The sequence below is a fragment of the Psychrobacter sp. H27 genome (assembly GCF_059072655.1).
Window position 1 is genome coordinate 634385 of record NZ_JCACRX010000001.1, and the last position, 57671, is coordinate 692055.

Consider the following 57671-nt stretch of genomic DNA (forward strand, 5'->3'; position numbering starts at 1 on the left):
AAACAAGCTTGTAAATTTAACCCTGTAATTAGTGATTATAGAATGAGCCAAGGGGTTGAAAACCTTACAGACCTTATAACCGACGAAGGCGATGGGCGTGAGTTCTTCTCTAGAAACTTCGTTACAAAGGGTATGGAACAGTTGTTTAAAGAAGGCATGCTAAGGTTATCAGGTAAGTCAGATCAAGCTGTGTTTGAACTGACTCAAGCTATGGGTGGCGGTAAAACCCATATGATGATTGCTTTAGGCTTACTTGCAAAGCACCCTCATATCAGACCAGAGGTGCTACCCGAAGAGCTAAATAACCGCTTAAACTTCGGTAATGCTCGTATCGCTGCATTTAACGGACGCAACACTCCAGATAACTACATTTGGGGCGATATAGCAACTCAACTTGGGGCAGCAGAAGCTATTAAAGAACACTGGATAAATGGCCCTAAAGCTGTAGACCAAAAGAAATGGATGGATATCATTGGTGATATCCCTACGCTTATTATGATCGATGAGCTCCCACCTTATCTAGACAATGCTTCTACACAGGTTTATGGTACAGGTACACTCGCTAATATAATTGTTTATAGTCTAAGTAATTTAATGGCTGCAGCTCTTGAACTACCAAATTGTTGTATCGTCATTGCTAACTTATCAGGCAGTTATGGTAACACCACTAAAGCACTGTCAGATGCTGTGTCAAACCTGCAGCAAGAAACTCGTCGACAGTCCATGACCATTACACCTGTTCAACTCTCTGGTAATGAAATATATGATATTCTCAAGAAACGTCTGATAGATGTTATGCCCAGTGATAGTGTAATAAGTGAAATTGCAGAAGCATACGCCCAACAGATTAAGAAAGCTGAAGATGGAGGCTATATAGTTGCGAGTAGCATTGAACAGATTTCTGAGCAAATTCGTGAAACCTATCCCTTCCACCCCTCTTTTAAACATCTTGTTGCTCTCTTTAAAGAAAATGAAGGGTTTAGACAAACTCGAGGATTGATGCAATTTACAGCACGTCTTCTCAAAAGCGTCGATGAACGCAAAACTGATGATGTATTTTTGATAGGCACTCAATACCTTAACTTGAACGATGATCAAGTTAAAGACGAAATCGACAGAATATCTCCAAAGCTTATACCCGCAGTCACTCGTGATATTGCAGACAAAGGTAATGCCATAGCTGAAACACTTGATGACGAGCTAGAGACAGATGCTGCGCAGCAAGTGATGACCTTGTTGCTAGCCTCATCACTTTCTAGAGCCGTTGGCGGAAGAATTGGATTATCACAAAGTGAAATCATTGAGTTCCTAGCTGCACCAAATAGAAACCCTGATGAGTTTTTGACTGTAATAGATAAGCTTCGAGAGCAGGCTTGGTATTTACATCGTGAAGACCAACGCTACTTCATTAAAGAAACAGAAAATCTATCTCGTCAAATTGAGCGTAATGCAAAAGATATACCTCAACCAAAAATTGATAGCGCTTTATCTAATAGATTGACCGGTATTCTTCAACCCCATTCCAAAAACGTTTATCTAGACGTAAAAGTATTACCTCGTATGAGCGAGTTAAATTTAAGAGGCTCTCGTGTTCTAATTGTCATTAAACCAGATGGTAAGGTACCTAGTGATGAGCTTAATAATTTCTTTGAGTTCCAACAAGAAAAAAACAACTTACTCGTATTAACTGGGCAAGATAGCTTAATGGCCGATGCCGTAGAAGATCGACTACGTGAACTTTATGCCATTGAACAGATTAGTAGAAACTTAAAATCTGGAGATACCTTATACGAAGAAGCGAGAGATAGACGTGAAGAAGCAGAAAGTAGGTTCAACAAGGCATTGTCTGGTGCATATAATACTATCCTGTTTCCAGGTATAGATGAAATAGATGGCGCAGAGCGCTTCTTAAAAGTAACGATAGACAATGGCCTGCGCATAGGAACGGGAGACCAATCTGCTGAAAAACAAATTGAAGATCTGATGGCAAGTCCAAGAGCAAACTACAAGTTAGCTGCTGACCTTAAAGATGACTATTCAACCTATTTTAATATGGCTGAATACGAGCTATGGCCCTCAGGTGATAATAACCGTAGAACACCATGGAAAGACGTTGTAAATAAGTCTAAATGTAACGCTGGCTGGCCTTGGATGCCAGGCAGTAGTGGTATGGACACTTTGAAAAATGAAGCCTTAAAACAAGGTGTCTGGCGTCTAGGTGAGGATGGTTATATTGAAAAAGGTCCCTTTCCAAAAGAAAAAACCAGTGTCAATATCACTACTATTAACACTAATGCCGATACAGGTGAGACTCTACTAAATTTGACAGCGCGTAATGCTGGGGATAGTCCTGTTATTCATTACTCATCTAGCCCACAAGTGAGTACATCAGACCCCAAAGTCGACGACCCTGAACACTTCACGACTGATAAAGCAACTTTATATTTTTTAGTTATTGATTCAAGCGGTAAATTTCAAACAGGTAATGCAGAGCGCTGGATAGCGGATCTTACAATTCGCCATCAGATTGAGTCGCTGACTGACAGACGTAAAGTAACTCTACAATGCACTCCTGATGCCGAAATATTCTATACTTTAGACGGCACCAATCCTAAAGAAGGTAACAAATACGAGTCTCCTTTTGAAATTGGTGTAGAAGAAGCTTTACTACTAGTCTACGCGCAATCCGGTGAAGCCAGTCAAGATAGGAAGTTCAGCATTCCTAAAAGTGGTGATACCACCGTACAAATTGATGAAAGCAAACCTGCTCACTTAGAGGCTAGTAAAACTGTCACTATTGATACAACTAGTAAAGTATTCGAAGTAATTAATCAATTCAAAGGTAAAGAATCTACTCAGTTTAAGGGTGTAAGAATTGAGTTTGGTGAAGCTGAAAATACTATCTCTTTACGTTTTGGTGGTCGTAAACTAACTGCTCAAATGATAGAACAAGCTGTTAATAGCATTAGAGATATTGTTGGCGAAGCTGATACTCCTGTAACCGTCGTCATTAAAGAGGGAATCGATTTCGACAACGGCTACGAAGCTAAACAATTTGCAGAATTAGTTGGTATAAAGTTAAATCCTAGTGATATTACTCAAGACCATTAAAAAGCTATAGGTCTTTATTTTATAAAAAATAATGAGGTGATAATGTCAAAGGCATTAGATTCTGATGAAAAAGTAGTAATACCTACTCTTGGCTTCGGTGTTCCTGCCACCAGTGACCCACATCACTTTAAGGTTATTATACCTAAGGGCAATAGTGGAAAGGTTCAGATTAGTGAATATCTAGGCATGCAAGCTCAAAGTGAAGAGCATGCCGTGATTGATCGTGTAATTATTGACCGGCCCAAGTGGACGGCCATTCGCTCTGAAGTCCAACGTAGCTTCAATGCAAGGCTTAAAACGCATGGTATCAAAACCTCAGCTTGGAAAGTTGGCGACAATATGGTTGATCGCCTTTTTGGAAAAGAGCTGTGTGTTTTAGCATGGGCGGTAGAAGATATGGCAATTGAAAACATCCCTGTTGCTGTTAGAAACTGGTTAGCCTTTCGGCCTGAAGAACGTTGGTGGCTATTTGGAATGACTGCCATCAGTACTGGTGGCTTGAATGATGGAAAAAAAGGTTGGAGAATTGCGCTTTGTCATGCATTAGGAGATGTGGCTCAAAGTGAGCAACTAAAACCAAGCAGTCGTAAAGAAAATATTAAAAAAAAACTAGAATATGAACCCCTGCCCCTATTTGACTTCTTGGATACTGAGGATTAAATGACTGAACTAACTCCATTTGCACTTAAAGACGCCCCCGCTCTTATCGAAGCTGTATTCCCTGCTAATAAAGTTTCTTATGAGGCTCAAAGAGAACGTAAAGCTGTTGCAGCACAGACTTTGACTGGCCTAGGATCATATTGGAAAGGTAGAAAGCCTTTAATATTGGTCAGAGCTATTATTTTAGGATGCTTACTCCCTCAAACAAATGATAGAGAAAAAGATTTATTAGCTTTTGAAAAGTTAATGGCTTTTGATCCTCAAAGCCTAGCAAAAAGAGCATTCGCACATAATGTTATTAAACCATCAGATATCGCTTCTAGTATTACTTTAGATGAGCCATGGGAATACTTCACTCATAATATCAAACCTGAGGAAGAGTCATTCGATGATATTGAATTTCTCAATTTCCCACTTAACTTGGATCAATTAGAGATAAGAATTAATTGGCGTCGTGATATTGCAGATGATACAAAAATTTCTTTAATAAATGAATACTTAGTACTGAGGTCTAATTACGAAGAAAAAGCTATCTTGGCTAAACGTCCTGAAGAAATCGATCAAGCCTGGTTGAGTTCGCATATTTGGTCTTATATCAATTCACATCTACATAGTTATGGCATAAATGCCAATTCAATAGAAGAGCTCGTAGAGCAGCTAGGTATTTTGCGTTACGGGCATAGACCTCGTGTCGGGGATACTTTCAGTGGAGGAGGATCCATTCCTTTTGAAGCTGCTCGTACTGGTTGTGACTCTTACGCTTCAGACTTAAACCCCATTGCCTGTATGTTAACTTGGGGAGCTTTTAATATTATTGGTGCTTCGTCTAAAGAAAGAAACTATATAGATGAAGTTCAAGTTTTAGTCTCTAAGTCCATCGATGACCGTATTACCAAGTTAGAAATAGAGCATGATTGTGAAGGCAATAGAGCAAAAGCTTATTTATATTGCTTAGAAACAAAATGTCCTGAAACTGGATGGATGATACCACTTTCACCAAGCTGGGTCATTTCGCCTAAACTTAAAACTATAGCTAGATTAATACCCAACCCAAGTTCCATGAGTTTTGATATTGAAGTAGTTAACGGGGTTAGTAACCAAGAACTAAAAGAAGCTGCATCTGGAACAGTTCAAGATGGGAGTATGGTTTACACCTTAGATGAAAAAACATATAAAACACCTATTAAGACTATAAGAGGTGACTATCGTAATGTATCTGGCAAAACAGAAAACAAACTTAGAAAATGGGGCTCTAATGATTTTAAGCCGTCTCCAACCGATGTGTTTCAGGAGCGCCTCTATGCTATTCAATGGATCACTGCTGACACTATTTATGATTCAAGACAGTCAACATATTTTAAGGGAGTGTCAGTAGAAGATATTACAAGAGAGCTTAAAGTGGAAGCACTTGTGAGGAACAACTTAGAAAAATGGCAACAGCAAGGTCTTATACCAGATATGCCTATCGAAGCTGGAGAAAAAACAGATGAACCTATAAGAACAAGAGGATGGACCTACTGGCATCATCTTTTTAACCCTAGACAGCTTCTTATTAAAGCTATTACCAAAGAAGAATGGCTAAAATCAGAACAGCCTCAACTAGGTATGATGGTTGTTGCTAAAATGACTGACTTTAATGCTAAGTTATGCAGATGGGCTACCTCTCAAGGTGGTGGTTTGGGTGGCCCTAAAGGAGTGTTTTCTAATCAAGCGCTAAATACGTTTTATAACTATGCAACACGTTCTTGGGCCGGATATAGCTCTAGTTCGTTTAAAATAACTAGCTCTCCAATAAATGAAAGTATTAATCATTCTATAGTATCAAAAAGTGCAAAGGATTTAACAAATATCTGCGATATTTGGGTGACTGACCCACCATATGCAGATGCCGTTAACTATCATGAAATTACAGAGTTTTTTATCGCATGGCTTCGTAAGAATCCCCCCGCCCCTTTTGATGAATGGACCTGGGATTCTAGACGTGCATTAGCTGTCAAAGGTTCAGGAGACGACTTTAGACGCGGTATGGTAGACGCCTACTCTGCTATGGCTAAACACATGCCTGACAATGGTATGCAGTGTGTGATGTTTACTCATCAGGACACCAGTGTCTGGTCTGACATGGTCGGCATTTTCTGGGCGGCAGGTCTACAAGTGGTTGGGGCTTGGTATATCGCTACTGAAACCACCTCTGAGCTTAAAAAAGGTGGCTATGTGCAAGGCACTGTTATCCTAATGCTACGTAAACGTCCTGCAGGAAACAAGCCTGGGTTCAAGCAACGCCTCCTTCCTTTAGTTCGTGGTGAGGTTCAAAAGCAAATAGAAACCATGATGCACCTGAACGATGATGTGAAAGACAGTATGGGTGAGCCTGTATTTAATGACTCCGATCTGCAGATGGCAGGTTATGCTGCTGCGCTTAAAGTATTGACGTCATTTACTCATATAGGTGGTGAAGATGTTACTACGTTCGCTCTTCGTCCAAGAACCAAAGGTGAAGTTACAGTCGTTGATGAAATCGTCCAACAAGCGGCTGAAGCGGCTAATAGCTTACTGGTACCTGAGGGTCTAGATAAGCAAACTTGGCAGAAACTAAACGGTATCCAGCGCTTTTATTTACGCATGATGGATATTGAAACCACAGGTGCTGCTAAGCTTGATAACTATCAAAACTTTGCTAAAGCATTCCGTGTTGAAGACTATACTCGTGTTATGGGTAACATGGCAGCTAATAAAGCACAGCTTAAGAAAATCCCAGAGTTTGAATCTAGAGATGTCAGTGACAGCACTGATATTGGTCCTACTTGGCTTGGTCATTTAATCATTGCATTGCAACAACTGTTTGCTGAAGTTGAGCCTCAATCAGTTGTTAAGCAACTACAAGTTGATTTACCAGACTTTATGGAATCAAGACAGATACTGATAGATATCTTGAAGTTTATTGAGAATAAAGCTCCTGGTAAAAAAACTCGTGAGGCTGCTGAAACCCTAAGTGCTAGATTGCGCAATATGCGTGCTCTTGGGGATTAACACATAATTTAGAGCGACTATTTTATCAAGGTAGTATTAGCATGACTATAAGACGGTATTCTTCTAGAACTCATAGACTAGACAGCTCTTTCTTGCTTAAACACTTAAAAGGCGCTCGTAGCTATAAACGCATAGCGGGCTATTTTACTAGTTCGCTTTTCGAAGTTGCAAACGAGCTTCTTATAGAGATACCTGACGTTAAAATAGTTTGTAACGTAGATATTCATCCGGAAGACCTTAAGATAGCGCAACTTCGAGCATCTAAAATGATTGGTCGTTGGAATGAAGAAAACATAGAAACCGAAGCTTTACTAAATCGAAATAGATATCGCAAATTAGATGAGTTTTTACATAAGCATGGTCAGGTAATTAGAGTAGCTCCTGATAGTGTTTGTGGCTTTCTACATGGTAAGGCTGGCGTGATTGAATGTGCTGATGGGCGTAAGTTAGGTTTTATAGGCTCAATGAACGAAACAAGCAGCGGTTGGCAGCGACACTATGAGATTCTTTGGGAGGACGACTCTCCTGAAGGGATTGAGTGGATTGAAGAAGAGTTCGACTACCTCTGGAATGCAGCCCGTGAGCTGCCTGATGCTATTCTTCGGGAAATAAGACGTCGAAGTAATCGTCATGAGATTATTCTCGAAGAAATAAATAATGATGAAGATATAGCACCAGCCGCTCTTATTGAATCCCCTATGTATAAACAAGGTTTTTCTCTACAACCTTGGCAGCAAAGCTTTGTTAGTGAATGTGTAAGACACTATAACAACCATAACGTAGTACGTCTGTTATTAGCTGATGAAGTTGGTCTAGGTAAGACTCTATCTTTAGCTACTGCTGCTTTGACTTTATGTTTACTCAGTGAAAAAGAAAACAGACGCACTAAACCTATTGTTATCTTTTGTCCAGCAACATTATGTGAACAATGGCAAGTAGAGCTTATTGATAAGTTAGGAATGCCGTGCGCTAGATGGGATACTTTAAATAAGAGATGGCTCAATCCTGATAACCAAATAATATCTCCATCAGGATCAGAGAATGTATCCAAATGCCCCTTACGTATAGGAATCATATCTACAGGATTAATGAGTAAGAGCTCTAGAGAAAAAGAGTTTTTATTATGTATGGATTTTGAGCTAGTAATTCTCGATGAAGCACATAAAGCCAGAAGCTATAAAGGAAACGGTAAAGAAGCTGGCAATCCTAATAAATTATTACAGTTTATGCTAGATATCTCATCACGTTCTAAACATGTACTACTAGGTACGGCTACTCCTATCCAAACTGAACCTGAAGACTTGTGGGACTTAATGAAGATTTTACATCAAGGCGAAGGTAATTTTGTACTAGGAAATGACTTTTCTAAGTGGCATAGACCTAGTGAAGTTCTTAGTATCCTTTCAGGTGAACAAAGGGTTAAAGAGCCGCGCTTTGCTTGGGAGCTGCTCAAATCTCCTTTACCAAAAGTCAACTCTACCAATGAAAATCATGCACGCAAACTGTTTAGATCTATAAGAGATGATCTAGGTATAATCAATAATAATAAGTGGGATATAAAACAAAGCTTCTGGGATCTATCTGATGACTCTAGAGAATATTTAGAGGAAGAACTTGATAGAAGTATTGCGGGCTCTGGATTTTTCCAACGAGAAAACCCTTTTGTACGTCACATTATTTTAAGAAAGCGCAAAATCCTTGAAGAAGCTGGCCTGTTGACAGCTATTGCTGTTCATATACACCCTGAGAGAGCACTCTCAACAGATAAGCATAAATTCAACGCTCTTTTTGAAGATAAAGCTCTTAGAACTGATGAAGATTTTCGCCAAGCGTATGTGGAGGCGAGGAACTTTGGTAAAGCTCTATCTAAAAGTGGCAAAGGTAGCGGGTTTATGAAAAACCTTATGGAACAAAGGATATGCTCTAGTATTCAATCTGGATTAAATACCGCTAAAAAGCTACTTGAAGGTAGAACAATTCAGGAAGAAGATGATGATTATAATATTGAGTTAACAGTTGACTCTGCTGAAGAAATAGCTGTTTTAACACGTATGATTCAGCGGCTCGAAAGCATTAAAGAAGACCCAAAACTTGAGGCTATTATTCATTATCTTGAAGAAGAGAAGTGGCTAGATCATGGCGTTATTATATTTAGTCAGTATTACGATACTGCACGCTGGGTTGCAGACTCTTTAGCTACTAGATACCCTAATGCACCAGTTGGTCTCTATGCTGGTGCTGGTCGTAGCCTGTTATATCAGAATGGTGAGAGTGTGCATGTAGAACGTGAAAGCTTGAAAAAAATGGTGGCTAATCATCAATTAAGTATTATGGTTGCTACCGATGCTGCATGTGAGGGCCTTAATTTACAGACTCTGGGTACTTTAATTAATATAGACTTACCTTGGAACCCTACACGTTTAGAACAACGCATAGGTCGTATTAAACGCTTTGGTCAAGCTCGCCCAAAAGTTGATATGCTTAATTTGGTAAACGAACAAACTGTGGACGAGAAGGTTTACCAAAGGCTATCAGAACGTATGCAAGACCGATTTAACTTATTTGGTTCTTTACCTGATACCATCAAAGATGAATGGATTGATGATATTGAGCTTCTTGGCGAAAAAATGGACGAATATATCGACGCACAGAAAAAAGCTAATGGCTTTGACCTAAGGTATAACACTTCTATTGAGCCCTCAACAAGCGATTGGAGAGACTGCTCGGATGTACTTTCAAGAAGAGATCTAAGTGAACTTATGAGTAAAAGCTGGGGTACATAGAGAACATCTAGAATATTCGAGTGAGATTGAATTCCAATAAACTATTGCGTTGAGTCTGTTTGATGCAGTTACAGATTATATATAAAGCATTACGTAACAACAAAATCTTAAATATATCCTTAATAAGGAAATCATACTTTTTTAATTCCATAAGGTGATTTAATCAAAGTCAGGGATTAACGTTTTCTATCCTCAAAAATGACTAAACACATTTATTTCAGCGAGCTATTTATGTTAGATTCTTCTCTTTTAGAAGCCTATCATCAAACCAATTATTGCTTTGATAACATCTTACTTAATATTGATAAGCCTTGCTCAAAAGCTGTTGCTTTTTTGCACCCATTTACACCTGCTGGCGGATTATTTATTACAGCTTGGAATCCATTAGGAAAAAAGCTTACATCTGAAGACAACGAAAAAGCCAATCAAAAATTGAAAGCAGAACTACTTAAACAGGGTCTAAATGTAATTGATGGCTATGGTGAAAGCAAGGATCGTAAGTGGCGAGAAGATAGTTTTTTTGCTTATCCGATAGGTAATGAGACTAGCCTCAAATTATGTTGTACCTTTCATCAAAATGCTGTGGTATATGTCAGCTCTGATGGAATACCTAAATTGCTAATAAACCCTGAGGTTTCTTAGTATGTCTAAGAGTTCAACACCCCTATAATTTTAGACTAAATCAGGATTTTAGTGGACTGTACATCCGTTATAGAATAACAGTTGATACATACTAGGCTTGATCGAAAAAATAAGACATCTTGAGTTTTTTAGTCCTTCTGAGAGCTTCCTAAATACAATACAAGTTTATTCTTCCTCAGCATATATTGCTCTTAAACGAAAAGATTTAGGTTCATCACTAATACTGGTGCAGTAGTACGTATATAATTCATCAGCCATAACGTTCTTTTCAATAAATGCCACTATATAAGCAGTAGTATCTAGTGAAGGGCTTTCGCTACTCTCCATACCTAACAATAGCCCTTTGATATTAAGGTTTTTAGGGAGCTGACTAACCAACTCATTGGCTGCTTTTTTTGCCATATCTGTGTCAAATCCATCTGTTATATGAGTTTGAATAAATTTATATGATTTTTCTCTTTCGAATAAGTTTTTGATATCATTAACATCTATACCTATTAAGCCACGTGGACTGATATTCAATAACTTAACTACTTGATTTACGTCTTCAGGCTGACACCTAACAATGCCCTCTATAATATCTAAGCGATCAAAATCCATATCATCTATTTGCAATCCCACTAAAAACCGAGCCTCTGACTTCTCTTTTAGCTCTAGTAGCGCCTGCCTATCCCAATCCTCACTGATAATAAAACAACCAATAGCAGACTTAGGGTAACGATCCATAATTCGTTGATATAGGAATGCTTTAGGTGTGTCATCTATATACGATTCGTCCATATGGTATTTCATCGCTATACTCACTGATAATTAATGTTTTTTGGTATGGTTAGAAGTATCAAATTTTGGCACTAGTTAAATCACATTCGGTTTTATTTACTTATATTGCTGGTCATTAATTTGCTTTAGCATCTTGATAGTGTTTATATCGTAACTGCCAGCGAAGAACTGATATAAAAGCTGCTCAAATACACACTTGTTACCAGCGGCAAAGGCAAACAACGTTAGCGAAGACTGCAGCTTCAGATTGTCCGGTGAACCAAAGATATCTAAAGCGCTTTTGTCAGGGTGCAACAGTAGTAATTCAGCGCACTCTATTAACCGTGCTCCAAGCACCTCATGCTGCAAATATTCTTTTGCTTGCTCCAGACTGTCTATTGCAAATCGTCGAGACATTTTACTGTGACCTAACCCTTTCACCTGTGGAAAAATAAACCACATCCAATGCGTACTCTTACGACCTTGGGTCAGCTCTTCAATCACTTGTGAATAGATAGCATCTTGAGCTTGGATAAAATCATCAAACAAATCTTTATCTGTCATTGTCATTTTCTGCACTCCTTGCGATTTAAGTAATGAACGCTCATTTACCCGACACGCTCACAGCGTGAGTAAAACCATGTATAGTCAATGTTAGGCTAACCAGCCACATATATCGCTCCCATCCAGCAATGGTCAGGCTTATTAACCGTCCTATTACCGTAAAACACTTCTGCATCATCAGCAATCCGGCTTTCAACAGTAGTTGTGACGATAAAAAATTCATCAAGAGATAGCTTATGATCGCTTTCAATATCAAGCATCATATACTCAATACTCAGGCCTTTAGGAATTTGATTGAGCAGATGATTAACGGCACGCTTTATTTGTTTTGAATCAGCCCCACCCGTTACCCTCGCCTGTATAAACTTAGCAGGCTTCTCAGCCCCGCAGGATTTTTTGATATCATTAACATCTATACCAACCTTATCCCGATCAGATAGTACCGATTCAAATACGCTTATCACCTGCGCGACCTCATCCTCTTTGCAAGTAATGATACCGTCTATTACCTCGAATCTATCGATACATTTACCTGTGGTTTGTAGCGCAAACAATGTGTCCAAACCTGTTTGTTGTTTTAACGCTAGCAATAACTGTTCATTCCAGCCATCTTCGATAACAATAAACCCAACCTCAGACAAGAGGTAGCTATCTGCTTGTGGCGTATATAAAGTAGCTAAAGGTATGGGCTTTATCTGAAACTCATCACTACGTTCTTCGTTAATATCGTTTTTTGTAGTCTGTTTATCTGTAAAAATACTATCTGCTGTCATACTCAGCTCCTCTTTAAAGTGAAAACATTAATTACGGTTATAAAGCTGTATCCCACTCTCTAAACGCTCAAGAAGAACTGCCTTTAGTTCTAATGGTTCAATGACGACGGACAATTGCGACATACTTACCAGCCAATCCTGCAGACGATTAGTATTAGCAACTGTAGCGCTGACTTGACACCAAGTGTCATCGATAATCGTAATCTTCTGATCTATCGATAATGGGCGCTCATAAAGATGCTGACAGGCAAATTTCTGTACTTTTAAAACCAAGTTGATTTCAATATTTTTACCAAACTCTAGCTTGCCTAGCTTCTGTAAGCTATCTAATGTAAAAATGTCACGTCCTACCCAGTCAGGTATTAGTTCATCTATAACTACTGCCTCGGTAATACGATTAACTGCAAAGTTGCGATGCGCTTTTAACAACTGCTTATCATCAATATGATCATCTACCGGATTAAAGCCTGTAAGATAGATCATATTGTCAATAAAGATCAGTCCTTTGGGATACACCACTCTTTGAGTTGGCTGTCCTTCCCATTTGTTTTGATAGCGTATTTGTAATGGGCGACTTTGTAGAAAAGCTTGATGAATACTAGCAATCACATCACTATCAAGATTAGGCACTTGCACGATACTGGGCAAGGTGATGAGATGATTTTGCCATTGCCCTAGCGGACTTTGCTGGAAACTATCTTTATCCTGCCGACGTAACTGGGTGAGCTTATCTGTGATCCCCTGTTTAAAAGATACTGGTAAATAGTTTGCGGTATATTTCTCCAGCATCTCCCAAAAGAACACGGTTTGCTCGTTAATGATATCAATGCTAAAGCTGGGTTCAATATAAAATCGTGCCGCCTTGCCACTGATATTCTGGCCCCATGCTGGCACTCGGACTAAGGAGTCACTATAGAAGATATCGTTAAAGATTTGATTTAAGCCAATCAGATCGTTCTCTAGGTTTTTGCGCTCATTTGTATAATTATCAGCGTCATCACCATAGTTTTGCATAAGCTCTGTCAGTGACATAGCATCCGCTTCACTCCGAGGCAAACATTGATATAAAGCAAATAGACGTGTTGACTTTGTATAGCTGGCGATTGGATGTGTGGGCATAGTGGCTTCTCTATTAGACTGATGAAGTGACAAACTCATTATTAAAATAAAGGTTCAATCAAAACGAACCAAAATCGCGGTGCCATTGTCATAAGCATTGCCATCGGAGTCATAAACTTGGTTCTTAAGAGTGATGAGCCAAGCTTGTAAATCAGTTTTGGCACTGATAGGTTGCCATTCATGGCTTGGCACTAAGTCGTGGATACCATCCGTACAGACCAAGATACAATCGCCGCTATTAACCTTAATGTTGCAAGAACTACCTTCTGGTGCTTCACTACTTAGATAACTGTCATCAGCTGTCAATACAAAGCACTCAGTAATGCTATATAAACTCCCTGCCATTCCCTCTCGGTTATAGTCTGCAAACTCCGCTTGGCGACCTTGTTCTTGTGCCTGTTGATCAATAATTTCATTTAGCAAGTTATGATCTCGAGTCAGGCACTGCCATTGTGATGCACCTTTAGGTAGCCAATAAATACGACTGTCACCCACATGCGTTATCGTCGCCTTTATGGTTCCCTCACCATTTAACTCTCCAATAACCATCGCGAGAGTTGCCGCCGCACCATGACGCTTAGATGAGTGCTGGGTTTGGTTAATCAGCTGATGAATATCATCTGAAATAATATTCTTCTGATTAATCCACAACCGTCTGACTGCTTTTACCACCGCTTTTGAGCAGTGCTGCGAGTGATTAGAGCTTGCCACGCCATCAGACACTGCCAAGCAGAAGGGCACTGCAACTGGAGTCACTGCCATCACTCCTAAGTCTTCTTGATACCAATTGTCTAAAAAGAAAAAAGCGTCTTGCTGCAGGTTATTACTGGCATTACCTTGAAAAGTAATTGCACAGCCTTGTGCGATAGAGGAAGTATTTTGTGAAGGATAATTATTTGAAGAAGCATTCATGATGGTAGGCCTATATGTTTATCATAAAAGCCAGTATAGAGGACAACTTGTAAATTTATTTTATAGGTTGCCCTCTATACTAGACTAGTAACGACAAATATCTTACTTAAACAAATGAAAATTAGGTTATCTAAAGAACTAATGTTTATTATATAATTCTGTAAATTTAAGGATAATTACTAATTATGAGTGAATCAATAACGCTCCAGAACAGAACGATAATCTCAGTAAAGCAGTTACTGAGTGAATGTCTACTGACTATCCCTGAGTATCAGCGCCCTTACAAATGGAATCAGCGCAATATCGCAAGCTTATTCAATGATATTAAGATGCAATGTGACAAGCCAGCCTATCGCCTTGGCACTATCGTGCTTCATAAGTCTAAAGATAAAGATGATAAAGACGTACTCAATATTGTCGATGGTCAACAGCGCACCCTAACGCTAATGCTTACCGTCATGGCGATTATCAAAAACTATCATCCTGATAATTCAACCAAACCTAAAGAAGTAAAAGCTATCGGAAAAATATTAGGCGAACTATCTAATACCGTACCAGCTTTAGCTAAAAAACAAGAGTTTGCTAGCGATATATCCGTCTACAATTTGCATTCAAATTTTCAAGAGATAATACGCATTATCAGCCGTGGTGAGCTAAGTATTGAACATATTGATTTTCTGCTAAATCAGTGTGAGGTGGTAATCTTTATATTGGAAGATGAATCAGAAGCCTTTCAGTTTTTTGATTCACAGAACTCCCGCGGTAAAGAGCTGTATCCGCATGATTTACTCAAAGCATTTCATTTACGTGAGTTCAGTGCCTATGATGAACGGCTCAACCCAAATATTAAAGCGCAAACTGTCGCTCATTGGGAAAGCTTAGCAGATGACGAATTGCACAGGCTGTTTAGTCAGCATTTATTTAGGATTAAGCGCTGGATAGATCATAAACCAGCCCGCAACTTTACCAGTCGTCATGTAGATATTTTTAAAGGGGTGTCTCTACATAAACAAAATTTACCGCACTATGCAAAAGCTATGATGATCACGCATCATTTTATCGATGATTATAATAGTAATATGCACCGTCATATTGATGCTCAAGCAATGAACTACCCATTTCAGCTAGACCAAAAAATAGTCAACGGTCGTCGTTTCTTTGAAATGGTTGAATATTACGATACGCTTATTGAACGCACTAAAAAGATAGATATAGCACATGCCTCAGAGAATAAAGACAACCATTCCTATGCAACTGTCTATAACCAAACCTTGAATGAACGAGCATCGAAGATTGTTAAGATATTAGATATTTATAGTGATAAGTGGCGTCAGGGTGACAAATATACTCGCAACTTATTTGATAATACTTTGATCTACTATATTGATAAATTTGGTATGCAAGACTTATCACAGGTTATAGAGATCATGTTTATTTGGGCATACAAAATACGCCTAAGACAATTTGCGGTAAAACTCGCAACGATGGACAATCATGCAGTTGACGGTATGTTATTCAAACGTATCAAAGACGCTACATTGCCTAAAGAAGTATGGATCGCTGGTGTTCAACCTCTAAGAGGCAATGACATAAAAGAGTCTAATAAAAAAACTGATAACGACATATATCAATTATTTAATCACCTCAACTATTTGACTGATAAATAGAGAAAAATAAAATTATGAAAAACTATAATCCGAGCGCAACCGAGCAATTGATACTACTAACACCAAAGGATCTGCTTAACGGCACCGAGCACTATCTGATTCCGATGTATCAGCGTAATTATGCTTGGGGCAATAGTGAGATTGAACAGCTTATTGTCGATATTATGGACGCTCAAATTGATGCGAAAAATTCAAAGGAACATAAGAACTATTATCTAGGTACACTGGTAGTATTTGAAAGACCACAACTATCTTCAAAACGTACAGTGTTTGAAGTTATTGACGGTCAACAACGCTTTACTACTCTGAGCTTATTAATCATATATCTAAAGAATTACTTTACAACTATAGATAGCGACTATGATATGTCATGGTATACAGAACAAAACATTGAGTTTGAAAGCCGTCCGAAATCTACTCAGACATTAGAATTACTACTGAATGACAATATAGAAACCTATGAGCACCTTCATGAAGCTAAGCTAAACCCCGCTATTATCAACGGCTATACGTCTATTAGAGAAGTAATGGAAAGTAAATTTATTGCCCCTAATAATGATAACCAACAACCCACTACAACCCTTCAAGAGTTTTGTGATTATCTATTTCAATATGTACAGATTGCTCGTGTACCTGTGCCTGACGAAACGGATTTAAATCATTATTTCGAAGTTATGAATAACCGAGGTGAGCAATTAGAGAAGCATGAAATTATCAAAGCACGTTTGTTGTCAGTCATTGAAAAGGCAAACGAAAGTGAGATAGCGCTTGCGGACAAACAACCAGTTAAAGCCTTGATTCATAATGTCTGGGAAGCTTGTGCCAATATGAATAAATACGTACAGTATGGCTTCAATACTACTTTACGCTTTAAGTTGTTTTCAGAGAATTTAACTCTCTTGCGGCCTAAAGGTTTTGATGAACTGCTTAGGATATATAAAGACTCTGATAATCCGAATAATTCCCAGCCAGATAATGAACAGTATTCTCGCTGTAATAATGACGCTCAAAACAATAAACTAAAGCCACTTCCTTCTCTTTATGACATCCTTGACGATGATTTTGTTAGTCCGCCTAACCCTAAGAATACCGCGGATAAAGAAGAAGATGACGGCGATAGCGAGACTTACTATAGCTTAGTGAATTTCTCGAGCTTTCTTTTGCATGCTTTGAGAATCATGGTTAACGTGCAGTCCTCATATAAAAAAGACATCGCACTTGATGACAAGCAGCTTCTAACCCAGTTTGAAACCTTTATCTTAAAACCATCAAGCTTAGAAAATGCTCACATTTCAGATACTAATCAAAGTATAGAAACTAACAATCAGATAACGCCTTTGTCTCAAGTAAAGACCTTTATATACGCCTTACTTAAAAGCAAATTTATCTTTGATCACTTTATAATAAAGCGTAATACTCAAGACAGTAAAGGACAATGGACACTCAATAAACTGATTAAGAATGAAGATAAAAAAAACAGCTACTACAAAAACAGCTTTGAGACTGACAATGACAAACTAGTGATGTTACAAAGTGCCTTTCATGTCTCAACCCCTACTACGAACTATAAGCACTGGCTTAATGCCGTTTTATACTATGCATGTATGAATTATCAACACGATGAAACAGGCCTTAATAGTGTCGCTTATCTTAAGCATTTAGAAGAAATAGCTCAAGCCTTTATGTTAAGACGTTATTTGACTGATGAGCCTGATGATTACCATCAAATCATTTACCAAACCTCAGACTTCAACAAGCTATCGGCTGAACATACCGATGATAGATTGAGTCTTGATAATCTACGTATACTAATTAAACAGTATCTTAGGTATGGCAATATACGCAACATTTTTGTATTTAATTATTTAGATTATTTGCTTTGGTTAAACGGCAACTATCCTAAGTTTACCTTTACCGCTAGAAGCTCTGTAGAGCATTTTTATCCCCAAAATAAGCGAAACGACAGTATATTTTTGGAAGATAAAAACGCAAAAGATTCACTATTGCACTCTTTTGGTAATTTATGTTTGATTAGCCATAGCCTTAATTCACGTGTGAGTAATGACATGCCTGATGTTAAGGTAAAATATTTCTCACAAAATGGAGATATTCAAAGTGGGCAAATCGATAGCTTAAAACTACTGAAAATGATTGATTGCATACAAGGTAAACCAGATGCGTGGGATCAAAAAATGATTGCTCAGCATGAAACTGAAATGTTAAATATTATGCTGCAAGGGCTAAATCTAGCAGGTGTATCTCATGAATAACGTGGAAGATATAGAAAGACTCACTCAAAACCGTGTCATACGCCTTTTTACCGACATCCTAGACTGACCTCTACTGTCAAATCCGTAGACATTAACTTGTGAGATTTCAATCAATAAATGGTCTAAGCAGATTGATGGGACTGTCTCTGCTGGCAAGTACAAAAGATGAAAACTAAATGGGGCAGCTGCAATGTCGAGATAGGCTGGCTTGAGATTTGTCAGATGCCAACTACCTCATTAATGCAGTTATAAGAATATCAATATCATAAATTCATATACGGTATGACTGATTTTGATAGAAGTAAAAAAGGTTGCCAACACTGTATTATGCATAGTGTTAGCAAACTTTCTCTAGTTAGCATTTTACTTAGGTGAAGTTGTCAAAATTGGGGTTTGAAGAAAACAAAATTACTGGTGCAGACTTTGAGATGGAAATATGGTTCATAGGCGATAATTATAGCTTACCTCTAGTCATACAAGCTAAAAAAATATCCAATGAGCATAAGGCCTATCGTAGTGCCTTTAGTTACCCAAATGACACTAAACAACAAATTAATACTTTGCTAAATTATACGAAGCAGAATAAGCGTGTTCCTCTTTATATGTTATATAGCCAATCAGCGGTATACCCTTACTCAAAAACGCCAGATTGCGGCGTCTATATTGCTAGTGCTTTCGATATTGAAAACTTTGCAAACTTACCGAAAGGAACAAAACTATCTAAGTCAAAAATCTTAGAGAGATGCATTCATTTTTATCAGTTATTTTGTGACTTAAAACAAGACTCTATGAATGACTATATGTCTATTGAGACTATTACAAATAGATTAAAAGAGTTGTTCTCAAAAAATAGTGCTTTAAAGAGTAAGCTTACTGAGCAAATTGAAAACAATAAAACAGAGATACTACCCGATTATGTGCAACTAATATTAGAAAGCAGTCAACATCAGCTTAATAGCGATAAAAATCTAAAGCAGAATATTCAGAAAATGATTAAAAACGATCACTCAATAGAGCCAAGAAAAATTATCGTAGTTGATATTCGCTAGAAGAAATTGATATCATTTAAAAGAAACTTCAAAAGCTTGTCTTAACTATTTTTTGTTATCTATACCTCTAATAATCTAACTATTCCTTATTAAGATGCCTCTAGTCATAAGAAGGCGCTATATTAACAATAGATAACAATAATATTTTAGGTCAAATTCTTTACCATATTGATTGATCAGTGAGTATATGTCCCAGCTCATTTGTTGGTATAACTGTTGGTATAAGAAATAATATTTTTATATAAAATTAATTAAATCAATAACTTGATATTTTAATATGGTTGATACTGGGCCCACCACATTTAAGTTTTAATAAAAAAGACCTTCAAGAGATTGAAGGTCTTTTTTATTGTCTGCTGTTTTTTGTTGGCATACCAGAACTCTATGTATAAGCGTAAGCACAAACACTTGAGTCATGCCTCTTCGCTAGCAACGACTAATTGTTGATAGGCAATTGCTGATTCGGTGCCAGGGATATATACTCTTATGAGAGAATGTATCTATAAGGGAGATTAAATTGTTTATTAATCATAGCAAGTGCCCGAAATGCGATACCAAACTAAAGCGCTCTGATTGGCGCTGTAAACACTGCGGTCATCAGAATTTGACGAATTGGAAGTTAACATTACCTATGTGGGGTATAGGCATTCTTATCGTCATTATGACCATCCTGTTTATCATCAACAACTTTTGTGGTGCTGAGTTTTTCAGGCCTTTTACCAATAGCTATAGCGTGATGTGTTAGTTTTAGACCCAAAAAAAGCCTAACCATTGATTCAGACAAGCTTTTTAAGGTCAGCAAGCGCTCTGCTTCTGCAAGTCAGTAATAGATTGATATCATCACTATCTGTCCGCAGTTGGCAGTTTTTATGTGGTTATTGAAGATGGCTTAATAAGATCCACGTGCCGATAGCGATCAGCATAAAACCACCAAACACTTCGGCTCTATGACCGATTAGTGAGCCTAATATCCTGCCTAACATCACGCCCAGCGTGACCATTACCGTGGTGGCTAAGCCGATGAGACCTGCCGCTAAGAAAATATTGACCTCTATAAATGCCAAGCTCACACCGACAGCCATCGCATCGATACTGGTACCAAATGCCGTTATAGCAAGTTTAAAGAACGAATGTCTACGCGGTGCTTCTATTGATTCGTTACTTGGCTTAAAGCCCTCATACAGCATATGCATACCGAGAGCAGCAAGAATAACAAAGGCGACCCAGTGATCCCATGCTTCAATGAAAGCAGTGTCTACAAAAGAGGTGGCAGAACGACCGATAAGCCAGCCAATGATAGGTGTGATGGCTTCAATAGTGCCAAAGATAACACCCATTCTCAGAGCTTCGGTAAAACGAGGATTTTTTAGATTTGCGCCTTTACCAATTGCCACAGAAAAGGCATCAGTAGACATAGAAAAAGCAAGTAAAAGAAGAGCAATAGGGTTCATTTGAGTATCTCTGGTCGAGTATAGAGTCCACGACATAGCCACACCCTCGACCTGCAGTGTAGATATATCGATGGTCTCGCCAACCGAGAGGTGTTCGTACCATGGCATGTGGCCAAGTATGTTGATACGGACGCTTTCGTAGAACGAAAACAGGCTACTCCCCAAAGAACGCTTAGACTACCATCTATACGCTATAAGTCAATCATAAAATATCAACCTAGCAAGTGTTTGACCTGATATGGTTAAAAACATATAGCGCTAGTAAATACTTACTGGCTACATACACCTATTAAAGCGCTATCAACATTTAATTTTTTATACTAAAAAACCTTTCATACTAAAAATTAGCACGAAAGGTTTTTAATACTGATACTTCTTGGACAATATTACTGTTTAGTAATCAACGGTATAGCTCAAACCATAAGTCGTACCTGAGGCAGGTAGGCGGTTCAAATCACCAAAGGTCGTTTGATGATAGACTGTTAAATAGTCTTTATTGAGCAAATTATAAACGCCATAGTCTACTCGGCCGACTGGCATTTTTACTTGTCCCAATATATCGAGAGTCATGTAACCTGTAACTGGCAATGCACTAGAGTCAGGATCTTGCTGTTGGTCTTTAAAAGCTTCATCATCACCGCCAATTGCTAATGCTTGCAGGCGAATATTGCTGCCTTCATCAAACTGGTACTGGGCAAATGCGGTACCTTTGAGCGGGGTTAGACGTACGGCATCCAATTCTAGCCAGTCGCCATCTTTATCATACTGACCACGGGTATAGGCCACACTACCGCCCACTTGCCACTTATCATTGATATCATGACTAAGCGAGCCCTCTACCCCATAGACACGCTCATCGGTATCGACAACTTCTACGGTATAGCTGTCAGTAAAGCGCACGACTTTGTCTGATTCGTTATAGAATCCACTCAAGCGTGCTGCTGTATCACCATGCTTGCCTTGCCAGCCAAACTCGTAGTTGTTGATCGCAATTGGTTGTACGTTGTCTGAGTTGACCACAAATCCTGCACGCACATCACGCAGCGCGCGTTGTATATCTGCTGTCGTAAACCCTTGTGAAAAATTGGCAAATACTTGATCATTTGGGGTTATTTGATAGCTGGTACCAAGGTTGAACAAGGTTTTGTCATGGTCGGTACTGCCTTTTTCTACGTCGCCTGCTTGATAGTCAATGCCATAAGCTGCGCTTGTCGCACTGATAGCAGAACTATTAAAATACTCTTCAAGCAGCTGCTCATAGATGGGCGTAAAGGTATCAGTCTCAGATTTGAGCTTTTGGTAACGTACGCCAGCACTGGTATGCCATTTGTCAGTTATATCTACGTCTGCATTGACAAAAGCGCCCCATTTATCGATGGTCGTATCTGGTCCACCGTTATAAGTAAGCCCATTGGTTTGGGCGGTCAAGCCATTACTAGCAAGGAACGTATTTAGGTCTTGACCGTAGTAAGTTTGCGCACTATTTTCGCGTTCGAAATCAGCACCGTAGCTAAACAGTGTCTTTTTTCCTACAATTTCCGTTTCGGTTTGCATGGCTGCTCGCAAACCCATTACTTCAATATCAGCTTCTGACTGAGTGACAAATGTTGCAGCACCTGCCAGTTTCTTCAATGTGTCTTCATCAGTTAGCCCATTGGCTTGCCATACCTCAGTCGCTTGGTCTCCTGCGGTTTTACCAGAAGGGTAAAAACGGCCTTTTTCATCTCGGTAGTAACCCGTCAAGCTTAAGCTAGACCCTGACCCCACAAAATCATCATCACTATAATTTAAATTTATCGAGCTTTTTTCGGTATATGGCTCATTTTCCACATTGGCACCATCAATGGCTTCTAAAGACGGGCTGGCACCAAATAATGCTGCCAAGCCATCACCGTAGTCTGGGCCATAGTCAGTATCTTGCTTATCTTTGTAATAAGTCGCTGCAAGATCAAGACGTTGGGTATCCGTTAGCTCTATACCTAGGCTACCATTCACACTCAGCGATTCAGTATCTTGTTGATCCGTTTGGTTCACATCTGGACTGATACGATCGCCATGGCTATCGAATTTGCCGCCTTTGCTATCATAGTCGACGTCTAGGCGACCATACATCCGCTCACCGCCATATCCTAACGTCTGCCCCACATGATAACCCAATGAGTCAGACTCGAAATCACGACTGCTACTGACACCCACTCTGGTCTGTCTGATAGGACCGTAACCTACGAGAGATTTGGTCACCAGATTAATCAAACCACCTGCTGCACCAGCACCGTAGATACTGGTAGCGCCCGAGAGTACCTCTACTCGCTCAAGCTGCGCAGGATCAATACTGTTTAACTCGCGTGAAAGACTGCGTGAGCTGCTCAGAGGTACACCATTTAGCAAAAACTGCACAGGACGACCGTGCATAGTGGTGCCATAATTACTGGTTGAGCCACTACTAGCACCTAGACTTGGAATCAGCTGTGCCAAAATATCACCAGTCGTACGGTCGCCTGTTGCCTGCACCTGAATCTCGTTTTCGGTGATTACTTGGGTGACTGATGGCATCTCACTGATTTTTTGTGCCAGTGCCGTACCTGTTCTCGCTTCAGCCGTAACATTGATAGTGTCTAAAGTCACATTAGGTGTCTCATCTGACGATAAATTTGATGCTGAATTTGACGTCAGTTCTTTCGAAATCTGCGTATCTAATACGGTATCCGCTTCACTGGTATTGGTTTGAGCATATAACTGTTGGCTAATGCAGAGGGTAAGAACAGATAGAGCGACTTGATGATGGCTTTTCATGATTGTTTCACTTAGATTGTTTCAATGAGTTGATAGATAAATAGTGGTATGAGTCATATTTAGCTAATATTACTGCATGTACTAACTTTGTGAATGATATTCTAAATGATAATCATTTTTATTTCCATATGTATTTTTACATTACTAGAGGGTGACGATTGTAGCTATCATAAGTTTAACTGTACAACTTCCCGTTAGGAATTTGATGAGCTATTGAACAGTTTATCTAACTCATCGTTACTATATGCCTCAAAAAATAGTTGGAACTTTACCTCATCCTCTCTATGCTTTTTTTGGAAATCTGGTAATAGCTGCTGTGCCACATTAATGGGCAACACGAAGATCCCGTCATTGTCCATAATGGCGATATCGCCTGAATAAATCGTCGTGGTCTGCTCACCAAAATGATAGGTGATATCCGATGCTAGCGTGCCTTGTATATGATCGCTTTTAAATGTGGTCACAGCACTGATACCTTGTGCAAATACAGGAAATCCCAATTGTTGAATTTGTACCGAGTCCGTTGCCTGTCCAATGACAATGACGGCGGATAGCTTCTCATAGATAGCGGCGCAAGTGCGCAGTGCTCCCCAACATGCCTTGATGCCTAATATTTGAGCATCAATACATAACACATCATTAGGCGCTGCTTGAATCAATGCCTGGTTAATCACATCCGTGTTGTCCGAGGTTAGTTGGACTGTTAACACTCGGCCGACTATGGTAGCCGTGCAGGGATTGAGTGCTTTGATATCTGGTAAATACCCTTCCTCAGTCAGATGACCAATAGTTGAAGTACCTATCTCTTTATAGCTATCTATAAGGTCGTGAATATCGATTTCAGTCATAATGTTCTCACTATCGCACTTTTTAGCTTTTTTGTTTCTCGATAACTTTTATCGCATTGTTAATTTCTAAGTAGCTATTAGTTAGTTAAATGGGTTCGTTGGCTAGCTGATTTTTTAACACGCCTGAACGGGTTGTTCGTCCTGCTTTCTCCAGCTGGCATACTGCCATGAGGATCAGAACCACGGGCAATAACGGGCAATAGCAATGTTTTATGTGGGTAATATGAATTGTTCAGTAGCTCGTCACGAAGTATCTGACGTTGATCATCATCAAAATCGATAGTCACCAAGGATTCCTCAATACTGGTCATTACCTCGTGCCACAGCGTCTCTTCATTGATATGATAGTGCTCAACCAACGACTCAATAATCGCTCGAATATTGACTAGCAATCCTAGCGACTGTAGATAAAATATCAGCGCTTTCGGCGTCTCGCGATATAGACGGTTTTTAAAATCTGGTGGGCTTAAATACTCAGGATCTGCTATTTGATGACGTGCCAACCATGGTAGATAAATACGTACGGAGTCATGATCACGCAATAACAGACTGGTAAAACGATTGTATTTTAATACGATAACAATATTTTGCCCGTGCATCTCAGGCGCAAACCCTAGGCGTAGACAGCGCAGTATCGTACCCAAAAACACGTCACAAAGATTTTTAAAACACGCTATGACAGCGGGTCTTTTATTCTGTGGCGCGCCTTCTTGAAAGCTGTCTTGAGCACTGTTTTGGCTAGTACTATGAATGCCCTCCTGAACAATGCCATCAAAAAAATGATGACTAACACCCTGCTTATAGACCAACATACCCAAGCTTGCCATGGTTAACAGTCGAATCGAATCGTCACACAAATCTGCTGGCAGTTGGCGTAGCATCGCGCCTAGATGCGTGGGCTTTTCTTGATAAAAGTAAGGATTTATAGCGCTTTTATCATGCAAATGAGAGGGCGACATGTAACCCCACCATAGACGTTCATCCCATAACCGTAGCTGTGCTGATAATACAGGGTCTATTGTTCTTGCCTGCATCAATATGGCTTGGTTTTTTTCGCCATTGATCAGCTTGAGGGCTGGCAAGTAGCGCTTTGAGTTCAGTGCGTACACACCTATAGGCAGCTTAATACTATTTGGCGTATTAGTATCAATCAGCATACTGCGCATGGACGAGCTGGCATAAGTGATGAGCGCTTCAAAAGTCAGGGCGACAACTGTGCCACTGGCAAGATCGTCAGCATACATGTCATCAACCACATGAGTCATTTGCCAAGGGTGTACGGGCATCGCAATGTGCGTATCCGCTATTCCTTTGTCATCTAGCTCTCGCATCAAACTCTGCTGCTGCGTAGTGTCCAAAAGATAAGACGCTGGATTTTGTATTGTCATGTCTTGAACATGCTCTGCCACCATGACATGGCTTTTGGCAATGGCGACCCATACCAGCGTGATAGGCTGATTAAACTCTGCCATATAGCGTTTGTATTCTGTTGCCGTAAAGCCCAATTTACCTTTTGCCAGTGGATGAAACGGACGATCCATCAGTGAGGCCCACTGCTCCGCTGCAATCAAGGTTTGATGCCAATGCGGATACTGACAAACTGCCGTTGTGATGTTTGCTGCTACGGACTGTTGCTGAGCTATAAAAGAAGCCTCTAAGCTCTCTTTTAGCTTTAAGACACCGACGTCAGATAAGCTGGTACTGTCCATCATTGATAAAAAAGTATCTAACAAGTGCTGTGCTGAGCTTACTGGCTCTAGCCAAGCATTTTCTACATAATGGTTGTTATTGAGATTGCTATCAACAGTGTTATTGATATTGCCCTTAAGGTTATGTATGACAGGCAGACAAGATTTAGACAATCGCCACGGTGATGCGTAAGCAGGCTCTACCAATAGTAATAACTGTCTATCTTGGTCAACCTGCATCACCATTAACGTGTTGTCTTGGTCAAAAAAATCTTGATATTGCTGTGGCAATGACTCTAAAAGTAGCGACGCTAAAAATTGATGCGCATCTTGAGCTTGAGTCGTCTGATGATTTGCTAAATACTCATGGGTGGTTGTCACTTGAATAAGTTGCTCATCCACCCATTGCTCTAATAGAGAACACTCTACCAAATGACTAATCAGCGACCATTGAATGGCCTCGATATTTGGCTCAGGGTTTGCATCAAGGGAGCTTTTTTTCACAGGGATTTGCACAGGGAATAAGGTATACATCGTCTTACCCCCGACTTTTAAACAATGGGTTGTTGATGTATTTAATCGGGAATGCTTTATCTCCGAATAATCGGCGCTTAGCCAATGACTCAATGCGCGTTTGTTCAGCGAATACATCAAACAAGTCAAACCGTACTTGATGCTCTGGATGAGATTTTTGATAGTCGGTCACGCAGTCAGCAACCTGCTGCCAAAATGCAACTTCAGAATAGTTATAATGCGTCTGCATAAAAATCGCAATGTCTGACAACGCCACAAAAAACAAGCAAGCAACCGTCATATCCCGAATGCCGTCGGTATCTTCGGTCTCGATGAATGAGCCTCTATTTAAGGCCGCATGAGCAAATGGCAAGCTACAAAAATCTGGACGCAAGTGTTGTTGGGTTAAGTGCTCAGGTGAATAACGAACCCCATCATGCAAATCTTTTAATAATATATTTATGGGATAGCCATCTTCATGTACCAAGACGATGTTTTGCGCATGGCATTCTAGTGCCACACCATAACCAAATAAGATATGTAATAAAGGGGTGATAGTGACCTTAATTAACTGCGTAATCCATGTTTCTACACCATATTTGTCAAGCCAAGGTGCTATCAAATGTGAGCCATCAGCATTGACATAGCTGACACCATTGAGCGGAAATGCTGTTTGACCTTTTGATAGATATTGGTTCACGTTTTCTCGCCAAATCGCAGCTAGCCCGCCATACATATTTGGATGCTGATAGCCGCGCGCACGTAACGCCTCATGGTCTAGACTAACGCCAACGGTCTCACCTAAAAACGCAATAGGTAATGCTTGGGCGGTCTTGTCACCTGCAATCAGTTGGTTTAACCACGTAGTGACAACAGCGGCATTCATCACGGTATGCTTTGCCAATATTCGCGTGCTTGAGGTATTAATCAGATGCATACTTAGCTTTAGGTAGGCTTTATCATTAATAGTGTCATTGCTACCATTGTCATCGCCATTTCCAAGCATCGTCAATGAGCGAATAGACTGCTGAGCACGGTACTGATGACCTGCATCACCCAAATAGATAACCTCTTGCGTGGCAAGTAATGGTTGTAATGCTTGAATCAAGGTGTTTTGCCATTGCCAAGGGTGCGCAGGTATCAGGCAATAGTTATTAGCCGTCTCGTCTACTTCATTACTAGCTGTACCTTCGTCTTGCTTATTTTTGGTTGTAAATACTTCTGTGAGTTTGGCATTGAGGGCAGAAAATTCATCCGCACCTATATAATCTTTTACCCATTCATTTACAGCGATACCAGTAGTGGTATTGCTCACCATTAGCTCTTTTTTGACCGCCAACCATACTACGCCGATGTTTTGATCAAACTCTGGACCATAGTCATAGTTATCTTGCAAATCAAAACCAATACGAGACTTAAAACACGGATGATAAGGATGCCCTGCCGTCAAATAGCCTTCGAGTTGCTCGTAAGTTAGCGTATCAATAGGCACAGGCATATTGGAAGCCAGTATCTGAGATTGTGTTTCGTTCACTAAGGTATGGCGCAGCTCTTTGATAAAGCTGTCTTTTAGCTCTGCACCTTCAATATTGAGCAAGATATCACTAATCACATGCTCAAGAATGGCGTCTTGGGCAACACCATTAACCACTCGCTGTACATTCAGCTCATTCAAACGAATGATGTCAAAACTGTAATGAACATAACCTTGTGCGGTATAACTGATATCATCACCTACTTTGATAACAAAATTCAGCAGCGTCTCATTATCAGCACTGTCATGAGCGTTGTTCGCACTTTCAAATTCAAAATCAATAATATTTTCATATAACAATGCCTGTAGCAATTGCTTGATCACTCGTTGCTCAGCGCGTGCCATAATTTTAGAATCGACAGGCACTTGCCACGGTTTAGTCGCATAAGTAACGTCAGTACTATGATGGCTATTATTGTTTTTGGTAGAGTTTGCTAGATTATTGGTCATAGATATAAGCTTCCTGTCTAAAAATCGAATCGAATCAAATAAAAGTATAAATTTAAAGCGAATGATAATTATTTACATTAATAAGTTAAAGTAAACCCCTATACGGGGTATTTATTTATGGGGATCGTGGTAATTTGCACGCTGAAGGAATCGTGAGCAATAAAAGCACCGCGATTACTACCAGTATTTCTTGGATCGCGCTCGCCATACCTTGGCTACTGCCTGCTGCTAATAACTGCGCACCTCGACTGTTTATATAAATGGTGGACAGCGTGATAAATATGGTAGAGATGATGCGGCGACTGATATTATTAAGTGCGGCACCTTCAGTGACTGATTCTTTGGGTAAACTACTAAAACCAACCGTCGTGGTCGGCAGATACGCCAAACCCACTCCAATACCGCGCATACTCATAATCAGCATGAGCAGCCAAAGCGTTGGCTGATACAAGCACCATGCCAGCATCAAGGTAGATAGAGCGCTAATCCCAATGCCCACGATGCCAATCCCTCTGGCACCTTGCTTATCTACCTTCTTGCCAGCGTAATGCGTGGTGATACTGGCTATGAGCGTCGCGACCATCAGAACAATACCTGTCCATAACGCACTTTCGCCCATCACATCTTGTATCAACACGGGCAATAGCAAGAGACACAGCATCAAACCGACTGTTTGGCTAATGCTAATGATATTGCTGTGCAAATAGGTTTTATTGTTAAACAAGCGCACGTTCAATAACGGGTGACGCTGACGACGCTCATATGCCCACCAAACCATTGCAGATAGTAAAAATCCGACAGACAATAAACCCAATGTGGCTATCTTTAATAAGCCGTCACTGCTGAGTAACCCACCAGTAAAATCTATTTTCAGCGTGCTCAGCCAAACCATCATAGCCAGCAGCCAAATGAGCAAACTGACAAACCCGATAGTATCGAAAGGGCTTTTTTCATCATTTGAGCGTATGTCAGGAATTAGGCGCCATACCATCGCCATGACTGCCGCACTGAGTGGCAAGGTAATGGCAAACAGTGTCCACCACGCAAACTGCTCAACCAAATAAGCCCCTACCAAAGGGCCAAACGCCAACGACATCATAATAACAATGCCCCATAGCGCCATTACTCTGCCATGCTGCTGCTTCGGATAAATCTGATACAGCATACCAATAGATAGTGGAATAATCAGACCACCACTCAGCCCTTGTATGGCTCTGGCAATGATAACAAAGCTCATACTAGATGCCAGCATGCCAATGGCTGAGCCCAGCATAAACCCAAAAATTGCCGCCAAATAAACATGCTTAAAAGGGAACTTTTTGTTTAAATAGCCACTCAGCATCAGCCCCACACTCATGGCTAAGACATAAGCATTTAGCACCCAGCCGCCCATCACAATATCGACATCAAACACCGACATAAAGACAGGAATTGCTGGATTGAGCGCACTATTACTAAAACTCACCACCGTACCGCCGAGTAGTAATGTCAGTAATACCTGCTGCACCTTTTTATCGTTCAAACCATGACTGCTACTCTTAGAGGCTTCGTTTATAGGCGACTCATTGGTAAATGCCCTATTTATAGGAGCGTTGCTCATTAAGCCGTAGTACCGTAGAAATTCAGATAACCTCTAGATTCCAAAAACTCATCGCGATTGCAGAAATACAATGAGGCGGTCTTTTCTGGCATATCAATCAGACGTTGTACGCGATAAGCAAAGCTATCAGCAATCCACTGATATACCTCAACCTTACTATCCGGCTCGACCACAATTTTCTTGGCTTCAGTATGCTCAAATATAAACTTGCTGATCATCATACCCGTTGGTTTTAAATAGCCTTTGCCAACCACCGCCGGATCCCCAAGTAAAATATGCCAACCCATATCCGTCTCTTTGGCTTTGTAATACTGAGACAAGCGATCACGAGCCGTTTCATAAATCTCTGTATAGCCAATCGGCTTATCATCACAAAGTATCAGGTAGAGACGCTGATGATCATCGGCCAGCATTTTTTCAAAATGTGTTTTTAGCTGCGGCATTGGGAGATGAAGCTGCCACTGATCAACCACATGCTCGGCATGCATCCACTTATACAGCAATGGCATATCATCTGGGTATTTGACAGGTCTCAACGCAAACGTCTTTTGATAAGCCTCAATGCTAAAAGTGTCGGGCAGGTTTTGGGTGATGGTCGGCATGACTTGCTCCTAGTTATTATTTTGCTATGTGGTTAGTGTTCTTTAATATCGTTTCTGTTAAATATAAGTTTTATAAAACACTACGCGCCAAATTTTTGAAATACTTTTAAGGCATCAGTGTCGTAAGTCTGCTCACCTGTCAACTGATTGATGATGCACCCTGCTCGATAAGCACCCAGCCCCAAGTCTGGTGACCCAACACCATGGGTATGCACCTCTTGATTTTGTACAAAAATCTTGCCATTAGTCACAATATCTTTTTGATGCGTCAGCACATATTTCAGTACATAGTCTCTATCAATGACTGGCTGATCAAACTCATCGTGTGCGATAGCAGGCAGTAGCGTATTTAAGCACTCAGGCAGACCGTAACGATAGCCTGTACCAGCAATCACACAATCATACTCAGCAGTAAAATCTTGATTCTGTTCACGCTGTCTAACCACCAGTTTTATAATATCTGTCGGCTCTGGATCTTCTAGCATTGTTGTCAGAGTTGACTCAATTACTTCACAGTTGGACAGCAACGTCGAATGCAGATCTTGATTGGTAATACTGCGCTCATAGAGACGGTGATAAATATCGCGTATGGTTTCAAATCCCATGCCTTTATAGAGTAGGTCTTGCTTGGCAGTGACTTGGGGCTTGGTTGCTGAGTCTAAATGATAAAAGTAATCTGTATAAGCCGGGCTAAAATGCTCTAAACCTAATGGGGAGTATTCCATGGGGAAAAACCCTGCCGAGCGAGTCATCCAATCTAGCTGAAACTTAGGGTCGTCATTAGTACTATCATCGCCATCAAACTGTTGATCAAACAGCGTTCGATATACCTCTGCTGAAGACTGCCCAGACCCCAACACTAACACTTTGGTCAGTTTGCCTTCATTCTTGGTGCTATTCACATCAAGGCTACTCGCATTGAGGCTGTCCAAATCAAAATTGTCTGCAAAATGAGCGGTGTGCATACAGCGGTTAGGCGCTTGTTTGGCAATGTCTTGCAACGATGGTGGTAGCGTGGCCTGTGTGCCCGTTCCTATGACTAAATTTTTAGCATGATAGGTGTTTTGCGTGCCTTGCTCATAGACGGTCACTAAAAACCCATCATTATTGTCGTCAAACGCCACATCGATCACTGCCGCATCAAAGCTCAAGCTAGCCAGCTGCTCTGCTACCCATTGGCAATAGTGGTTATACTCTTTACGATAAATTTTAAACTCTTCTAAAAAGTAAAACTTAAGCAATCGCTGCTGAGTATGCAGATAATTCAAAAAAGAATACGGACTGGTTGGGTCTATCAATGTCACCAAATCTGCCATAAAAGGCACTTGCAGCGTGGTGCTCGGCAATATCATGCCTTTATGCCAATTAAACTCAGCCTTTTGCTCAAAAAACTTGGCGGTTACGTCGGTCTTTGTCAGTAATGCCGCCAAACTTAAATTAAACGGCCCTACGCCAATTCCAATAATATCTAACACTGTCGCCCCTTAGTGATTTGGTAGTTACGTTAATTCTGGTGTTCGTTTCTATCGAACCCCAATTTATATCGTGTGCTTATCTTTGCCATCACAATATGATTTGCTACGTCATCATAGGGTTTGGGATATCGACATAAATAGACTGGGTCTCAACAGGTGCGGTCAGCTCATCGAGCGCATAGAGTCTGGTGAGTAGATTGCCCTTGAACGGCAATGTAGGGCTGCGCAATAGCAAGTCAAATAACGGACGATGTGGGTATTGTTGCTCTAATGCCATTAAACACGCTTTAAATATCGTGATTAATGCCTCCTCATTCACAAGCTGAGTACGAGCAATAGCAGTGATAAGACCAAATATACTGTTACCAACTAGATAATAGGCAAATCTTGAGTCGGCAAAGTCTTCTGGAATGACACACTCTCCTTCGCTAATAAGCTCGGGGTAAGCATCAATGAGCGGCGTGGCATACTCAGCAATATAGCCAAATCCTTGATTGTCTCTGGCCCAAAACTTAGTAGGATAGCCGCCTGTTAGCTCAACGAGACTGTTTTGCTGATGTACCTCAAAACCAATACCATGCTGATAATACATATGAATAAGCGGTATAAAACCAACTTGCAAATAAGTGTCAAACCACTGGACAGCCACCTGTTCTAAAAGCTCATCTGTCTGTTTATGGATAGACTTAAACAGTGTCTCTAAGCGATTGGTAAGACGGGTTGGATGGTCTTGGCTTAAGCTGGCAAGATTGGTGACTTGCGCATCCTCTGTGAAAGGGTTGTCACGTAAGATACAAATGGTCTCATCAATGATTTTTCCATCGATACGTAAGGCAATCCAAGCAGGGTCATTCAATACCGCAATCGTAGGATACTGGGTTTTGAGCTGAGTACCATAGTCGCTACGCCAGATTCGGCAGGCATGCATACCGCGTTTGCATTCTTTGGGCAGGTTAATCCGCACCGAATTGGTAATCGCCACAGACAGCGACAGTTTAAACATCCAAGGCGCATCAAAGGCCGCTAGCGTGCGTACTGATGTCGTTGGATGCAGATACCAACCGAGCTCGCCCAAGTTAAACAATTGGCCTTGTTCTAGCAGCTTTTGATACCACGGCTGCTGCTGCAAAAACCTGGCTTGCCAGGGGTGCAGTGGCAACAGCTTATAGTCTGGATGCTCATCCACAAGTTGCTGTTGATAGCCACTCATATCAGCTTGTAGCTTTGATTTGAGCGCTGTGGTAATGCTATCCCCATCTACGAATTCTTCTGCAATGCAACTGGGGTGCACTAGCCAATAATGCAGCTGGGTTTTGCTACTGGTCTCGGGCGCATACTTCGCCCACTCATCACCATAAAATCCTGCGCGGCCTTTGGGTGTGGGGTGCATAGCATGACCGTAAATAAGGTTTTGTTCGGTTTGAATAAAGTCTTGCTGATAGTCAACGATGTCATCAATCTCATCATTACGATGCTCTAAGATAGTCTGCAGCCCCTCATAACTCTCAATCCAGCGCTTTAATACGCCATTGGCATCTAGCGTCGCTTTATCTTTATAACGATGCACAATATCTTCAATAATCAAAGATGCCAAACTCATAGCAGAGGACTTTGTCCATTGGCTATTTTGTAATGAGACATCCGTTTGATTGTTTGATAGCTGCTTATTTAATATAAGCGGCATGTCTGCCAAACGATGCTGACCTAATTGACTCACTCTATCAATAGGTACAACCATTACCGTGTTTAAAGGCGCTAGCTTTAGAACTAATAGTGGCTTATTCTGTGAGGCCTGCTTTTGTATATCGTCTTGCTGCGCTAAGGCAATAATATCGCCGCGCCCAGTCTCAAAACAGTAAGCATTGATTAGATTTTGTAGTGTGAGTCGATCAAGCGTTCTATGCTGCATCATATTATTTTTTCCCATCAGCTTTTAGTCTTTCAGAATTAAGTCGGTTAAAACCAGCAATATCCATCTGCTCAATGATGTCTGCAATATCATTGATTTGGGTATTGGGATTTAGAATGGTGAATTTAAGGCAAAGGCGCTGCTCAAACTGGGTGGTGGCCACATTGGCAATATTATTGACCAATAATTCTTGCGCAATGTGACGATTAAGCTGTGCGAGTTGGTCATCAGACAGCGCGGTATCTTTGGGTGTAAAGTAAAACAAAACACTGCTGATAATAGGCTTATGTACCAGTACAAAATTTTCATTTGCATCAATCAGCTGTGCCGCTTGCTTGGCAGTATCCAGACAGTTATCAATCAAGGCTGCATAGCCACCTGTTCCTAGTAAGTCCAGCGCCATCCACAGCTTTAAGGCATCGAATCGGCGTGTGGTCTGCAAAGAGTACGTCACCAAGTTTGGGATATTGTCTTGTTCATCATCAGCAGAGTTTAGATACTCACTATGATGGCGAATGCTCTCGAAATTCCGATTGTCTCGTAAAAGAAAAGCGCCGCAGCTGATCGGCAAGAAAAAATGTTTGTGAAAATCTAAGGTAATAGAGTCAGCCTGATTCAGCCCCTCAATCAAGTGTCGATAGCGCTGTGACAATAGCAATGCCCCGCCCCATGCTGCATCGACATGTAGCCATATATTTTCATCACGGCAGATCTTTCCGATAGACATTAGAGGATCAATCGCACCCAAGTCCGTTGTGCCAGCCGTTGCGATGATGGCCATCACATTGTCAGTACCTAGCTGATTTATCTGATGTTGTAAGTCAGACATCAGCATGGCACCTGATGCATCAGTCGCTACTTTAATGACAGAACGTTGACCTAGACCTAGTAGCGCCGCATTTTTTTCAATAGAAAAGTGCGCCTGGGCTGAGCACAGGATTTTGCCACTTCGCTGACCGATCAGGCCGTCTTTTTGCACATCAACGCCCTTAGCCTTATAGAATCGATTGCGTGCCAGCAGTAAACCCATCAGATTACTTTGCGTACCACCACTGGTAAAGACACCACCAGCGTTATGGCCTATCTGTTCATCAAAGAGAGCACCAGAGATGTCACCAAACTGACAACGTTGACATAACCAGTGTATTAAGTCTTTTTCGATATAAGTCGCTGCTGGACTTTGATTCCATGAGTCCATACTTTGGTTAGTGGCCGCGATAATCATCTCAGCAATCTGTCCGATGACTAGTGTGGGTGGATGCAAGTGGGCTAAGCAATTCGCATTGGCCGTCGACACACAACTGGGTAAAAAATTACTTTGAATATCAGCGAGTATCGTGTCGATGTCTCGGCCTTGCTGACGGATACTAAAGGCATTAGTTGCTTGCACTTGTTGCGGTGTGCCGCCCAAATATACGTTGTTGTCGTCTAGCCACTGTTTGATGACAGCGCTGGTTTTTTGCATATGCGTGACATATTGCTCACTGGTTTGCTGGTTTAATAAATGCAAAATGTCCTCACTTGTTTATTCTACGATGGTATAAATCGCAAATAAGTGACTTGTTATTAGAGTCGTTATCAGAGCTTTTTATAAAAGTGTGAATCATGCTAAGGTGCTGGCAAGACTATTGATTGTCCTCTAGCGCCATATCAAGCCTTTGCAAGACTTGCTGCAGCTCATCTTTGGTTATATTAAGGGGTGGTAATAACCGCAGTACTGTGCCACCACGCCCGCCCTTTTCAATCACCAATCCATGTTTAAAACACGCTTGTTGGATTTTGGCAGCCACCTCACTGTCTGCTGGATAACTACCGTCATTTTGCTTAGGCAGGTTTGGATTAACGATTTCTATGCCAATCATGAGACCACGCCCTCTGACTTGACCTATTTTTGGATAGCGCTGTTGGCGTATTTTTAGCTGCGCCATAAACCACGCGCCTATTTCTAAAACATAATCCGTAACGTTGTTGTCTTTTAAGTAATTGAGAGTGGCAAGGCCAGTCGCCATCGCCAATTGATTGCCTCTAAACGTGCCAGAATGATTGCCTGCCTGCCATACATCGTATTGTTTTTTGATACCCAATACCGCAAGTGGTAGCCCACCACCGATTGCCTTTGACATCACAATCATATCGGGATCGATATGCGCATGTTGATAAGCGAACCAACGTCCTGTACGGCAAAACCCTGTTTGTACTTCATCGATAATCAGCATGATGCCCAGCTCTTTTGTCACTCGGCGCACATGCTTCAGCCATTCTATTGGCGCAGGATTGACACCACCTTCCCCTTGTATGACTTCTAAAATGACTGCGGCAGGTTTCACCACACCGCTTTCTACATCTTTTAGGAAATTTTCAAAGTAGCGCATATGGGCGTGGATGCTTTGCTCAAAAGGCAAGCCAAATGCGCAGCGATACATATTAGGATAAGGCAAAAACTGTACCGAGCTCATCAAGCCTTCGATACCTTGTTTAGGTGCTAAGTTCCCTGTCACCGCCAGCGCACCATGCGTCATGCCATGATAGCCACCGCTGAAACTGACAACACCTGAACGACCCGTGACTTGCTTGGCCAATTTAATAGCCGCTTCTACCGCATCAGCACCCGTCGGTCCGCAAAACTGCAAGCAATACTCATCGCTATTGGTCGCGAGTAACTTGTACATGAATTCGCTAAATTTGTCTTTTAACGGCGTGGTGATATCCAATGTATGCATCGGTAAATTGCTGTCTAATAGATCTTTGATACTTTCTATGACCACAGGATGATTGTGCCCAAGTGCCAGCGTGCCCGCGCCTGATAGGCAATCTATATATTCATTGCCTTCCACATCGGTAATCCAAGCACCTTTAGCTGATTGGATCGCAAATGGCAGCTTACGTGGATAACTACGAACCTTCGATTCAAATTGTTCTTGACGATTTAAGTAGCATTCATTATCAAGTGATTCGTCTAATAAGATCGTGTCCATAGCTTCAGCCTTGTTGTTGTCAGTCGTCTTGGATAAACATTGAAAAGTAAGTTGTGACGCTTACTTCTTAAAATACTGCTCATTTATGTTGAATGATAATGTAAATGATAATCATTATTATTAATAAAGCGTAGTATCTACTACCAATAACTTACTGTCAACCCAGTTTTAGAATTTTTCGGTAAATGAGCACGATAAAAAGAGCTATTAGCACGAAGTTAAGAATGATGAATTTAAAGATGAAGGAAACTATCAAAAACCGTTGACCGATCAGTGACGCACAGCTACTGAGCACAAATAGTTCCAGACTATCTGTGCTCACTTATATTGTTGGTTAATAGCTGTCTAAAGACAGCTGTTATCTATTGGCTGAGGCTGGCACCTTACGAATGAGCCATAAGAAATAACCACCACCGATGATCGCTGCAACCGTACCTGCAGGTAGCTCATAAGGAAAAATAACATAACGTCCGATCCAATCCGCTATTACCATAACACCTGCCCCTAACAGTGCCGCTAGTGGTAACTGCCTTTCAAGCTTCACAGCGCCCAGTGAAGTCGCTAAGTGAGGTACCATTAAACCAATAAAGCTCAATGGGCCAACGGCAAGCGTACTGGCTGTGCTAAGTGCCGCTACTAACACCAATAGCGATAGCGTCACAGGTGTCACTGCCACACCCAAGTTTCGAGCGACTCCTGCACCTAAGCCAAGGACACGCAAGGGCTTGATAATCAACACGCTCAGTACCAATAAGATAATCGCGATACCAATGAGGTACCATACCGTACTGGGCTGGGCGCTATAGGTCGTGCCCGATAGCCAGCTGAGCATCGCCTCTAAACGTGGGTCGCCTGAGAGCTTGACCATATGCATCACCCCATCCATCATGGCGGCAATGCCGATACCGACCAGTAATAGATAACCTGAACTGACTCTACGTGCCAACCAAATAACCAGCAACAACACCGCTATCGCACCGGACAGACCTGATATCAGTAACGTCCCTGCTCCTGCAGACAGCCCTAAACTTGGCAATAATAAAAACCCTAAAATCACTCCAAGTGCGGCACCTGAACTGACACCCAACACCTCAGGACTGGCCATAGGGTTACGCGTTAGAGTTTGTAGCAACACCCCTGCGACTGCCAGCATCAACCCTGTTGCCGCAGCGCTCAAGCTACGAGGCAGACGATATTGCTGCGTGAGCGCCCAGTCTGTACTGAGACCCCAACCGTTGATATCTTGCACAAATAAACAAGCAGCTACAATAATAGCGATCACGCCAGCACCCCATCGCCAAAATACAATGCTCGTATTTTGACCAGTGGTCATAGGTGTCACTGTCTCTATCCGCGCGCGGCGCTGACGTAAAATCAGCCAAATAATAAGCGGCGCTCCCAAAATACCAGTCATCGCACCCGCTGGAATTTGCATATCCAATATCGGTTCAAGCAACAACGCAACGTTGCTGGTCAATAGCAATAACAACGCCCCAAGTCCAAATGCGGTTGTCAAACGCTTACCAATAGAGGAAATACCTAGCGCATTGACCAAACTTGCGGCGCCAAGCCCAATAAAACCAATCAAACCAACTTCGCTAATAACCAGCGCCGTCACCACCGCCACGACAAGTACCACTAGAGCTCGAATACCATTGATAGGTACGCCCAAACGTCTCGCTTGCGAGTCATCCAAACTCATCAGGGTCAGCGGCTTTAACAAAGGCAAGCATACTAACATCGCTAGGACAGCCGTTGTTATCAGCGCATAACTCGTATCCCAGCTGCTTTGAGCCAAAAACCCAGCAGCCCACGACAACATACCATTACTGCGCTCCGCAAAGAACAATACCAGTACATTGGCCACTGCGGCGAGCAAAATATTGACCACCAAACCTGCCAGTATCAAAATAAGGGGATTAAATCGACTAGGTGCTGATAGGGCGAATACCAAGCCCATACTGATGACAGCCCCCACAAAGGCCACATAAAGTCCACCATAAATCGCCAGACTGGGTAAAAATAGAGTGACGATAAGCATGGCTAACTGTGCACCCACTTCCACACCTAACGTGGTGTCTGATGCTAGAGGGTTCTTGACCAGCTGCTGTAATAAAATACTAACAACACCCAGTAACCCACCTGCTAAGAGCGCAACCACACTGGTGGCGACTAAGTGGAGCTGTGTCGCCATACTGGCAATATCCAGTTGCAAACTTGGCAAAAACAGCTCGCTAATTGGACGCGTCCAATCTCGATCTAGTAGTACCCAACCACTCCATCCTGATAAAGCTATCAGTCCAATAGAGGTCACCCACAGTCGCCATGATGTATTGCTCGATGACGTCACATAAGGTTTTGGTCGATTTGGTGGCTGCGGCGATGCGTGTTTTGATGAGGTCGACGCGGATAGCGATGATGGCGAATTCGCAACCGTTTCCGTTTGAGAAGGTAATGTCATAGCATGAACACTGTCAACGTTATTATCGATGTTACTATTGATATGATTCGTGGTATTGGCGCTCATAGTGTTGCCCCGCCTTTTAGTGAAACTTCCGACAGGTTATGTGCCAAACTGACTAGTGACGACATGCCCCCATAAATCCATACTGGCGGTAGCTCCGCCATACAGCGATCAGCTCCGTAACCTAAACGCTGCCACACCAAACTGTCTTTGATCTCAGCTTTGGTTATCGGACTAAGCGGATCTATGATAAGTAAGCACGTCTCGTCGTCTAACTGAGCCAAATCTCCCATTCTTATAGGGACAAATCCCCATTGATTGCCCTCCCCTAAGACCACAAGTTCTTTATTCATTTTGTCTAATGCCACTTTGAATAGACTGTTATCCACATACATACGCATGTTGTTGGCATCGGCAAACTGTACAACAGCGAACTTTTTTGCTTTTGGATAACGCTTCTGGAACTGCTGACTGGCAAGCTGTATCTCTTTTTCACTCTGTAAGATATAGTCTTCAGCCATTTTGGTATTATCAATAAGTACGCCAAGCTCCCGCGTCGGTTCGGTATAATCAGCCCATGTTGCTATCTCGCCTTTCGCTGCAAACATCACTGATTCAGCTGGGACATCGCCATATAGGTTGCGAGCATGCTCATAAAAATAGTTATCTATGACCATATCAACTGGTAGCTGCGCGACTAGCTCAGCATTGGGTTGATAGCGAATGCCTAAATCTGTTATAGACGCTGGTAGCTTAGGACTACCAACCCATCTATCCCACACTCTGACGTCACCTGTCGCAATCGGTGCATGTCCCATCGCGGTCAGTGTCGCCGCATTACCCCAGTCAGGGGAGACAATATTGAGCCTGTCACTGGGGTTATTTTGTGACTTGTTACGTTGTGGCTCATTTTTCTGGGATTTAAAGTGATCTTCAGAGTGAGTCTCATCAAGTTGGGTAATGCTTTTTTCGGATGCTGAGTGACTACAAGCACTCAACATTAGGATTACTGCTATGGAGACTACAAATGCTAATGGCTTAACTAACATCAACATGACTATCAAGCGTTTGAAGAATGGATACTGATAATGAACACAGAGCATAAAGGCGTATCTTTTTGGACGAGTGAGAAAAGAAGAGAGGCAATGCGATATTAAGCGACAGCGACGAGCTGTCCTGTTATAGGATGACTGAGCAGCTGCATATCGACATTGAAAATATCGTGTAATACAGTAGGTTGCATGGTGCTTGCGATATCGCCGCTGTGGCACACTTTTCCGTTTTTTAGGGCGATAATGCGGTCCGCATACTGCGCGGCCAAATTGATGTCGTGAATGATAATCACCACACTCAAGCCTTGCTCATCTACCAAGCGACGAATAAGCTGAATGACCTCAATTTGATAGTGCATATCAAGAGCAGCAAGTGGCTCATCGAGTAATAAGTAGCGAGTATCTTGAGCTAGACACATGGCAAGCCAAGCACGAGCGCGCTCACCGCCTGATAGTGTTGCCGTAATACGATCCGCGAATGCCTCTGTTTGAGTAACCTTTAGCGCTTGCTCGACTTTATCTCTATCAGTCTGAGTTGGCTTTTGTAGCCATTTTTGATGTGGATAACGCCCCAACATCACCAGCTCACGAACAGTGAATCCAGCAGCGTCAGGCAGTTGCTGCGGCAGATATGCCATTTGCCGTGCCAGCTCTTTACTGCCGTAATCGCTAATATTGGTCTCATCTAATGTAATCGTACCCCCACTACTCGTCATCTCTCCTGCCAGTGCCTTGATCAGTGTCGACTTGCCTGACCCATTGTGCCCAACTAGCGCCACCAACTGCTTGGGGTCAATCTCACAACTCACATTGTCTAGTAAAGTATTGTCTTGACGTCTGATGGTCAGTTGGTTTGCACGTAACATATAGGCACTCGTTGTTGGTCAAAATTGGGAAAAGTAAGGGGCAGTCACAATCGCTCTCTCAAAACGAAAACGACAATTAAGATGATTTTACTCGTAAATGATAATAAAAACAATTATCATTAACTAATTGAATGTTTAACTTCCTATTCCATAATTTCTGATGAGTATCAATATGGCCAATATCCTCTTATCTTCTGAACGTAATAGTTATGGTACAGACAGACCATATACCCCCTTAAACGCCCCTGAATTAAAAGACATCATCAGTCATATTAATGAAGAACACATAGATGAGCTGTTAGGGTTTTTACAGGCATTTACCTTTATATCCACCGCTGAATTAAATAATACAGAGGTACAATTGACGACGGTTTACGCTGAAGGTATCGACATACAAGTGCAACCAAAAAACGTAGAGTATCACTCGATTACGGCTCAGAACCAGTTTGATCAGAGTCAGTCTTTTTTTATCGCCTTTGCCAACTCCATTACGCATCCTGATGAGCTACAAGTTCAATACATTGCACTCAAACAAAGAGCTGATAAAAAACTGGGTAAAAAGACAATCAAACTGACCAAGCAAGTATTTGATGTACAAGACAGTTATAGAGTCAGCAAAAATATGCTGCGCCTCCAGTTAAGCATGCCCATACCCAGCAACGCCAGTGAGGTCGAACGCGCCGCCTCAGTACCTACAAATGAAGCCGGCTACGCTTACTTATTTGACTTGGATCACAACGCGCCGACTCAGGAGACAGCAACTGATAGTGCTGAGAATAGTGAAGAAAACAATCTACGCCCTGCTCGATCTCATTGTTATTACACTTTGAGAAAAGCGTGGCAAACGCCTACAGGCATACAGGCTTTGGTCGATGTGTTTTTACATGGGGATACGCCGGGCGGTAACTGGGCAGCTGCACTGCAAGCAGGCGAGACTGTTGTCACAAAACGGGAGTTCCCAGAAAAAGTTGAACACTTGCGAGAGGGTCAAGCAGTACTGATTGCGGATGAGACGTCTATGCCAACGGTTGCTCGTCTACTGGAGCTATGGGGAAACCCTAAACCACCATTGGTCATTTGTGTGACGCAAGATATAGCCGATCAACGTTATTTTGATGCTGTAAAAATGCGTAGCAGCCTTGATGGTATTGATAACGACAACAGTGACACTGATAGTGATTGCAATACTGAAAGCCGCAAGGACAATCACTTTACCGTATTACCTATAGTAACTAATCAAGCAAACTCGGGATCAGAATTGGCTATGCTCATTGACAGTCGGTTAAGTGATTATTTGACTAGTAACCACCTACAAATTGATAAAGTTTGGGGGGCATTAGAAGCGAATACTGCCAAAGCATTGCGTCCATTATTGAAAGACCGATTGGCGCTCAGTCGTACCGATGTCGTGGTCAAAGTATATTGGCGTCACGATTAGTTTAGCCCTATAAGATAAAGCGCAAAGCCTACCTTATGTATAATCGAGGCTACTGACGCATCCACTATTACTGTTTGCAGCAACGAATGCTTGTAGGGTATAGTTTTCATTTTGAACGTTTAATCAATATAGTGTATAGGCAGACAGCTTTATCACTGATATTACAAGTGATAGTCGAATAGCATTCAGATACTCACTGCTAATAGACTGTCTAACCTCTGTGCAAGAACGCACGGTTATTTATTCAACTCAAGGACGACATATGAAAACCCTTAGAACCCCTGACGACCGTTTTACTAATCTACCCGATTATGATTTTGCTCCGAACTATCTGATGGTCGATGACACCGAGGGCGGTGAGCTGCGCGTACATTACCTCGATGAAGGTCCAAAAGATGCTGACCCTGTATTGCTACTGCACGGGGAGCCTTCTTGGTGCTACTTATATCGTAAAGTTATTCCGATACTGACGGCTGCAGGGCACCGTGTTATCGCGCCGGACTTACCTGGTTTTGGTCGGTCAGACAAACCTGCATCGCGTACTGACTACACTTACCAAAGACATGTCGACTGGATGCAATCTGTACTTGATCAGCTAGATTTAAATAACATTACGTTATTTTGCCAAGACTGGGGTGGTCTGATCGGTCTACGATTAGTAGCAGAGCATCCAGATAAATTTGCTCGAGTAGCTGCTGGCAATACCATGCTCCCAACTGGTGATCATGATCCTGGTGAAGGGTTTCGTAAATGGCAACAGTTCTCACAAGATACGCCTCAGTTCAATGCAGGAGGTACAATCAAAAGCGGTACCACGACGACGCTATCGCAAGCGGTGATTGATGCCTATGATGCGCCCTTCCCTGATGAGTCATATAAAGAAGGCGCTAGGCAGTTCCCATTACTGGTGCCGACTACGCCAGATGACCCTGCTTCAGAAAAAAACCGTGTCGCATGGGCCAAACTTAGTAAATGGAAAAAGCCTTTTATTACGCTGTTCAGTGATTCTGACCCAGTGACTGGCGGTGGCGATCGTATTTTGCAAAAACTCATCCCTGGTACGAATGGTCAGCAGCATACAACTATCGTTAATGGTGGACATTTTCTACAAGAAGATCAAGGTGAAAGGTTGGCTGAGCTGCTTCTCAAATTTATTCGTGATAATCCTGATGAATCTAAACCTTCTCAATAAGCAATTGAGTCATGACGCCATATAGGCATCATCAATAAAAAGCACCCTTACTACCACTATGGTAATAAGGGTGCTGTTGTTAGAAAATATCTTTCTTTACACTATATTTTTAAAAATATCATCGATGTACCTTTCGACCGCAGCATCATCGCTAGTTACTTGAGCATAAGTTCTCAGACCTATGATCTGAATCTGAAGATAGCGTGCCAATTCAGTCGATTCTTTTTCTGCACTGATTTCACCGCTCTCAATAGCTTGCTCAAACCAAGTGGCAAATGAGGTCTCTATTCCTTCTAAAATCCCTGTCGCGTGAGCCAGTAGCTCTGGGCTATCATTCTGAGTCAGTTCGGCGACCGTTTTTACGATCATACACATACCACTTGGTGCTGTTGCCTTATTACACACGATCACAGTGTGAATAAAGTGTCTTAGTCCACCAAGCACCGTGTCTTTTTGTGTCATACAATTGGTCAGTCTTTTTGCGCCTTCTGCTGCATAGCGATTTAATGACTCTATAAATAGCTTGTCTTTGCTACCAAAAGCTGCATAGATACTGCCAGGATGCATGTTGACGACGTCTTGTAAGTTGCGCATCGACGTTGCATGATAGCCCTTTTCCCAATAGAGATTTTTGGCTTTTTCGATCACATCCTCACGATTGAATTTTATCGGAGCACTCATAATTTTCACCTTAATAGCTTTGCCTTAAAACCTATTTTAAGGCAAAGTTTGTAGAATCAACCTTAGTTCTTGGTTTTAATCACTTTTTATATTATAAGGCTTATTGACCGCTTTTGCTTTGATTAACTGTTTTTATCAAAATTTTGTGGATAAAGTGCGCGTGCCGCAACGTCATCAAAGTCAGTCTTAAAATCAATACCTTTAGGGATATCGCGGGCTTTTTGTACCGCAGGACGGGCATCAATGTTTGCAAACCAACGCTTTAGATTAGGATAGTTGTCCAATCCTGCATCACCTAGTACGACCGCTGCCTTATCAATCCAGCCCCAAGCAGAGATATCTGCAATTGTATATTCATCCCCAACCAGATATTCGCGCTCTTGTAGATGCGTGTCTAGCACTTCGTAATGACGCTCAGCTTCACGAAGATAGCGATTGATGGCATAAGTGATTTTTTCTGGTGCTTTGTGTCTAAAGTGAACCGATTGACCAGAAAAAGGACCCAGTCCTGATGCAATGAACATAAGCCATGACAGCATCTCGCTACGGTCTTCTGGCTTGCCTGCCAATTGTCCTGTCTTTTCCGACAAGTACATCAAGATAGCAGTAGAGTCAAATACACGTTTGCCATCATCTTCGAGCGCTGGAGTTTTACCATTTGGATTGATGGCACGGTACTCAGGCGTATGTTGCTCACCTTTTAGAGTATCAACAGCGACGAGTTCGTATGGCAAACCTGTCTCTTCAAGAAACAGTGCCACTTTCATTGGGTTTGGGGTTTGATGAAAATAAAACTTAAGCATAATCTTATCCTATTGGGAAATAGTCGTTTGATGACTATAAAAGGCAGTAGAAAAAACATAAAAAATAGTAGAGAGAACAAAAATAAGCGTCATGATTTGAAGCGTTTTCTTATTGTCTGGCAAACACTATAGCCATAAATGAACGTTCGTTCAAGTAGCAATATATGTTGATATGATAAATTATGTACCCATACAATCCACTCTAACTGTCTCAACAACTCATAATAAAAAGGATTAAAAATGTCTGTATTAACGATTATTGCTCATATAACGGCAAAAGATAATAGCGTTGCTCTTGTCAAATCTGAACTTGAGAAACTGATACCCATAACACGTGATGAGGAAGGATGTATTCGTTATGATCTGTTCCAAGATAACGATAACCCTGCTCATTTTATGTTCCATGAAAGTTGGGCAACGCGTGAATTATGGCAGGTTCATATGGAAAACCAGCATCTAAAAGATTTTTCAGCAGCGACTGAGGATGCCGTCGAGTCATTTGTTCTGCACGAGATGACTGAGGTTCGTTAACTTCCTCTCCAAAGTTCATACCCACTCAATAAGTGTCAACGTCAACATAAAGAAATAGCAAAAGGATAACAGTCTGCTCTCTATTTCTACTCCTATTCTTTGGTACATATTTACTCTAGCACTGTCATGGTGCGGCAATGACTTAATTATCTCTCTTTGTCATTGCTGCTTATGACCCGTCAATACGCTTTTATCACTTTATAAATGCGCTCACTTACACAGTGTTACTCCATTAGGCTATTGATATTATTATCATAATTACTACATATTGTAGAAATGTAATTTAATCATTACAATTTAGTTGAACGATTACTCAAATAATTATTGAGCGATTGCTCAATATCATTTATAGTAGTCTCTATTGATTCTCTTACTAAGCAAAATCATCAGTTTTGAGTAATCATTCAAAATAATGATCGATACCAAATCAACGATTACTCTTGGGCTATCTTAAAACCCTAAAACATATTAAGTTTAAACCGACTACTAGGAATTGTATTATGACCGAATTTACACTACACGATAAAGACAGTGCGCCACAAGAAAGCAAAGCATTGCTTGATACCTCTATCAATGCTTTTGGTATGATCCCAAACCTACATGCTGTTATGGCTGAAGCACCAGGTTTACTAGAAGGCTATCAGCGTCTTCATGAGCTTTTCTTGAACAGCAGCTTTGATGATGAAGAAACCACTGTCGTATGGCAAACTATCAACGTTGAGCATGCCTGCCATTACTGTGTCCCTGCTCACACTGGTATCGCTAAAAGCATGAAAGTAGATGATGCTATTACTGATGCGCTACGTGATGAAACGCCACTACCAACTGCACGTCTAGAAGCACTGCGTGATTTTACACTTTCTGTTGTACGTGGTCGTGGTAATGTAGACGATAGCGCCGTTCAAGCGTTCTTGGATGCAGGTTATACCAAACGTCAAATTCTAGAAATTATTCTAGGTGCAGCTCAAAAAGTCATGAGCAACTACACAAACCATCTGGCTGATACACCTGTAGACAAACCATTCCAAAAGTTTGAGTGGCATAAAGCTGTTTAATAGCAGCACCAGCCTAGCGCTGACACCGTCAATTTGATGTTTTCATACTGTTGTTCGAAACATCTTCGGGCAGCAGTTTTTCATTTTAATATATCGCTAATGAGAGATGATATGGAACATTTAGAGAAACCCTTACAAATAGACATCGTGTCAGACGTTGTATGCCCTTGGTGTGCCATTGGCTACAGTCAACTGGCTGAGGCATTACAGCAAACCAACACCCCTCATGAGATTCACTGGCATCCCTTTGAGCTCAACCCCAACACACCAGCTGAAGGACGGAATTACCGTGAGCATATCATGGGAAAATACGGTACAACTGCTGAGAATGTTAAAGAAAGCCGAGCTAGAATGACAGCCGCAGGCGCGGAAGTTGGCTTTAATTTTCAGTTCACAGATGACTTTCGTACCTATAATACTTTCAATACCCATCAGCTACTACATTGGGCCGATGAGCAAGGGCGTATGCACGATTTAAAGCAAGCGTTGTTTGTCGCACACTTCGTCGATAATCGAAACGTAGGTGACAGTACAGTACTTGCAGGTATTGCAGCAGATATTGGACTGGATCGAGCTGAGGCACTTGCGGTTATCGAAGATCAACGCTTTGCTAATGTGGTACGTGAATCGGTACAGCATTCAAGACAGCAAGGCATTCAAAGTGTGCCATCGGTTATATTTAACGGTCGCCATCTGGTAAGCGGTGCTCAAGGCGTCGAGAATTATAAAAATATTTTAAAGCAATTGGCAGATATGCCAGACTAAAAAATTGCCTTACCTGACTCATTACTTGTATCACGTCTTATCTATAATATTGAGCACATTAACCTAGAAGGTACCATAATTATGTCAAGTTCTAATCATTACGAACCGCCTAGTATTTGGACATGGGATGCCGAAAGTGGCGGCAAATGGGCGAGCGTCAACCGCCCTATCGCAGGTCCAACTCACGAAGGCGAATTACCTCGTGGCAAGCACCCTCTACAAATTTATTCAATAGGCACGCCTAATGGGCAAAAAGTCACTATTATGGCTGAAGAGCTACTGGCTTTGGGTATTGTAGAGGCTGAGTACGATGCACATCTGATCGAAATCGGTGAGGGAGATCAGTTCTCATCAGGGTTTGTTGATGTCAATCCAAATTCAAAAATCCCAGCTTTGTTTGATACCGATACCGGTAGCCGAGTATTTGAAAGTGGTTCTATCTTGTTTTATCTGGCCGAAAAGTTTGGAAAATTACTTCCAAAAGACGCAGCGGCACGCACAGAAGTGATGAACTGGCTGTTTTGGCTACAGGGCTCTGCCCCCTATCTTGGCGGCGGTTTTGGGCATTTCTATTTTTATGCACCAGAGAAGTTTGAGTATCCTATCAATCGCTTTACGATGGAAGTCAAACGTCAATTAGATGTGTTAGATCGAGAGCTGGCAAAAAATCGCTACCTAGGTGGCGATGAATACACAATTGCGGACATTGCCACTTGGCCTTGGTATGGCAATCTGATACTTGGAGAAGCCTACGAGGCAGGTGAGTTCTTACAAGTTGAGAGCTATAAAAACGTGCGCCGCTGGGCCAAAGAAATTCTTGAGCGCCCTGCTGTACAGCGCGGTCGCAAAGTAAACCGCACTTGGGGTGAGCCCTCCCAGCAGCTTCATGAGCGTCATGATGCTTCAGATTTTGACTTAAAGACTCAAGACAAGCTGATCGCTGATAGTGCTGATGCAAAATAGCGGCACTTATATAGATTAAATATTATTTTTTAGAAATGAGTGTTCATCATTTCTACTCTCGATGTTGATACTGTTGGGTACGGTTATGACGTGGTGTTGTAATGTACTGTAATAAATCAACATCTTATCCATAGTGATTGTTAAAGTAAGCAATGAACACACTCACTGATAGCACACCATCATAAAAAATCAAAAGGACAAAAACATGTCAGACAATTATGCTCAAAAAATCAAAGCTGGCGCCACTTTCCCTGAAATGAAAGTACAAGTACTCAATGGAGAGCTGACAGAACTTGGCAAACCTGAGAACGGTCATGACTGGAAATTGGTGGTTGTATACCGCGGTAAACACTGCCCTATCTGCACTAAGTATCTCAATACATTAGAGACTGTGCTACCATCATTTTATGACAACGGTGTCGATGTGATTGCTGTATCTGGCGATAGTAAAGAGCAGCTAGAAGGTCATTTAGAAGACTTAGATATCAGCTTCCCTATCGCCTATGGGTTAACTGTCGAGCAAATGAATACGCTAGGACTTTATATCTCTGATCCACGCTCAGCGAAAGAGACAGATCATCCATTTGCAGAACCTGCTGTGTTTGTGGTGAACGGCGAAGGCAATATACAAATTGTTGACATCTCAAATGCACCTTTTTCTAGACCTGATCTTGAAGCGCTTGCAAACGGTTTGGTATTTGTCAGAAAACCAGAAAACAACTATCCCATTCGCGGCATGCATGTCTAATCAGTCCTACTCTGCATAGACAAAAAAACATAGACAACAGCTTCTAAAGAGCGTATCAAGGTCATTCCTTGGTACGCTCTTTTTACGTTAGAAATGAATTTTTTTTGCCAAAGACGCTATTTATTATTTGTTGTTAACACTCGTACACTAAGATTTATTTCTGCTAAAATTGATAACAACACTACCAATATCTTATCATTCAAATACTATTAACATCTCATCATCCGTATGAGCAAAAGGATCTACTATGCGATTGAAATCAATCGTCCAAAAGCTACACGAACGCGCCCCAATCTTGGGCAAAGCAGCATCTTTAACGACAGCAACAGGTGTCATTACTTTTAATAGTATGTTGGCAGGCCCGCCGGTATGGATCATGGGTGCAGCAAAAGCCATTACTGGAGCAGCTGTCGCTGACAAAGCTGTCATCGATGTCACTAATTATTGGATCAATAGCAACAATGCTGTTATCGATAATGTATTGCCGCGCAAAGACTGGCGCATCAGTTTACCTGATGACGTACATACAGATGGTAAATACTTACTGGTCAGCAACCATCAGTCGTGGGTCGATACCAGTATCGTGCAATATATCAGTGAAAAGCGGCTACCATTGACGCGCTTTTTTACCAAATTTGAACTTATATATATTCCCGTGATTGGTCAGGCTTTTTACTTTCTAGACTTTCCGATGATGCGTCGACATTCTAAGGAAGCCATCGCCAAAAACCCTGCGTTAAAGGGTAAAGATATTGAAGAAGCAAGACGTGCCTGCGCCTTACTAAAAGACAAGCCCTTTACGCTACTGAATTATCTAGAAGGCACCCGCTTTACCCCTAGCAAACGGGACAAACAGAACTCGCCTTACAAGCATTTGCTAAAGCCGCGTGCTGGTGGACTGTCACTTGCTTTGAGTGCTTTGGGCTCAGAGATCGACGGTATGCTAGATATGACGATTGTCTATCCTGATGGCGTACCCACCTATAGTGACCTATGGAAAGGTAACATCAAACGTCTAGGCGTCGATGTCCGCCATATCGAGATACCAGAAGATCTATTTACGGCGATCAAAAACGGCGGTTACGAAACAGATGAAGCGATAAAAGCACAGATGTTTGACTGGGTTGAACAGGTATGGCACAAAAAAGATCAGCTTATTACAGAAATGCTGGCTGAATTTGAAACCGAAGACGCCATGCAAGATGCTTAAGCTAAAAACAGAATAAACGCTCTATACCAATGACCCTTATTATTTGATAACCTCAAAGTAATCAGTGCAGGTACTAATATAAGATAGGTAGCGCCATATAATGATGAAATTTCGTGAAAAATGGTTTTGGGCATTAAGTCTTGCGATATTGGTGCATGTGGGCGTTTTTCTTATTTTTTATTTCAATACCAATCATGCTGATACGGTAGAAATAGCTAACATTAGTATGAATACAGATCAGCCAGCCGCTATCAGCAGTACACCCTCAGCGCCTAGTGATAAAATCTATACCACCTCTGTGACTAGCACGAAAACGCTGGACAACGAAGGTAGCGGTACCGATAGTCGCGATGAGGTAGTAAACGTTGATATAGTAAACAATAACGGCGTTGAGAATAGTAACGCTTCAAAAAATACCGCCAGTAACAGCAAACCTATCATCACCGTAGAGAGTGAAGAAACCAACTCGCCTGAGGTGTCTAATAGCAATGCTAACGTTACTAGACAACCCAACACTGCTAAACAACCTATTACTACCACCCCAGGAACACCGCAAAAATTCAGATCTCCTACTCAAAGAGAACAAACCCAAAGAAACCAACCTTTAGAAAACCAAGTAGACAATACTCCTCAATCTATACCCGCGAATTCTGAAAATAATATGGAGCAAGCAAAAAATAATGCAGGGTTACTAGATCGGGATATCCCCACACAAAAGAGCAATGTAAAAGTAGATAAAGACTATCTCTCAGCAAAATCTGAAGTGGAAGCAGTTAATGATCAGTTGAGTGCAGCCATCAACGAAGTCAAAAAACGCAATCAACAAAGAATCGATGAGCGGCAGCAATTGAGAAGTGAGACGAATATTCAAGATAGCGAGATACCAATCAATCAGTCTAACCAAAACAGTAGAGGCTCTGAGTAACCATATGGTGAATACTTGAGACATCTAAGCGGTTATGTTCACATACAAAAGCCCCTAGCGATTAACTAGGGGTTTTTGTATTGTTGTTAGTCATGATTTGATATGAATGAATTAGCGCTCACCTAGACCTTCTGACAATGTCTTGGTAATTGGCTTGGTGAGATATGATAACACGGTTCTTTCCATGGCTTTGATATCAACAGAAGCGGTCATACCCGGCTTAATAACAATCTCATCACCGCGACCCTTAAATTCTGCGCCATTAATCACAATAAGTACACGGTAATAAGGCTCTTCTCCTTTAGGCGTTTGCTCCATCAGGGTATCTGGGCTGATATAGTTGACCGTCCCTTCCATCGCACCAAAGATAGAGTAATCATAGGCATCGAGCTTAACCGTTGCTTCTTGACCTTCTTTGACATAAGCAATATCGGCAGGGCTGACCTTGGCATCGATGACCAAATCACTACTGGTCGGCAGAATTTGCATAATGACCTCACCTGGCTTGACGACACCGCCAATAGTAGTCACGTTAATATTTTTTATTTTACCTTCTGTTGGCGCCATTAGCCGCTTCTCTTCTAGCACTTGCGCCCGATCTCGTAACTGTTCAAGCTCGGTATCCAGCTCTTCTTGAGCTTTGGTCATTTCAGCCTGTGCTTCTTCAAAGTACTTATTACGCTTATTATTTATCTGCGCTTCAATATCAGCCACTTGACGACTTAGCTTGATGACGTCAGCCTGACTAACATCGCCATACTCTAGTAATGGCTCGTTCATACGTAGTTCTTGACGTGCCAGCACCAGCATTTTTTCAAGAGAAGAGACCTCTTCATTGATAGCTTGACGACGTCTATCGTATAGCGCTCTCTGGTTTTGGACATATTCAGGATACTGTTGCACCCCTTCAGGGAATACTAATGGCTTCTCAAAAATCTCAGCATTTAATCTTGCAAGCTTAGCCGTTAATGCTGCTGTTTTGGATGCTGAGTTATCAACAGCAGCTTTGGCGCGCTCCTCTTCTAGAACGACCAGTAACTGACCTGCTTTGACGTCTTCGCCTTCTGAGACAGCCAACTGTGTCAACACGCCGCCTTCTGATGCTTGAATTTCTTGGGTTCGAGCACTGGCGATGACGGTTGCTTGAGCACGCGTAACTTGATCAATCTTGGCAAATGATGCCCAAACTATCAAACAGATAATACCAACGAGTGCAATCCAAATACTCAATCTTGAACGATTAACCTTGGGCTTGGTGGGTGTGTACTTATACTCTGACATGCCTACTTCCCTTGATCATCTGTTGAGTTTTTGATTTTAGTCGGTTTTATACTGATGTTTCTAACTCTAGATGCTGCAGGTTTGGTGTTATCAGCATGCTCTGATGATGGTTGATTGGTTTTATGAATAATCTTGTCTTTTTGCTGTACAGTTGTCTTGTTTCTCGCTTGGTCGTTTTTTCGAAGCTCATCGAGTACCGCCTGTTTTGGACCGTCAATAATAATACGCTGGTTGTCCATAATAATGAGTCGGTCAACCAAATCTAGCAAGGCGGTTTTGTGAGTGGCGACGATAAATGTCTGCCCCTGTGTCAACTCCTGACGCAGGACCTGCAAACAACGCTGTTCTTGTCGATTGTCCATAGACGCAGTCGGTTCATCCAACAAGAACACATCAGGCTTGGTCAATAATAAGCGCGTAAATGCAACCAGTTGTTTTTGTCCACCTGATAGTCCTTTACCGCCTTCACTAATCGGCAAATCTAAACCGCTTGAGTGACTCGATACCAAATTGATGAGCCCTGTCCTATTCAACGTGTCTTGTAGAATGTCATCATTGGGTGCTGCCATACCGATTAGCAGGTTTTCGCGCAGCGTACCCTGAAACAGTCGATGGTCTTGTTGCAAATAGCCCAAGCGTTCACTGAGGGTCTCACGGCTGATTTGATGGATATCAAGACCGTCTAATAACACACGCCCTTGGGTCGGCGCATACAGCCCTGCCAGTACTTTGAGCAAGGTAGATTTACCTGAACCGATAGGTCCGAGTATCGCGATACGTTCTCCTGGCTTGATAGAGAGCTGCGGAACACTAATGGCTGGACGGTCGTTGTCTTTATAGTTGAATGCCAAACCATCACACTGATAAGCACCTTTGATATGTGTGGGTGACAATGGATAGGCAACGCCTTGATTGTCCTGCTCTAATGCAAATAGACTCTCAATATTCAACTTGGCAGCTTTGGCATGAGCATACTGCACCAGTAAGTTGGGTATAGACATAACAGGCGCTAGCACTCTACCACCTAGGATCGAACAAGCAATCAATCCACCCATCGTCATGTCGCCTTGCATCACTACAAACGAGCCGACAATCACGATACCCACATAGCTGACTTGCTGCAGCATCTGCGTGAAGTACGTTAAATTGTCATTGGCATGCTTCATATCCAAATCGTTTTTGATAGTGACGTTCATCACATCAAGCCAACGCGAGAGGAACTTCCAACTGCCCGCCCCCGCTTTTATGGTCTCAACACCTTCTACTGCTTCAACTAACAGACCTGTTTTATAATAAGAGGCAGTCGCACCTTCTGACGCAATGGCATCAATGCGTTTGCGGGCAACCAGCCCCATCGTAATCGCAATGACTGCGGCCACCACTGGCACAACAGCTACTAGCGGCGATCCGATAAAGGCGATCAAACTGATAAAGATAATGGTCATCGGCAAGTCGACCAAACCGAACAGCGTGCTTGCCGTAAAAAAGCTGCGTACTTGCTCATAGCCGCGTAGCTGTGCAGCCATAGAGCCAACAGACCCTGGCATCTGGTCGATACGTACTTTTAATAATCGTTGGAATACTTCTCTAGATAAGTACTGATCAAGACCGACCACCACTTTGTCCATGATTCTCGATCGTGAGAATTTCATGAAGGCTTCAAAGACAATGACTAAGAACACACCACTCGCCAAAATAATGAGGGTGTATTCGCTACGAGTCGGTATGACCCGGTCATACACCTGCATCGAAAATAAAGAGACGGCTAGTGCCAACATATTAATCAAGAAGGTTGCAATAACAGCTTCAGCTAGAATGCCTTTATAGTTGCCCAAGTCAGACTTTAGTAAGTCAGAAAACGACGCTTTACGCTGCTTAATATGATCTTCTTTTAAACGAATCCGTAATACCAAAGCTAGCTCATCGACACGGGTATGTACCTGCTTTTCCGCTTGTCTAAAGTTCCAGCTTTTTTGCGGTGTTTGACCGTCGATGACGCCCCATCCCAAATCTGATCGATATGCCAATAGAGGCAAAAAGGCCGCGTCAGGCTGCTCTAATATCTCAGGGGTATCAGTAATACCAATCCCTTGTAACACAGCAATGACACCGCCTAGCTCATGAATGCTTTGACCTTGCCTGTCCGATTGCTCACTATGGCGCTTGACGACATCATGCAGACGAATATTGTCTACCGGATAGCCTTGCTGACCAAGTAAGTGCTTGATAGCCTCGGTCAGCGTTTCAGTCAGATCAACTTGCTCTGCGTGCTGCAACTCATTGTGACCAACAGACTGAGATGATGTCTTTTGTAATTGTGCACTCATATGAATCACTTATTTAATATTTTAGATGGTTGCGTATGCAAGATATAACGTGCGCTTAAATGACTATCTAACGGTTTGTCATACTTCTTTGTTCCGTTATCGGCGTGATGCTGTAGTCATCATTCAGCATGAGATACTCGCCATCATTTAGTCCCTGCTCAGCAGTTGCAGGCAAACTAATCTCAATATACTCTTCTTCTACATCGTTTCTGCCATAACCAAACTCACGACTGGCGCTGCTTTTGTCTTGCTTATTGAACCACTGTTTTACAGAATCTACGGGATTGAACAAAGTCACAGGCTGACGATTGTGAGAAAACTGCTGCCACTGCATGATACCAAAGTCTACTTGGAGACTATAAAATGCGCCCAACATCTCTGCTCGGGTCTGCACCAGCTGTACTTGGTAATCATTGTGTTCACGTACGGCGTTAAGCACCTCAAGCCATGACTTACGACCTGCTATAAACTGTCTGCGGTAAGAGTTAACCACAATCTGTGCGCCGGCTACGGCAGCCACCAGTGAGGTCTCTCTATCTTTTGCGCTGACGAACTGCTGATACTGTACTTGAATATTTTCTATCACGTTACGCCGCGATGCTTCTTGGTTCTGCATTAAACTGTTAACTTCTGCCTGTGATGCTCGTGCGAGTGCAAAATTGGAAAACCCCGCACCTGGCGCATAAGTTAGCCCCAAAGAAAACTGCCCATCATTTTCATTATCTTCATGATAATAAGCTTGCTCATACTGAGCATAGACCGTTGGGTAGCGCGCCGCTTGTTGTGACTCAACACCTTGCTTGGCAGATTCTATCTGGTAGTGCTCTTTTACGACGGTAGGATTGTAGAACCCTGCCCTATCAAAAGCCATTCTTTCAAAATCAACAGATTGCCGCTTGGCCTGCTCAACCAATACTTTGATATTCGGTATACTCGTCACGCTCATTTGAGACAATGGCTGACCAATAATTTGCTCGAGCCGAGCAGCTGCAATACGTTGCTGCTCTACTGCCGCTTGATAAGACGTCTGCTCTTGCAAAATGCGGTTCGTCACTAGGTCAAGCTCAATACGGGCTGATACGCCCTGACCTACACGGCGCTGCATCATAGCCTCAAAATCACCGAGCTCTTTTAGATTCTCAACATGAACACTTTGCGTGGCGACAGCTTGTATATAGCTCTGCCAAGCACCGATCGTCGTTTTAGCAACCGAGTTTTGTTGCTCATAGATATATTCTACAGCAGCTTTATCATCGAATATGGCTTGGTTCACATCTGCTGTGAGCTTACCACCCGTCCATAGAGGCTGACGGAGAGTCACCTGTGAGACAAAGTCATTGTCTCTATCATAGCCTGAGCTAACGCTTGGTGTTGGCAAGAGGTTTAATTTAGCTGCGTTGATACCTTCAGTCGTTGCTTGTTGACTGGCGCGAGCGGATCCTACCAATGGATGAGTTTGAATCGCTTGTGCGACCAGACTATTGATTTGAAAGTCCTCTACTGCTGCTTGAGCAGTCATGCTAAGACACATGCTCGTTACCAAGACAGTCATAAGGTGATGCATTGCATGACAGCTGGTTAATTGTTTTCTATTTGGCGATTTTTTCATATTAGTTTTCAATGAACGCTCTTATTGATATGCTCTTGAATAAGTATATAACATCTATGCACTAAACCTTACTAGACCTTAGTCTATAAGGCAACAATTCATATGCGATATCGAATCAGAATTTCTGAGTGTTTCATGCATACGTAAAGCTAAGTCATATATGCTTTTTTTTACTAAAACCTGCTTTCTTTGTTGAGTTCACTTTGCTCACTTGAAATAAGTACCACCTATTCTAAGTTTACAATCGTAAAGCCAACATTTCATAATAAAAATACACCCAAAATATCGTCTCTAGATTCCTTCTGAATTTATCAATATTTGTTGATAACAAACAATCCCTGATAAATCACGCTCTACATCATCGATTGGCTCTCTAAGCGAATGCTGACGAATAAAAAATCCGTATAAGATCGTTTGCGGCACTTTATAAGACATAGCAATTTTTGGAAAGAAATAACTATTCATCAATCAGGTAGCTCTCTGTTCGTCCATGTCTTAATTATGCCTTATGGTTTTTTACTTTCTTATTTAAAAACCAGGCTATTATATTTATTGCCTAATATACTTTACTCTATCTCAAAAAT

General features: G+C 41.7%; 41 protein-coding genes and 1 riboswitch (1 of these 42 cut by a window edge). Of the genes, 17 read left to right on the forward strand and 24 right to left on the reverse strand.

All coding sequences use genetic code 11. The annotated features are described in order from the left end of the window. From AC5JPY_RS02475 to AC5JPY_RS02495, 5 genes are all read left to right on the forward strand, one after another. Window positions 1-3111, forward strand: partial view of an anti-phage-associated DUF499 domain-containing protein gene (locus AC5JPY_RS02475; RefSeq protein WP_493851981.1) — the 3' portion only. The gene continues 15 nt to the left of window position 1, outside the view; 3111 of the gene's 3126 nt are visible here — the last part of the coding sequence; the start codon falls outside the window, past its left edge; its stop codon occupies window positions 3109-3111. Window positions 3112-3153: 42 nt separating this feature from the next. Next, window positions 3154-3771, forward strand: coding sequence for an anti-phage-associated DUF3780 domain-containing protein (locus tag AC5JPY_RS02480; protein ID WP_493851982.1), 618 nt, complete (start codon window positions 3154-3156; stop codon window positions 3769-3771). Then, complete coding sequence (locus AC5JPY_RS02485) at window positions 3772-6801, forward strand: anti-phage-associated DUF1156 domain-containing protein (protein WP_493851983.1); 3030 nt, start codon at window positions 3772-3774, stop codon at window positions 6799-6801. Window positions 6802-6842: 41 nt separating this feature from the next. Beyond that, window positions 6843-9584 carry a phospholipase D-like domain-containing anti-phage protein gene (locus tag AC5JPY_RS02490; RefSeq protein WP_493851984.1) on the forward strand — a complete coding sequence of 914 codons (2742 nt, stop codon included), beginning with the start codon at window positions 6843-6845 and terminating at the stop codon, window positions 9582-9584. Window positions 9585-9815: 231 nt separating this feature from the next. Then, window positions 9816-10226, forward strand: a complete 411-nt coding sequence (locus tag AC5JPY_RS02495) for a DUF3293 domain-containing protein (protein ID WP_493851985.1) — start codon at window positions 9816-9818, stop codon at window positions 10224-10226. Between the two features lie 165 nt (window positions 10227-10391). On the opposite strand, the gene AC5JPY_RS02500 is transcribed toward AC5JPY_RS02495, so the two are convergent. The 5 genes from AC5JPY_RS02500 to AC5JPY_RS02520 form a co-directional block, all read right to left on the reverse strand. Beyond that, complete coding sequence (locus AC5JPY_RS02500; RefSeq protein WP_493851986.1) at window positions 10392-11018, reverse strand: hypothetical protein; 627 nt, start codon at window positions 11016-11018, stop codon at window positions 10392-10394. An 84-nt stretch (window positions 11019-11102) separates the two neighbouring features. Next, a complete protein-coding gene (locus AC5JPY_RS02505; RefSeq protein WP_493851987.1) occupies window positions 11103-11555 on the reverse strand; it encodes a DUF1810 domain-containing protein in 453 nt (150 codons plus the stop codon). Between the two features lie 89 nt (window positions 11556-11644). Beyond that, complete coding sequence (locus AC5JPY_RS02510; RefSeq protein ID WP_493851988.1) at window positions 11645-12322, reverse strand: hypothetical protein; 678 nt, start codon at window positions 12320-12322, stop codon at window positions 11645-11647. A gap of 27 nt (window positions 12323-12349) precedes the next feature. Continuing rightward, the gene (locus tag AC5JPY_RS02515; protein WP_493851989.1) at window positions 12350-13441 is read right to left on the reverse strand and encodes a helix-turn-helix transcriptional regulator; all 1092 of its coding nucleotides are present in this window, start codon (window positions 13439-13441) and stop codon (window positions 12350-12352) included. A gap of 54 nt (window positions 13442-13495) precedes the next feature. Then, window positions 13496-14353, reverse strand: coding sequence for a PP2C family protein-serine/threonine phosphatase (locus tag AC5JPY_RS02520; protein WP_493851990.1), 858 nt, complete (start codon window positions 14351-14353; stop codon window positions 13496-13498). 185 nt (window positions 14354-14538) lie between these two features. Here AC5JPY_RS02520 and AC5JPY_RS02525 point away from each other — a divergent pair, with 185 nt between their 5' ends. The 3 genes from AC5JPY_RS02525 to AC5JPY_RS02535 all read left to right on the forward strand — a co-directional run bounded on the left by AC5JPY_RS02525 (window position 14539) and on the right by AC5JPY_RS02535 (window position 19339). Beyond that, the gene (locus AC5JPY_RS02525) at window positions 14539-16020 is read left to right on the forward strand and encodes a DUF262 domain-containing protein (RefSeq protein WP_493851991.1); all 1482 of its coding nucleotides are present in this window, start codon (window positions 14539-14541) and stop codon (window positions 16018-16020) included. A gap of 14 nt (window positions 16021-16034) precedes the next feature. After that, window positions 16035-18290, forward strand: a complete 2256-nt coding sequence (locus tag AC5JPY_RS02530; protein ID WP_493851992.1) for a DUF262 domain-containing protein — start codon at window positions 16035-16037, stop codon at window positions 18288-18290. A 377-nt stretch (window positions 18291-18667) separates the two neighbouring features. Then, a complete protein-coding gene (locus AC5JPY_RS02535; protein WP_493851993.1) occupies window positions 18668-19339 on the forward strand; it encodes a DUF6615 family protein in 672 nt (223 codons plus the stop codon). Between the two features lie 875 nt (window positions 19340-20214). On the opposite strand, the gene AC5JPY_RS02540 is transcribed toward AC5JPY_RS02535, so the two are convergent. The 14 genes from AC5JPY_RS02540 to AC5JPY_RS02605 form a co-directional block, all read right to left on the reverse strand. Next, window positions 20215-20826 (reverse strand): manganese efflux pump MntP, encoded by a 612-nt coding sequence (locus AC5JPY_RS02540; protein ID WP_493851994.1) that lies wholly within the window; start codon window positions 20824-20826, stop codon window positions 20215-20217. Beyond that, window positions 20797-20965, reverse strand: a riboswitch (yybP-ykoY riboswitch). It overlaps the preceding gene by 30 nt. Before the next feature lie 218 nt (window positions 20966-21183). After that, a complete protein-coding gene (locus tag AC5JPY_RS02545) occupies window positions 21184-23583 on the reverse strand; it encodes a TonB-dependent receptor (RefSeq protein ID WP_493851995.1) in 2400 nt (799 codons plus the stop codon). A 194-nt stretch (window positions 23584-23777) separates the two neighbouring features. After that, the gene (locus AC5JPY_RS02550) at window positions 23778-24431 is read right to left on the reverse strand and encodes an RraA family protein (RefSeq protein ID WP_493851996.1); all 654 of its coding nucleotides are present in this window, start codon (window positions 24429-24431) and stop codon (window positions 23778-23780) included. Between the two features lie 77 nt (window positions 24432-24508). Beyond that, window positions 24509-26653, reverse strand: a complete 2145-nt coding sequence (locus tag AC5JPY_RS02555; RefSeq protein WP_493851997.1) for an IucA/IucC family protein — start codon at window positions 26651-26653, stop codon at window positions 24509-24511. A 4-nt stretch (window positions 26654-26657) separates the two neighbouring features. Next, the gene (locus AC5JPY_RS02560) at window positions 26658-28616 is read right to left on the reverse strand and encodes an IucA/IucC family protein (protein WP_493851998.1); all 1959 of its coding nucleotides are present in this window, start codon (window positions 28614-28616) and stop codon (window positions 26658-26660) included. Window positions 28617-28731: 115 nt separating this feature from the next. Further along, window positions 28732-30216: an MFS transporter gene (locus AC5JPY_RS02565; protein ID WP_493851999.1), complete on the reverse strand. Its 1485-nt coding sequence runs from the start codon at window positions 30214-30216 to the stop codon at window positions 28732-28734. Further along, window positions 30216-30818 carry a GNAT family N-acetyltransferase gene (locus tag AC5JPY_RS02570; protein ID WP_493852000.1) on the reverse strand — a complete coding sequence of 201 codons (603 nt, stop codon included), beginning with the start codon at window positions 30816-30818 and terminating at the stop codon, window positions 30216-30218. Before AC5JPY_RS02570 ends, AC5JPY_RS02565 begins: the two co-directional genes overlap by 1 nt. Before the next feature lie 80 nt (window positions 30819-30898). Beyond that, a complete protein-coding gene (locus tag AC5JPY_RS02575; protein ID WP_493852001.1) occupies window positions 30899-32293 on the reverse strand; it encodes a lysine N(6)-hydroxylase/L-ornithine N(5)-oxygenase family protein in 1395 nt (464 codons plus the stop codon). Between the two features lie 103 nt (window positions 32294-32396). Then, window positions 32397-34205, reverse strand: a complete 1809-nt coding sequence (locus tag AC5JPY_RS02580) for an IucA/IucC family protein (protein WP_493852002.1) — start codon at window positions 34203-34205, stop codon at window positions 32397-32399. A gap of 1 nt (window position 34206) precedes the next feature. After that, entirely contained in the window at window positions 34207-35712 is a 1506-nt protein-coding gene (locus tag AC5JPY_RS02585; protein ID WP_493852003.1) for a pyridoxal phosphate-dependent decarboxylase family protein, read from the reverse strand. A 115-nt stretch (window positions 35713-35827) separates the two neighbouring features. Continuing rightward, a complete protein-coding gene (locus AC5JPY_RS02590) occupies window positions 35828-37177 on the reverse strand; it encodes a diaminobutyrate--2-oxoglutarate transaminase family protein (protein WP_493852004.1) in 1350 nt (449 codons plus the stop codon). Window positions 37178-37535: 358 nt separating this feature from the next. Beyond that, window positions 37536-39704: a Fe(3+)-hydroxamate ABC transporter permease FhuB gene (fhuB, locus tag AC5JPY_RS02595; RefSeq protein WP_493852005.1), complete on the reverse strand. Its 2169-nt coding sequence runs from the start codon at window positions 39702-39704 to the stop codon at window positions 37536-37538. Then, the gene (locus AC5JPY_RS02600; protein ID WP_493852006.1) at window positions 39701-40744 is read right to left on the reverse strand and encodes an ABC transporter substrate-binding protein; all 1044 of its coding nucleotides are present in this window, start codon (window positions 40742-40744) and stop codon (window positions 39701-39703) included. Before AC5JPY_RS02600 ends, fhuB begins: the two co-directional genes overlap by 4 nt. Before the next feature lie 50 nt (window positions 40745-40794). Then, a complete protein-coding gene (locus AC5JPY_RS02605) occupies window positions 40795-41559 on the reverse strand; it encodes an ABC transporter ATP-binding protein (protein ID WP_493852007.1) in 765 nt (254 codons plus the stop codon). A gap of 172 nt (window positions 41560-41731) precedes the next feature. Between AC5JPY_RS02605 and AC5JPY_RS02610 the strand changes: the two genes are divergently transcribed. Together AC5JPY_RS02610 and AC5JPY_RS02615 are read left to right on the forward strand one after the other, a co-directional pair. Beyond that, a complete protein-coding gene (locus AC5JPY_RS02610) occupies window positions 41732-42997 on the forward strand; it encodes an SIP domain-containing protein (protein ID WP_493852008.1) in 1266 nt (421 codons plus the stop codon). Window positions 42998-43259: 262 nt separating this feature from the next. Next, window positions 43260-44189: a haloalkane dehalogenase gene (locus AC5JPY_RS02615; RefSeq protein ID WP_493852009.1), complete on the forward strand. Its 930-nt coding sequence runs from the start codon at window positions 43260-43262 to the stop codon at window positions 44187-44189. A gap of 96 nt (window positions 44190-44285) precedes the next feature. On the opposite strand, the gene AC5JPY_RS02620 is transcribed toward AC5JPY_RS02615, so the two are convergent. Then, on the reverse strand, window positions 44286-44870 hold the full coding sequence (locus AC5JPY_RS02620; RefSeq protein ID WP_493852010.1) for a TetR/AcrR family transcriptional regulator: 585 nt from the start codon (window positions 44868-44870) through the stop codon (window positions 44286-44288). 122 nt (window positions 44871-44992) lie between these two features. Next, complete coding sequence (locus AC5JPY_RS02625; protein WP_493852011.1) at window positions 44993-45673, reverse strand: glutathione S-transferase family protein; 681 nt, start codon at window positions 45671-45673, stop codon at window positions 44993-44995. 240 nt (window positions 45674-45913) lie between these two features. On the opposite strand from AC5JPY_RS02625, the gene AC5JPY_RS02630 reads away from it, so the two are divergent. From AC5JPY_RS02630 to AC5JPY_RS02660, 7 genes are all read left to right on the forward strand, one after another. Next, entirely contained in the window at window positions 45914-46204 is a 291-nt protein-coding gene (locus AC5JPY_RS02630; RefSeq protein ID WP_493852012.1) for a putative quinol monooxygenase, read from the forward strand. Window positions 46205-46704: 500 nt separating this feature from the next. Then, window positions 46705-47259: a carboxymuconolactone decarboxylase family protein gene (locus AC5JPY_RS02635; protein WP_319051493.1), complete on the forward strand. Its 555-nt coding sequence runs from the start codon at window positions 46705-46707 to the stop codon at window positions 47257-47259. Window positions 47260-47370: 111 nt separating this feature from the next. Continuing rightward, entirely contained in the window at window positions 47371-48024 is a 654-nt protein-coding gene (locus tag AC5JPY_RS02640; protein WP_493852013.1) for a DsbA family oxidoreductase, read from the forward strand. A gap of 81 nt (window positions 48025-48105) precedes the next feature. Continuing rightward, a complete protein-coding gene (gene yghU, locus AC5JPY_RS02645) occupies window positions 48106-48987 on the forward strand; it encodes a glutathione-dependent disulfide-bond oxidoreductase (protein ID WP_493852014.1) in 882 nt (293 codons plus the stop codon). 205 nt (window positions 48988-49192) lie between these two features. Further along, complete coding sequence (locus tag AC5JPY_RS02650; protein WP_493852015.1) at window positions 49193-49735, forward strand: peroxiredoxin-like family protein; 543 nt, start codon at window positions 49193-49195, stop codon at window positions 49733-49735. 247 nt (window positions 49736-49982) lie between these two features. After that, window positions 49983-50945: a 1-acylglycerol-3-phosphate O-acyltransferase, YihG family gene (gene yihG, locus AC5JPY_RS02655; RefSeq protein ID WP_493852016.1), complete on the forward strand. Its 963-nt coding sequence runs from the start codon at window positions 49983-49985 to the stop codon at window positions 50943-50945. 100 nt (window positions 50946-51045) lie between these two features. Continuing rightward, window positions 51046-51870, forward strand: coding sequence for a hypothetical protein (locus AC5JPY_RS02660; protein WP_493852017.1), 825 nt, complete (start codon window positions 51046-51048; stop codon window positions 51868-51870). A gap of 111 nt (window positions 51871-51981) precedes the next feature. Here the strand turns inward: AC5JPY_RS02660 and AC5JPY_RS02665 are convergent, their stop codons facing one another. The 3 genes from AC5JPY_RS02665 to AC5JPY_RS02675 form a co-directional block, all read right to left on the reverse strand. Beyond that, on the reverse strand, window positions 51982-53151 hold the full coding sequence (locus AC5JPY_RS02665; RefSeq protein WP_319051487.1) for a beta-barrel domain-containing protein: 1170 nt from the start codon (window positions 53149-53151) through the stop codon (window positions 51982-51984). 2 nt (window positions 53152-53153) lie between these two features. Next, entirely contained in the window at window positions 53154-55478 is a 2325-nt protein-coding gene (locus AC5JPY_RS02670) for a type I secretion system permease/ATPase (protein WP_493852018.1), read from the reverse strand. A 67-nt stretch (window positions 55479-55545) separates the two neighbouring features. Then, window positions 55546-56997, reverse strand: coding sequence for a TolC family protein (locus AC5JPY_RS02675; protein WP_493852019.1), 1452 nt, complete (start codon window positions 56995-56997; stop codon window positions 55546-55548). Window positions 56998-57671 lie beyond the last annotated feature (674 nt).

Bases quoted from the DNA above. Each gene is read 5' to 3' on its own strand.
- AC5JPY_RS02480 (WP_493851982.1), top strand. From the start codon at position 3,154: ATGTCAAAGGCATTAGATTCTGATGAAAAAGTAGTAATACCTACTCTT.
- AC5JPY_RS02485 (WP_493851983.1), top strand. From the start codon at position 3,772: ATGACTGAACTAACTCCATTTGCACTTAAAGACGCCCCCGCTCTTATC.
- AC5JPY_RS02490 (WP_493851984.1), top strand. From the start codon at position 6,843: ATGACTATAAGACGGTATTCTTCTAGAACTCATAGACTAGACAGCTCT.
- AC5JPY_RS02495 (WP_493851985.1), top strand. From the start codon at position 9,816: ATGTTAGATTCTTCTCTTTTAGAAGCCTATCATCAAACCAATTATTGC.
- AC5JPY_RS02500 (WP_493851986.1), bottom strand. From the start codon at position 11,018: ATGAAATACCATATGGACGAATCGTATATAGATGACACACCTAAAGCA.
- AC5JPY_RS02505 (WP_493851987.1), bottom strand. From the start codon at position 11,555: ATGACAATGACAGATAAAGATTTGTTTGATGATTTTATCCAAGCTCAA.
- AC5JPY_RS02510 (WP_493851988.1), bottom strand. From the start codon at position 12,322: ATGACAGCAGATAGTATTTTTACAGATAAACAGACTACAAAAAACGAT.
- AC5JPY_RS02515 (WP_493851989.1), bottom strand. From the start codon at position 13,441: ATGCCCACACATCCAATCGCCAGCTATACAAAGTCAACACGTCTATTT.
- AC5JPY_RS02520 (WP_493851990.1), bottom strand. From the start codon at position 14,353: ATGAATGCTTCTTCAAATAATTATCCTTCACAAAATACTTCCTCTATC.
- AC5JPY_RS02525 (WP_493851991.1), top strand. From the start codon at position 14,539: ATGAGTGAATCAATAACGCTCCAGAACAGAACGATAATCTCAGTAAAG.
- AC5JPY_RS02530 (WP_493851992.1), top strand. From the start codon at position 16,035: ATGAAAAACTATAATCCGAGCGCAACCGAGCAATTGATACTACTAACA.
- AC5JPY_RS02540 (WP_493851994.1), bottom strand. From the start codon at position 20,826: ATGTCGTGGACTCTATACTCGACCAGAGATACTCAAATGAACCCTATT.
- AC5JPY_RS02545 (WP_493851995.1), bottom strand. From the start codon at position 23,583: ATGAAAAGCCATCATCAAGTCGCTCTATCTGTTCTTACCCTCTGCATT.
- AC5JPY_RS02550 (WP_493851996.1), bottom strand. From the start codon at position 24,431: ATGACTGAAATCGATATTCACGACCTTATAGATAGCTATAAAGAGATA.
- AC5JPY_RS02555 (WP_493851997.1), bottom strand. From the start codon at position 26,653: ATGTATACCTTATTCCCTGTGCAAATCCCTGTGAAAAAAAGCTCCCTT.
- AC5JPY_RS02560 (WP_493851998.1), bottom strand. From the start codon at position 28,616: ATGACCAATAATCTAGCAAACTCTACCAAAAACAATAATAGCCATCAT.
- AC5JPY_RS02565 (WP_493851999.1), bottom strand. From the start codon at position 30,216: ATGAGCAACGCTCCTATAAATAGGGCATTTACCAATGAGTCGCCTATA.
- AC5JPY_RS02570 (WP_493852000.1), bottom strand. From the start codon at position 30,818: ATGCCGACCATCACCCAAAACCTGCCCGACACTTTTAGCATTGAGGCT.
- AC5JPY_RS02580 (WP_493852002.1), bottom strand. From the start codon at position 34,205: ATGATGCAGCATAGAACGCTTGATCGACTCACACTACAAAATCTAATC.
- AC5JPY_RS02590 (WP_493852004.1), bottom strand. From the start codon at position 37,177: ATGGACACGATCTTATTAGACGAATCACTTGATAATGAATGCTACTTA.
- fhuB (WP_493852005.1), bottom strand. From the start codon at position 39,704: ATGAGCGCCAATACCACGAATCATATCAATAGTAACATCGATAATAAC.
- AC5JPY_RS02600 (WP_493852006.1), bottom strand. From the start codon at position 40,744: ATGCTCTGTGTTCATTATCAGTATCCATTCTTCAAACGCTTGATAGTC.
- AC5JPY_RS02605 (WP_493852007.1), bottom strand. From the start codon at position 41,559: ATGTTACGTGCAAACCAACTGACCATCAGACGTCAAGACAATACTTTA.
- AC5JPY_RS02610 (WP_493852008.1), top strand. From the start codon at position 41,732: ATGGCCAATATCCTCTTATCTTCTGAACGTAATAGTTATGGTACAGAC.
- AC5JPY_RS02615 (WP_493852009.1), top strand. From the start codon at position 43,260: ATGAAAACCCTTAGAACCCCTGACGACCGTTTTACTAATCTACCCGAT.
- AC5JPY_RS02620 (WP_493852010.1), bottom strand. From the start codon at position 44,870: ATGAGTGCTCCGATAAAATTCAATCGTGAGGATGTGATCGAAAAAGCC.
- AC5JPY_RS02625 (WP_493852011.1), bottom strand. From the start codon at position 45,673: ATGCTTAAGTTTTATTTTCATCAAACCCCAAACCCAATGAAAGTGGCA.
- AC5JPY_RS02630 (WP_493852012.1), top strand. From the start codon at position 45,914: ATGTCTGTATTAACGATTATTGCTCATATAACGGCAAAAGATAATAGC.
- AC5JPY_RS02635 (WP_319051493.1), top strand. From the start codon at position 46,705: ATGACCGAATTTACACTACACGATAAAGACAGTGCGCCACAAGAAAGC.
- AC5JPY_RS02640 (WP_493852013.1), top strand. From the start codon at position 47,371: ATGGAACATTTAGAGAAACCCTTACAAATAGACATCGTGTCAGACGTT.
- yghU (WP_493852014.1), top strand. From the start codon at position 48,106: ATGTCAAGTTCTAATCATTACGAACCGCCTAGTATTTGGACATGGGAT.
- AC5JPY_RS02650 (WP_493852015.1), top strand. From the start codon at position 49,193: ATGTCAGACAATTATGCTCAAAAAATCAAAGCTGGCGCCACTTTCCCT.
- yihG (WP_493852016.1), top strand. From the start codon at position 49,983: ATGCGATTGAAATCAATCGTCCAAAAGCTACACGAACGCGCCCCAATC.
- AC5JPY_RS02660 (WP_493852017.1), top strand. From the start codon at position 51,046: ATGATGAAATTTCGTGAAAAATGGTTTTGGGCATTAAGTCTTGCGATA.
- AC5JPY_RS02665 (WP_319051487.1), bottom strand. From the start codon at position 53,151: ATGTCAGAGTATAAGTACACACCCACCAAGCCCAAGGTTAATCGTTCA.
- AC5JPY_RS02670 (WP_493852018.1), bottom strand. From the start codon at position 55,478: ATGAGTGCACAATTACAAAAGACATCATCTCAGTCTGTTGGTCACAAT.
- AC5JPY_RS02675 (WP_493852019.1), bottom strand. From the start codon at position 56,997: ATGACTGCTCAAGCAGCAGTAGAGGACTTTCAAATCAATAGTCTGGTC.